Source organism: Ensifer sp. Root954 (genome assembly GCF_001429005.1).
GTDB classification, from domain to species: Bacteria; Pseudomonadota; Alphaproteobacteria; order Rhizobiales; family Rhizobiaceae; genus Ensifer; species Ensifer adhaerens.
In genome coordinates, this window is the sequence record NZ_LMJM01000001.1 from 1 (window position 1) to 57406 (window position 57406).

Sequence of the window (57406 nt, forward strand, 5' to 3'; positions counted from 1 at the left end):
TCCGACTTGTACAACCCGGCCGTCTTCAGGCCCTCGAGTTCTGAACGGAGATGGGTGAGGAAGCGATCGCTCATTCAGGCACGTCCCTCGGCTCGATCGACAGCGACGACAGGCGGGAAGCCGGTGCGGCACAGGGCATCGAGACCTTCGAGATCCAGTCGCTCGAGGCCCAGTTCCGGAAGGAGGTCGTTCTCGCCTTCGAAGTCTCGGCCGTACATGGCCGAGAAGATGCGGATACCGGCCTCGTGCAGGTCTGCCGGGCATCCGGCAAGGCGCGCGAGCTGCGCCGTCACGACCAGACCGAAGGGGACATCCTCTGTAACATAGCGGCTGTCCGCCGTCGCAGGACCCGTGCCGTTATGTCCGGCCTCATGCATTTCCTGGTTCATCTGCGAGATCGTGCTGACCGGCACATGGAACGACAGGTGGAAATGCTGAAAAATGTCGCGCACCTTCAGCTGCAGCTTCTCGGCGACAGCCAGGCGTTCGAGGTCGAGTGTCTCCAGGAGACGACCGATATTGGGGGTGACGTTCTGGGCCTGGACCCAGGTCTCGCCGCGTTCCATGCGCGACATGTTGCCGAGCGCGATCCCGAGGTGGTTTTGGGGATTGAGGTTTGAAAGCGCGATCGCCAGAAGGCTGCCGCGATCGACAAAATGTTCGCCGAAAAGCGCCGTGCAAACCGCATGGCCGCGCGCACTTTCCGATGCCGGAACGGTCGCGAGGTCGACCTGCTTGCGGATGGTGTTCACCTGCACCAGCGCAGGGCCGAGCTTCCGGCCGCTGACGATCGTCGTGCCCCAGGCAACGATCGGCAAGGTGATGCCGCGTGCTGCCAGAAGCGACGAGAGATAAAGCGCTCCGAACGAGGTGTGCGAGCTGAAGATCACCACTTGTCCAGCGGTCAGATGCGGCGCGATTGCGTCCAGCACGAAGCGGTGACCATAGGCCGGCAGCGCGATGAGGATCGCATCGGTATCGTGGACGAGATCTTCCGCACTCTCGGCAACGGCCGGAAGGAAGGTGCCTTCGATGGCACCCTCGGCCGTCAGGCTCTTTCCGTCGGCAAGTGCCACAGTCCCGGTGCCGGACGGCGACCAGAGCGTTGCCTTGTGTCCCAGTTTTTCAAGAAGTGCAGCGGTGCCGAAGGCAATAGAGCCAGCACCTGCGATACCTACACGCATGTCGTTTTCCACTTTCATTGATATCGGGTAGCGGGCGCAGCTGGGCGCCCGCCGTCGAGGGTGTTGCGGCTAAGCCGCGTTGCGGGCGGGGATGAGCGTCGTCGCTTCGGACGACCAGCCGACCCAGATGTCGTCGCGGCTCAAGCCTTCCACCTCGCTTGGATGGACGAGTGCGTTGAGCAGATGCCCCTCGCCGATCTCGACCTTGAGCGATGTGTGGTTGCCTTTGAAAACGCGCTGGCGGATGCGCCCCTTTACCCGGTTGGCGACACCCGGTTCCTGCGCCGAACATTGGATCGCTTCCGGCCGCAGGACGACGTAGATCGCGTCGCCGGCCTTGGGCGAGAGCGCGCCGGCGGACGCCTTGATCGTCATGCCGTTCCACCGCACCGCCGCTTCGCCGGCGTCAGTACCGACGACGTCGGAATGCAACAGGTTGGTTTCGCCGAGGAAGGTCGCCACGAAGGCGGAGCCGGGGCGCTTGTAGAGGGTCGCCGGATCGCCCATCTGCTCGATCCGGCCATTGTTCATGACCACGATCGTATCCGACATGGTGAGCGCCTCTTCCTGGTCGTGGGTCACGAACATGAAGGTCTTGCCGGTCTGTTCCTGGATCGCCTTGAGCTCGATCTGCATCGTCTGGCGAAGCTTGGCGTCGAGGGCGGAAAGCGGCTCGTCCAGAAGCAGAACGTCGGGATCGGGCGCCAAGGCGCGCATCAGCGCGACGCGCTGGCGCTGGCCGCCCGACAGCTCGGACGGAAGGCGGCCGGCAAAATCCTGCAGCTGCACGAGCTCCAGAAGCTCCGATACGCGCCTCTGGATCTGGCGGTTGTCGACGCCCTTCAACTCCAGGCCGAAGGCGATGTTCTTCGCGACCGACATGTGCGGGAACAGCGCGTAATCCTGGAACACGATGTTGACGTTGCGCCGGTTCGGCGGAACCATTGTCACGTCGCGGCCGGAGAGCAGGATGCGGCCCTCGGTCGGCGTTTCGAACCCGCCCAGCATGCGCAGCGTTGTCGACTTGCCGCAGCCGGAGGGGCCGAGCAGGGTGACGAACTTGCCGCGCTCGATGTTGAGATTGAGATTATCGACGGCGACAAAGCTGCCGAAGCTCTTGCGGATATTTTCGAACTGAACAACCGGTTGCATCAGCGGATCCTCGAACGACGTGTGAGATATTCTGCGTAGAGCCCGACCACGGCGGTCACGACCAGGACGAGCGTCGCCATGACGTTGATCTCCGGAGACATGCCGGACTGCACCCGGGCGAAGATCAGCATCGGCAGCGTCGGGCGATAGCCGCCGAGGAAGAAGGTGCGGACGAAGTCGTCGCTCGACAGCAGCAGGCAGAAGATCATGCCGCCGAAGATGGCCGGTCCCAGATAGGGAAGCGTGACTCGGAAGAAGGTTACGATACTGTCGGCACCGAGATCGCGCGCGGCATCGACCAGATTGCCCGGCATCGAGCGCAGCCGCGTCAGCACCATGACCACCACGAAAGGCACGGCGTGGACGACGTGGCCGAGGATGATGGCGACCGTGCCCGTCGGCAGATCGATGGTGGTGATGAAGATGCGCAGCGAAATCGCCGAGATCATGCCCGGCACCACGGCCGGCAGGCAGGCCACCGCAAAGGCCACGTATTGAGCGGCCCCGCGCAGCGACCCGATCAGCATCGCGATCCAGACACCGATCACCGTTGCAATGGCCGTCGTCGCCGCGGCGATCATGATTGTGTAGAGGCAGGCGTCCAGGAACTGCTTGTCCTTTATGACCTTGGCGTACCAGTCGATCGTCAGGTTTCCGAGCGGAAACGAAATGAAGCTCGCATCCTTGAAGCTGACCGCCACCATCAGCGACAACGGCAGAAACAGGTACAGGACAAACAGCCAGTAGAAGGACTTGAGGGCCAGCCCGGGCCAATCGTGAAACAGGGCGCGCATCAGAATGTCCTTTGCTTCGAGCCGCCGACGACCCGCATGAACAGACCGACGGTGACGAGGGATGCGGCAAGCATGATCATCGCGAAGGCGGCACCGGCCGGCCAACGGCTGCTGGCGCCGTGGAAGAAACTGCTGATCGTCTCGGAGAACATGCTGGTGGTCGGCCCGCCGAGCAGAATGGGAGCGGCAAACACGCCCATGCAGGTGAGGAAGACCAGCGAGCATCCGGACACGATGCCGTCGCGCGAAAGCGGCAGGATGATGCGGCGGAAGCGCGTGAACGGCCCTGCCCCGAGATCGGCTGAGGCATCGAGCAGCGACTTCGGGATCTTCTCGATCGCCGAATAGAGCGGCAGCAGCATGTAAAGGCAGACCATGTAGACGAGGCCGAAGCTGATCGAAAACGAGGTGTAGAGCATCTGGATCGGACGCTCGGTCAGCCCGATTTCCCTGAGCAGCACGTTAACGGCACCGCGATTGGCGAGAAGCATGATGACCGAGAAGATACGGATGATTTCACCGGCCCAGAACGGGGCCAAGAGCAGGAGCAGCGCCCGTGACCTGTTGCCGGTCGCAACCACCTTCGCCACGTAATAGGCAACCGGATAGACCACGACCAGGGTGACGGCGGTTGCGATGGAGGCATAGATGAAGCTGCGCAGCAGCGGCATCCAGTAGAGCTTTTCACTGAAGAAGAGCGCGTAGTTGTCGAACGTGAATTCGGCCTCGACGCCCGGCTGCGGCGGATAGCTGGACAGGAGGCTGATGCGCAGCATCTCGTAGATGGGGCCGATATGCATCATCAGCATCCAGACGACCGGCACGCCGGCCAAAAGCAGGATGCGTCCGTATCGCCACTCGGCAACGGCGCCCAAGGTGTAGCGATAGAGCAGTGAGTTGATCACCCTCGCGACACCGGTCGAGTATTTCATGTGCGCAGCACGGACGGGGAGACCGCCACCTGCCGTATGTGTTCCCACGGCCATTGAATTATCCCAAAGCTTGTCCGCGACCCGACGGGCGTTGGCAGAACATGCGTCACCGTTCTGACCCCGCCGCCACGGCGAGGTCAGTCAGTCAGTCATCGCAATGCGATTGCTTAGGCCGCTTTCAGTTCGGCGACGGCGCGATCGATGATCTCGTTCTTCATCGAGCGGTTGAGCGAGCTGAAGAAGGTGACGCGCTCGAGCTCGTCCTGCGGCAGGGTCGATGCCAGCCGCTCCCTCTCGTCGAGCAGCTTTTCGACACCCGATATCGTCGAGCTGAAGCCGGAGGTGCGCGTCATCGCCGCCCCGACCTCGGGGTTCGCCAGGATCGCGTCGAACAGCTTGTAGGCGTTCTCGGCGTTCGGCGCGTTGTTGACGATGTTCAGCGTGTAGCAGAAGCCGTAGGTGCCTTCCTTCGGCACGGAGAGCTTGACCGGCACGCCGTCCATGATCAGCTTGGCGGCCGGGCCCGACCAGGCCTGCGCCAGATGGATGTCCTCGTTGATGAACATCTGCTGCACTTCGCTGGCCGCATCGTAGTATTTGCGAACCATGTGCTTGTGCTTGATCAGGTGGTCGCGCGCTTGGCTGGCGGCCTTCTGGGCCTCCTCGACCTTGTCGGTGTAGGTGACGAAGTCGCCGTCATGGCCCAGATACTTCATGGTGATCGACATGAAGTCGCCCGCCATATAGGCGGTCAGGCCTTCGTACTTCTCGTCGAACATGATGCCCCAGCTGTCGGCCTCCGACACGTAGTCGGTGTTGCGCACGAGGCCTTCGTAGCCGGCAAGGATCGGCAATCCCCAAAGGTTGCCCTCGAAGCGCGCCCAGGCGGCGTCCTGATAGGCGGGGTTGAGGTTCGCCCAATTACGCAGCTTTGCCGTATCCAGCGCCTGCACCAGCTTGGAGCCGATGAACTGGCCGTAGCGGTGGCCGGCGACCGTCACGATGTCCGTGGTCGGGTTTGCGCCTTCCGCCGTCAGCAGGTTGTACTGCTTGCCCTGGTCGTCGGTCAGGCGGATGCGAACCTCGATGCCTGTGTCCTTCTGGAACTGCTCGATGAAATCCTGCGGCAGGAACTTGTCATAGGTGGTGATGTTGAGAACCGAGCTCTCAGCACGCGCCGACCGGATGAGGTAAGGCGCGGTGAGCACCGTTGCACCGCCTGCCCCCAACAGCTTGAGCGCGTTCCTGCGATTGATCTTCTGCCCGATAATCATTTGTTTCTCCTCTCGCCTCCCAGCGTGACTTGATGGCGCCAGAGCGCGCATACGCGCTTCTGATCCCGTCGCCGATCGCGCAGCCGGATCGATCCAGTTGCAGCCTGCATAAAGATTGGCGCAGCAAATTTGGTCCGTCTAATTGTTTTTGAGCCTGCATCCATTCCAAAAGGTTATAGCCCAGAATTTAAGCCGGCACGGCAAACGGCGATATTTTGCGGGGGTCTTGGTCGGCCGGATTGTCAACCTCCGCGCGCAAAGCTAGGGTATGGGCAAGTTTGCCCCGAATGAAGTTATGAAATGAAGCGCGCACCGAACCTGCGACAAATCGAGGCTCTTAAAGCCGTGATCGAATGCGGCACGGTCAGCCGTGCCGCGGAAGTGCTGCATATCTCGCAACCCGCCGTGAGCAAGCTCCTGGCGCATCTGGAAGAAGATACGGAGCTTGAACTCTTCGACCGCATCAAGGGGCGGCTCATTCCTTCGGAGCATGGCATGCGGCTCTACAAGGAGATCGATCGTGTCTTCGCCGGCATCAAGCAGATCGAGCGCGCCGTCGACCTGATCCGGCGCGAGGAACTGGGGCAGATCTCGGTCGGTGTGATGCCGGCGCTTTCCGGCCTCTTCATCAGCGACACCAACAAGCGCTTTCTTGCGGGGCATGGCGACGCCTACATCTCGGTGGTGATCCGCAGTTCGCAGTTCATCGTCGAATGGCTGCTATCCAAGCAGGTCGATATCGGCCTCATCAACCGCAATACGGACAACCCCTATATCGAGTGCGTTCCCTTGCGCGGCGGAGACCTCGTCTGCATTGCGCCGCGCGACCATCGCTTCGCTGCGAAACAGGAGATCGTGCCCGCCGATATCCACGGCGAGCCCTATATCGGCTTTGCAGCGGACAACCGCATCCGGCAAAAGATCGAAAGCACGCTCGATGTCTATGGCACGCGGTTGAACTACATCATGGATGCGACCCTTGCGCCGGCGGTATGCGAAATGGTCGCCAACGGACTGGGGATCGCCATCGTCGATCCGGTGTTCGCCTTTGGCCAGCGCGACCGGCTGACAATCAAGCCGTTTCTCCCCAGCATTGCGTCGGATCTCAGCCTCTGCTGGCTCCGCGAAACGAGAAACCGCCACCTGGTCGACGCCTATGTCGAGGCGACCCGCGCCACGGTGCAGGATATGCGGCTGGCGATGGAAGCGAACTGAGGCCCTGTCGGCGGCCCGTGGGATTTCGCGGCTTTACAAGCCCCGCCCCACAGCCGAGATTTGCGGCCCCGACAAAATGGTGAACCATGCCGACCGCTCCCCTCCTTGTTGACGCATTTTCCGAAGCGCATATCCCCGAGATGCTCGACTGGTTTTCAAGCCTGGAGGCGCTGGTGCAATGGGGCGGCCCCGGCCTCTCCTTTCCGCTGCAAGCGGCACAGCTCGAAGCGATGCTCGCCGGAACCAAGGGTGCCGAACCTGAGCGCTTGATGTTTGCAGGCGTCGCCGACGGCAAGCTCGCCGGCCATGCGCAGGTAGCGCTCGACTGGGCAAACGGCGTCGGCCGCCTCGCCCGGGTTGCCATCAATCCACGCATGCGCGGCCAGGGCCTCGCCCAGCCTTTCCTCAGCGAAGTCACCCGCCGCTTTTTCGCCGACCCCGCCTTCGAGCGGCTGGAGCTCAACGTCTACACGTTCAACGAGGCGGCGATCCGCACCTACCGAAGCCTCGGCTTTTACGAGGAAGGCGTCAGACGCTCCTCCGCCAAGGTCGGAGATGCCAGGTGGGACACAGCGATCTATGGCATGCTTAGAGGCGAATGGGCCGACCGCACCGCCGCCGCTCAGTAAGGCAAGCCGACATAGTTCTCCGCCAGCGCCGTTTCTGCCGCCACCGAATGGGTGAGGTAGTCGAGTTCGGCTTCCTGGATGCGCTGGTCGAAATCGCCGGTATCCGGAAAACGGTGCAGCATCGTCGTCATCCACCAGGAGAAGCGCACGGCCTTCCACACGCGCGCCAGCGCCCGCGCCGAATAGGCGTCGATGCCGGCATTCGAGCGATCCTGGTAGTGTTCGAGCAGCCCCTCGAAGAGATAATGCACGTCGCTGGCGGCAAGGTTCAGACCCTTCGCGCCGGTTGGCGGCACGATATGGGCGGCATCGCCGACCAGGAACAGCCGGCCGAAACGCATCGGCTCGGCAACGAAAGAGCGCAGCGGCGCGATTGATTTTTCAAAGGACGGTCCCGTTACCATTGCTTCGGCATGATGAGACGGCAGCCGCCGGCGAAGTTCGTCCCAGAAGCGCGTGTCGGACCAATCCTCGATCTTTTCGCTCACCGCGCACTGGATGTAGTAGCGGCTGCGCGTCGTCGAACGCATCGAGCAAAGCGCGAAACCGCGCGGATGGTTGGCATAGATCAGTTCGTGGTCGACCGGCGGCACGTCGGCGAGAATGCCCAGCCAGCCGAAGGGATAGACCTTCTCGAAGGTCTTGAGCGCCTTTTCCGGTACCGACTTGCGGCTGATCCCGTGAAAGCCGTCGCAGCCGGCGATGAAGTCGCAGTCGATGCGCTGCGCCGTGCCATCCTTCTCGAAGGTCACATAGGGCAGATGACCGTCGAAATCATGCGGTTGGACATTGGCCGCCTCGTAGATCGTGACAGCCCCTGAGCGCTCGCGATGCTCCATCAAGTCGCGCGTCAGCTCCGTCTGGCCATAAACCATGACGCGCTTGCCCCCGGTCAGTTGCCTGAGATCGATGCGGTGATCGCGGCCATCGAAGGCGAGCGAGAAGCCGTCATGCGGCAGGCCCTCCTGATGCATGCGCGCCCCGGCTTGAGCGCGATCCATCAGGCCGACCGTGCCTTCCTCCAGCACGCCGGCGCGCACGCGCCCGAGGATGTAGTCCTTGCTGACACGGTCGACAATGACATTGTCGATGCCCGCTTCCGTCAGCAATTGCCCGAGCAAAAGCCCTGACGGGCCCGACCCGATGATGACCACCTTGGTGCGCATGCTCTCCTCCGGAATTGCTCTTTGTCAGAATTGTCTTTTGGCAAAATCTGCGCCGGGCCGGCTTCGCTCTCAATGGACAAATCCGCCATGAAATTGCACAAATCGAACATGGCTTCAGGATGTGCTGCATGAGGAAGACGGTTCCGACCTACGAACTCTACGGCGAAAAGACCGGAGAACGGCCGGATTTCTGGCTGCATTGCGAGACTATTCCGTCAAGAAGCAGCCTCTACCACTGGGAGATCGGGCTGCACCGGCACGAGAGCTTCTTTCAGATCTTGTACATTGCCAGCGGCTCCGGCGATGCGGTCTTTGGCAACGCAGTCAACATGATCGAACCGCCGATGGTCATTACCGTTCCGCCGGCGCTCAGCCACGGTTTCCGCTTCTCGCGCGACATCGACGGCTTCGTCTTCACCATCCTTGCTTCGCACTTGAAGACAACGCCCGGCGAGCGCAGCCGCCTTGGCGCCTGGCTCGCCGTCCCGCACCTGATCCGGCTCGACGGCGGCGAAGATGCTGCCTACATCGCAGCAACCCTCACACGTCTTGCCAGGGAATGGGAAACCAGCCGCGGCAACCGCGCCGATCTTCTGGATGCCTACCTGACCGCCGCGCTGACGCTGACGGCCCGTCTCGACGAGACGAGCGACGACCGGGATGACAGCAGCCAGAGTGAAAACGAGCGGCGGGTCCAGCGCTTCCAAGCGCTTTTGCAGCAGCACCTCCGCTCGCATTGGCCGGCCGCCGCCTATGCCCGCGAACTTGGCCTGTCGCAAACCCATCTCAACCGGATCACGCGCGCCGTCGCCGGCCTCAGCGCCCACGAAATGATCTCGCGAAAGCTCGTCGGTGAAGCAAAGCGCGAACTCGTTTTCACCCGCGCCAGCGTCCAGGAAATCAGCTTCCGCCTCGGCTTCGCCGACCCCGCCTATTTCTCCCGCTTTTTCCTGCGCCAGACGGGCGTGACGCCCCGCGCCTGGCGGCTGGCAGAGCGCGAACGGCTTGGTGCGTAAAGCGCCAGCGCAGCTTTCGACGGCTGGCCATGCACGCCAGGGTGAGATTGTATACAATCCGAAAAAAGCTTTTTGCAACGACTCAAAACGGGAGCAGAATCAAGCTCGGGTCCGAGGGGGGCCCGGAGGAAATACGGAGGAAGACATGGCAGTACGCGATCCGTCGCCCTCGTTGTACAACGAGGATCTGGCACCGGCCGAGGAGCGCCGGTGGGGCGCTTTCAGCATCTTCAATGTGTGGACATCCGACGTGCATAGCCTGTGGGGATACTACCTCGCAGCAAGCCTGTTCCTGCTCTGCGGCAGCTTCATAAACTTCGTCATCGCGATCGGCATCGGCTCGCTGGTGATCTTCTTCCTGATGAGCCTCGTCGGCAATGCGGGCGTACGCACCGGCGTGCCCTTCCCCGTTCTCGCCCGCGCCTCCTTCGGTACCTTCGGCGCCAACGTTCCGGCGCTGGTGCGCGCCGTCGTCGCCTGTTTCTGGTACGGCGCGCAGACGGCTGCAGCGTCCGGCGCGATCGTGGCGCTTCTCATTCGCAACGAAAGCATGCTGGCCTTCCATCAAAACAGCCACATGCTCGGCCACTCGACGCTTGAGGTCATCTGCTACGTCGTCGTCTGGTCGCTGCAACTGCTTATCATCCAGCGCGGCATGGAGACCGTTCGCAAGTTCCAGGATTGGGCAGGCCCGGCCGTCTGGATCATGATGCTGATCCTCGCAGTCTATCTGATCGTCAAATCAGGGACGTTCTCCTTCGGTTCGGAAATCCCGCGCGACGTGCTCATCGAAAAGACCAAGGACGCAGGCGTTCCTTGGGAGCCCGGCAGCTTCCCGGCGCTGGCCGCGGTCGCCGCCACCTGGATCACCTACTTCGCAGCGCTCTATCTGAACTTCTGCGACTTCTCGCGCTATGCGACCGACGTGAAGACGCTACGCAAGGGCAATCTCTGGGGCCTGCCGATCAACCTGCTCGCCTTCTGCCTGGTCGCCGGCGTGACGACGACCGCCGCCTTTGCCGTCTATGGCGAAGTGCTGCTGCATCCGGACCAGATTTCGGCGAAATTCGACAGCTGGTTCCTGGCGCTGCTTGCAGCACTTACCTTCGCCGTCGCGACGCTCGGCATCAACGTGGTGGCGAACTTCGTGTCGCCGGCCTTCGACTTTGCCAACGTCTTTCCGCGGCAGATCAACTTCAAGCGCGGCGGCTACATTGCGGCGCTGATTGCGCTCATCCTCTATCCGTTCGCTCCTTGGGAAACGGGGGCTGCGCATTTCGTCAACTTCATCGGCTCGACGATGGGGCCGATCTTCGGGGTGATGATGGTGGATTATTATTTGATCCGCCGCGGCCAGTTGAATGTCGAAGCGCTCTATCACGAGGACGGCGAGTTCCGCTTCCAGGGCGGCTGGCACGGCAGCGCGTTTATCGCCTTTGCCATCGGCGCACTGTTCTCCTCGATCCTGCCGACCTTCACCACCATCCTGCCCGCCTGGTGGGGAATCTATGGCTGGTTCTTCGGCGTCGCCATTGGCGGGGCGATCTACTACGTCTTGAGGATCGGCGCCCGCAAGCCGGCCTTTGCGGCCTGACAACTTCACAATGCGCCCGGGCCTAAGTGCACTGGGCGCATTGCCGCTCACGTGGCGATGTGGGCGTTGAAATAGACAGCGCCCGCCTGATCGCGCGGGCGCTCGAACGCGCCGCTGACCGAAAACGTCGTTTCGACGAGCCCGCTGTCGGCGAGCGTATCGGCCGTGCCGCAAAACAGGGTCCGACCTTTTGCCAGCAGCACGATCCGGTCGGCAATCGCCATGGCCTGGTTGAGGTCATGGATGGCGACCACGACCGTTACCTGCCGCTCGCGGCGCAGGCGGCAAAGCAGTTCCAGCACTTCCACTTGATGACCGATGTCGAGAAACGAGGTCGGCTCGTCGAGCAGCAGGATCTCGGCTTCCTGCGCAAGCGCCGCCGCGATCCAGGCCCGCTGGCGCTCACCACCCGACAAGGCTCTCAAGTCCCGATGCGCGATATCGTGCAGATCGGCGCTGTCGAGCGCCCAATCGACCGCCTGGCGGTCTGCGGCGGAAAAGCCGCCGAAGGCGCCGATATGGGCAAAGCGTCCATGCCGGACCAGCTGCTCGACCGTCATGCCCTCGGGCGAGAGCGGCGCCTGCGGCAGGAAGGAAAGCCGGCGCGCGAGCTGGCGACGCTTCCATGAGCGCACTGACCGGCCATCGAGCGTCACGTCGCCGGCCTCCGGCACCGTCAATCCTGCAAGCGCATGGAGTGCGGTGCTCTTGCCCGACCCGTTGGGGCCGATCAGCGCAACGATTTCGCCGCGGCCGAGCGCAAGGGCGAAGGTCGCGAGTGCGCAATGCCCGGCATAGCGAATGGTGACGTCGGCGGCTTTGAGATGCATCACGGCCTCATCGGTAGCGGCGAAGTAGAACGAGCAGGAACGGCGCGCCTGCAAAAGCGGTGACGACACCGATCGGAATTTCCTCGGCGCCGCCGGCAAGCCGTCCGGCGAGATCGGCCGCCACGACCAGTGTCGCGCCGATGAGGGCCGTCAGCGGCAGGACCGCCGCGAAATGGCGACCGGCCAGGAGCCTTGCAAGATGCGGCACCACGAGCCCGATGAGAATCAACGGACCGACGACGCCGACGGCACTGGCGGCAAGGACGCAGGCAACGGCGAGAACCAGGGTGAAATGCAGGCGATAATTCAGCCCGAAGGAGCGTGAGACGTCCTCCTCGAAGCGCAAGATCGCCAGCGAACGGTGGAGGAACGGAAGCACAGCGAGCGCGGCGAGCGTGAACGGCAGGAGAAAGACCACATGCTCCCAGCCACGCGCATAAAGGCTGCCGGCAAGCCATTGCATGACGATCTCGAACCGGGCGCTGCCCCAACCGACGATGATGCCCATGGCAAGTGCATGCAGAAAGGCGCCGATCGCGATGCCGCACAGCGTTACGCGCAGAGCGCTCAATCCCCTGCGGACGGCAAGGCCATAAATCAGCGCCCCGGCCGCAAGCCCGCCGATGGCGCCGACCAGCGGCAGCCAGGCAACCGGCAGGGCGTAAAGCGTGTTGGCATCGGAGGCGACGCCATAGACCGCGACGAAGAGGAACAGGGTCACCGCCAGCGTCGCCCCTTGAGAAATGCCCATGATGGTCGGGTCGGCCAGCGGGTTGCGCGTGACCGTCTGCAGCAGGGCACCGGCGACCGCAAAATGCATACCGGCGAGCATGCCGGTCAGGATGCGCGGGATCCGGATGGTCTCGATGATCAGCTGCGCATTGTCCGATCCGCGTCCGATGAGGACGGCAGCGACATCAGACAGAGGCAGGTCGGCGACCCCGAGCAGGATCGCCACCAGCAGGAGGCCGGGAAATAGTGCGACCAGCAGCACGGTATGTCGCAGCGCCGGTGTTTCGGTCGTGGTCCTCGTCATAGACGCCCGCCTCCAGCACCGGGCCGCGGGCCGCGTTGGGTCAGATAGACGAACACCGGGCCGCCGATCAGCGCGGTGAAGATACTGACCGGAATTTCCCGTGGCGCGGCGACCGAGCGGGCGAGTGCGTCCGCCGTCATCAACAGGCATCCGCCAAGCGCGATGTTGAGGAGAAGCGCCCAGAGCGCCGAGCCCGGCCGCAGCAGCCGGACAAGATGCGGGGCGGCCAACCCGACAAAGGCAACAGGCCCGGCAACCGGCGTTACGCCGGCAACGAGGCAGATGGCTGCGGCAAGCAGCACGAGCTTCCACAGGACGGGATTGGCGCCCATGCCGGCGGCGGCCTCGTCGCCGAGCGACAGGAGCGCGATGATGCGGTGGCAGCAAAGAGCGATGCCGAGCCCGACGACGATCCACGGCAGCATGTAGCCGACCTGCGCCCAGGATCTCCCTTGAAAGCCGCCGGAAAGCCAGAACAGCACCGAGGGCGATTGTGGCCCGCCCCGGACGAGCAGGTAAGTGGTGACCGCATTTAAGAACAGGGCGACCGTGATCCCGCCCAGCGCCAGGTGCAGCGGCGACGCCCGCCCGCCCCTTGCCGTCCACAGCGTCAGCGCGGCCGCCGCCAATCCGCCGACCATCCCGATTGCCGGAAAGAGCGTGGAAGATACGGCAGGGAAAAGGACGAAGCTCGCGACGATGAACGCCACGGCGCCGGCGGTGACGCCGGTGAGGTCGGGTGCGGCCAGCGGATTGCGCGTGATCGATTGCAGCAGGTAGCCCGAGACGGCGAGAGCTGCGCCTGCGAAGTAGGCGGCGATGCTTCTCGGCATGCGCAGTGTCCAGACGATGATCGAATCAGTACCGCCAGCCGGCGATGATAGTGCCGCCAGCGCCTGGGAAAGCGTCATCGGCTTTGCGCCGAAGATCAGCGCCGACACGCTGACAATCAGCGCTACCGCCAGCAACATCGCAAACCACAGCGGTGCGCGCGTCTGGTCGCTCATGGCCGTTGCTCCGAGACGTTCCCTACAGCGGTCATATCGGTCGTCGCGCGATGGAAGGCCCAGAAAAGACCGGTCGCGGCGGCAGCGAACCCAAGCCCCATGCCGAGCCAGACACCGACGGCGCCGGGAGCGAGGTGGAAACCGATGAGCCAGGCGGCCGGCGCACCGATCAGCCAATAGCTTGCAAGCGTGATCCAGAAGCCGCTCGCGGCACGGCCGACGCCGCGAAGCGCGCCGATACCGATGTTCTGCGCGAAATCGGGCAGCTGGGCGAGCGCCGCGACAGACACCAGCGCGGACGCGGCCAGATAGGTTGCGCCCTCGGATCCGGCCGGCGACAGGGAAAACAGAGCCAGGATCGGCGCCGGCAGCAACAGGATAATCAGAGCGAAGACGGAGGCGACTGAAATGCCGAGCAGCAGCCCCGTTCCGCCGACCCGCCGCGCGCGTTCGCTGTCGCCGGCCGCAAAGGCTTCGCTGACCCCGACCGAGGTCGCGTGCGAAAGCCCGACCGACAGCATGAAGACGACATAGACGACCTGATTGACCGCCGCCTGCGCGGCGAGCGCGGCGGCACCCCAGGCCCCGACCATAAGCGTGACCAGCGCGGTGAAGCCGGCCTCGGATGCGTAGGATCCGGCTGTCGGAATGCCGATCGCAAGCAGCCGCCGGATGGCTGCGACGACCTCCCCCATCGACACGAGGCGCGAGAACGACAGCCGCCGGTGCGTTATCCAGGCAATGGCAGCGAATTGTGCCAGGAAGGCGAGCGTGCTTGCGGCTGCGACGCCCGAAGCGCCGAGCTTCGGCAGGCCGAACGTGCCGAACAGCAGGCCATAGTCGAGCAGGGCATTGACCAGAATGGTCGCGAGCGTGATCGTAAGCAGGAAATTCGCCTGACGCCGGCCGACGACGACGCCACGATAGGCGTAAAAGCAGAAGAGCGGGATGATGCCGGGCGCCAGAAACATCAGATACTCGCGCGCAAGCTCGACGACGCCGGCATCCTGTCCGAGCCAGCGCAGGCCGCTGCCGCCGATCATCATCAACGCTGCCGAAATCAGCCCGGCAACGGCAGCGATGCTCAGCGAACCCAGCAAATGAGACGGCGCCACCTTTTCGCCGGATGCCTCGGCAACGAGATTCGACGTGCCGACGATCAGACCGAAGCCAATCGTGCGCAGCAGATTGAACACGGCGAGCCCGAGTGCGGCAGCCGAAAGCGCCTCGCCACCGACCCAGCCGAGCATCAGCAGGTCGGTGGTCGAGATTGCGACCTGCGCCAGCTGTACCAGCGCCAGCGGCGTTGCCAGCCCGACGATGCGGCGCGCTTCAGAAACTGTAGGACGGTTACGGGGCATGAGAATTTGCCGGCCCCGCAAGTGCAAGGGCCGGTTCACCTGTTACTGGATTGAGGCGGGGATGAACTTGCGGGCTTCCGCCTTCACGTCGATGGCTGGAAAGGCATCGGGATAGAGCAGATGCGCTGCCTCGCGCAGTACCATCTGGCGGGCGATCGGCCCGTGCGCCTCAACCCAATGGTCGCCGACATAGTGCACGCGTGCGTTCTTCACCGCCGAGAGCTGCTGCCAGATCGGATTGTTTTCCTGAGGGCGGTCCGGGCCGTAGTCATAGACGAAGATGACTTCCGGATCCTGCTCCAGCAGGGTTTCGAGGCTCATTTCCATGCCCCAGTTCCCGGGAACGGACGGCGTCGGGTTCTGACCGGCGATGTTGTCGCCACCAAGCGCCACCAGGATGGCGGCAGTCATGTTTTCCGATCGAAAGACCCAGGGAATGTCCCCGCCCCACATCACCACGAAACGCGGGTGCTTGTCCTTCGGCGCCTTCGCTGCAAAGGCCTCGAGGTCGCTCTTGAAGGCGGCGTTGATCTCCTGCCCGCGTTTCGGCTGGCCAAGGATCGTCGCCAGTTGCGCAATGGTACGGTCGCTGTCGGCGTAGAGTTCAAGGTCGTAGGCGAGATAGGGCGCGACCTTCTCGTACTGGGCGGCATTGCCTTCGGTGTAGCGGCGGATCGCGACCGTGAGGTCCGGTTTTGCCTCCGCGAGCAGCTCGATGTTCGGGGTGGCGCGCTGGCCGATCTGCTTGACGCCATCGAGGTAGCCGCCGAGGAAATCGGGATGACGGCCTTCCACCATGTAGGTCGTCGCAACCGGCGTCAGCCCGAGGGCGAGCGCGACATCCGCGGCGAAATAGGAAACGGAGGCGACCTTCTGTACCTTCGCCGGAATGGTGACCGCCACACCGCGATCGTCGATCACGTTGAAGGTAACGGCGTCTTCGGCACCGGCACCGGTCGCCTGGCCGAGCACGCAGCCTGCAAGAACGACGGCGCCGATCAGCTGCGAGCGTGCGGCTGTGAAAAGGGGGCTGGGCATGCGGGCTCCTTGTACCATTGCGGTGTCTACCTTGCTGAAGGCCGAATGCCGGTAGCCACGGCCGTCACCGCACGGCTCGCCGCTTGCGGCAGACACATGCCGAAAATCGCCGGCAGCGTCTGCGCGCCGCTGCGGCCCGCCGAACCTCAGACGAAGAAAACGCGCGATCGCCATCAACAAACCTCCCGACATCAGGCTTCCTGCCTTCCAATATGGAGGATTGTTGATATTTATGGTCAAGTTATTTGCAAGCGAAAGGTTCTCACGCCGGCATGAAAAAATCGCAAGCCAAACGCTTCAAGTTTCCGCCGCTCAGTGTGCTGCCGGCCTTCTCGGCGACGGCGCGCACGGGTAGCCTGACGCTCGCAGCCGCGGAGATGCACCTGACGCCGGGCGCGGTCAGCCGCCAGATCAAGGCACTTGAAGACGCACTGGGCACGCCGCTTTTTCACCGCAGCCACAATGCGATTGCGCTGACGGCCGCCGGGCGACAGTTCCTCACCCACGTGAACGGGGCGCTCGCCACCCTTGAGACGGGCGCGCGCGCGGTCAGCCCCGAACGCTCGCGCCTGGTGATCCAGGCGCCGATCACCATTGCCCGCCGTTGGCTGATCCCCCGGATCGGCTCCTACCGGCAGGCGCATCCGAGCGAAGATCTCGTCATCCAGTCCCTGGCGCTGGGTGCTGCCGAACCGGCGGATATCACGATCACCTATCGCCGCTGCGGCGACAGCGACGATCACGCGCTGGCCTTTCTGGTGGACCGCACGCTTGCGGTGTGCTCGCCGCAGTTCTTTGCGCGATCGGAACGCGAACTCGACGCCCGCGACGTGCTCGGCCTGCCGATCCTTCTCGACACGGCCGACGCCTGGTCCTGGCGGCGCTGGTGCGATGCGGCTGCGATCCCTTTCGAGCCGAAGGGCGGCAGCATCGGCTTCGACACGGACGAGGCCGCAATCGACGCCTGCATTTCCGGCCTAGGAATTGCTCAGGTCAGCCCGGCCTTCATCGAGAAGGAGCTGCGAAGCGGCCAGCTGATCGCGCTTTGCCCGTCGATCTCGCCGATCGTCGGCGCCTATGAGATCACGAGGCGCGCGCCGTCAGGCACGCCGGACAGCTTTTCCACATGGCTTTCCCAATGGGGCCACGCGGAAATCTAGCCGGGAACGCTACTCCGCACGCGACGCCGTCATGAGCTTTTCTTCGGGAGGCCGAGGATTTCGCGTACGCCGTTCTTGGTGAAGGGCTGCGCCAGTTGTGCCAGGAAGCCTCGGGCGATCTGGCCCTTGATGCCGATGTTAGTGGAGGACGGACGGTCAGGGTTGTAGTACGTACCGAACAAAAGGTCCCAGACCACGACGTTCTCTCCGTAGTTCATGTTGCCCTCGCGAAGGTCCTTCGAGTGATGCCAGCGGTGCAGCCGCGGCGTGCTGAAGAGATAGTCGAAGGGGCCGGTGCGCATATCGACGTTGCAATGGGTAAGAATGCCCATGAAGGCCGTGACCGCGCCGAGCCACCAGAAAACGTGCAACGGAGCGCCCAGGCAATAGAGCGGGATCTGGCTCATGGCGATCTTGAACAGCGAATCGGCCACGTGAAAGCGGCCGGTATTGATGACCCAGAGCCGAACGACGCTGTGATGCAGCGCATGAAACCGCCAGAAGAACAGCTTTTCGTGGGCGATCCGATGCGACCAATAGAGGCCGAATTCGGCAACGACCACGGCGATAGCCACCTGAAACACCATCGGCCAATCCGATGGCCAGAGACCGAACTTGAGCGCTGCGAGCGGCTGCAGGATGTTGGCGGCATACATGGGAAAGACGGCGGCGATCAGGCCAGCCGCCTGCAGCAGGCCCTTCGTCGCCAGCGTGTGGCCGATATCGTTCACCGTTTCGCCATCCGATTGCAGCCAGCCCCGCTCGTAGGGAATGTAGCGTTCGAGAAGAAACAGGATGAAGACGGCCGCCGCATAGACCGCCACGAATCCGACCATAGGCTCTGCGCTCGCGAACGCGTAGTAGGCGCCGAGCAGTCCACCGAAAAACACCAGCGGCCAGGACAGATACCCAAGCACTAATCTGAAAACCTGTCCGAGCCTCGACACGGTGGCTCTGCGCTCTGCCTTCATCAACGATGCTCCATCCATTCAAGCAGTTCCCGGCATGTGCGCGGCCGACCGTCGCTGACGCGTCCGTTGCTGCATGCATCCAGGCGATGGTCCTGCTCGGACCAGCCGCCTCGTCCATGCCGGTACATGCGTCTGATCTCGGCGCAGGTTCGCGGCGTTCCATCACTTAGCCGACCATCACGACAGGGATCGTACAAAGGCTGCACGGTCCGATACGGATTGTCCGCAATCCACATTCCCTTTTCTTCGGCATGGCTCGGGCTCGCGCTGAAGAGGATCATCCACATCGGTAAAATGGCCAGGCGCATCGACAACGTCCTTTGTTGAAACGTTGCACGAGCTTTGCGGGGGGTGGGTTGCACCAGCATTGCAGGAGACGGGAAGATGCAATCAGTCGCTTGCGGATGCAACCGCTCATTGACGATGAAAAGAGAATCCATCATTCTCTTTTCATCGTCAATGGAAACTGGACAGATGCGCGCGCCCAATCCCGAATATTCGCAACAGGAAACGGACGACTTTTCCGCGCTGGACGCAACGGAACAGGCGCGTCTCGTCTCGACGGGCCAAGCCTCGCCGCTCGAACTCGTCGATGCCGCCATCCGGCGCATCAAGCGGATCGAGCCGCACGTTAACGCCCTTGCATCCACGGATTTCGACCAAGCGCGCAAGTGCGCCGGAGCTCTTCGGCCGCACGCGGACATGCCGTTCCCGGGCGTACCGACCCTGCTCAAGGATCTGCTTGCCTATCCCGGCCATCCGGCCGGCTTCGGCTCTCGCCTCTTCAAGGGACAGCCCGCCCAAGGCGGATCGGATTACACGGACGCAATCGACAAGGCCGGTCTGATCGTTCTTGGTAAGACGACCACATCGGAGTTCGGCCTGCTCGGCACCACCGAAACCCTCGCCCATGGCGCGACGCGCAACCCCTGGAATTTCGCCCTTTCGACCGGCGGCTCGTCCGGCGGCGCGGTGGCGGCCGTTGCCTCCGGCATGGTGCCGATCGCCCACGCGTCCGACGGCGGCGGCTCGATCCGTGGCCCCTCCTCCTTCTGCGGGCTATTCGGTTTCAAGCCGAGCCGGGACCGCACGGTGAATGCCGGCCTGCCGCCGGCGATGCCGACGGCGCGGCTGATCAGCGACCATTGCGTCAGCCGTTCCGTGCGCGACAGCGCCGCGTGGCAGGCGGCGACCGAGCGGCAGGACCTGGCGCGGCCAATGCCTGCGATCGACGATATGCGCCGCGGCCCGCAGAAGCGGCTGCGCATTGGCGTCTATCGCCATGATGTTTTCGGGCGCGGCGTGTCTGAAGCGGTCGAGGACGCGCTCAACGCGGCGATCACGTTGTGCACGGTTTTGGGGCACGAGGTCGTCGAATGCGCGGGGCCCGACGTCAACGCGCAGGAAACCAGCCGCGCCTTTTTCAATCTGACCGGGATCGTTCTGTCCGGCCTGTTCGACCAGGTCGCGGCCGCAATGGGCGGCGCCTTCGACGAGACCTTGTTCGAGCCCTACACGGTCGAGCTCGTCCGCCGCGCCAGGCGGCTGCCGGAGGCGGCAATCATGGAGGCGATCGGCGCGACGAAGAGGGCCGAGGCGAGCGCAAATCAGACGATCTCCGGCTATGACGTGCTGCTTTCGCCCACCGTCCCCTTCACGGCCTTTCCGCTGGGGACGCAAGGACCGACCGAGGATGCAGACCAACTCATCGCGTTTACGGAACGCCTCGCCGGCTTCACCAATGTGGCGTCCTTTGCCGGATGGCCCGCCATGTCGGTGCCGCTTTGCTGGTCGCGCGAGGGGCTGCCGGTCGGCTGCCATTTCGCTGCAGCAACGGGCGAGGACGCGCTACTCTTCTCGCTCGCCTTCCAGCTGGAAGAAGCTGCCCCCTGGCAACCAAGGCTCACCGAGCTTGCAGAAAGGCTCGCATGCCCCAGCGCCTGAAGCAGGAAGTGCGCGAGCGTCTGCTTGCGGCAGCGGCAGCGGTGTTTGCCGAGCAAGGGTTCGAAAAGGCCCGGCTGGCCGATGTGGCGGAACGGGCGGGTACGAGTTCGAGCAACATCTACAAGTACGTCGCCGACAAGGAAGCGCTGTTTTATGAGATCGTGACACCGGCGCTCGCCGGGCGATTGTTGCGCCTGCTGCGCGCCCGTGTACGAGAACTGCGATCGATCGGCAATTGGCTGCAGGCCGATGCTTCCGGATCCGAACGTGCCCGGGCGCTGCTGTCCTTCTGGATCGAACAGCGGCTCGTGGTCCTCATCCTGCTTCGCGGCGCTGACGGCACGCGCTACGCCCATGTCCGCAAGCTGATGATCCGGGAGATGGTGCGGCTGGCTTCCGGCTACCTGACCGACAAGGGCGGCGAGCAGGCCCTGACGCCTTTGATGGGTTTCATGCTCGAGCGAACCTTCACTCGAACGCTGGACACCATTGCCGATACGCTCAGCGAATACAGCGACGCCCCATCGATCCAGTCGGCCATTTCGCTCTTTTGGCGCTACCAGCTTGCGGGGCTGCAAGCGCTTCTGGGTCCGGACGCGCTGGCCGGTGATCGTCAAGCCTTCACAGTTCCGGATCAGTCGTCCGAATAGCGCTCTTCGCGCCACGGGTCGCCGCGCATGTGGTAGCCGTTCCGCTCCCAGAAGCCGGCCATGTCACCTTCGCGAAAGTCGATGCGGGTCAGCCACTTGGCACTCTTCCACAGGTAGAGATGCGGAACGACGAGCCGCATCGGTCCGCCATGGGTGCGGCCGATCGGTTGGCCCTCCCAGTCGGTCGCAAGGATCGCGTCTTCGGAGGCGAAATCCGCGAGCGGCATGTTCGTGGTGTAGCCGTCATAGCTCGTCAGCATGACATGGCTCGCCTCGGCCTTCGGCATCACCTGGTCGAGCAGATCACGCGTGGCCACGCCCTGCCAGCGGTTGTCGTAGCGCGACCACGTCGTCACGCAATGCATGTCGGAGAGACGGTCGCTCTGTGGCAAAGCCTTGAAGGCGGCCCAGTCGAGCGACAGGGGATGCTCGATATGGCCGGTGATATCGAGACGCCAGCTTTCCGTCCGGATGATCGGCTGCTGGCCGAGGTCGAGCACCGGCCAGTCCTTGACCAGGTGTTGCCCGGGCGGAAGGCGCTCGTCCTCGGGGCGCACGATCCGCCCCGTCAGGAACTTGCCATCGGCGGCCCAGCGCCGCTTCGTCGTCGTGAGCTTGGTTTCCGGCGGCTGCGTATCGTCAGTCATAGTGGTCCACTCCCAGCCCGAATTCACACCCCAGGCGAGATAGAAAGCGCGTCGGGGCGTGGCGTCAAGCGCAAGGATGCCGCCAGCGCTATCTCAGTACGCCGCGCAAGGCTGCTTGTCTCCTTGAGTACCGGCAGATAACGCCAGACCATCTCCGTCGCGGCGACGTGCGAGCGGGTGAAGCGTGGACGCATGGCCGCTGGCGCGCCGCATCCATACGCACTTCAAGCCAGCCTTGAAAAGCCAAACGGCCCCCTGCCAAGGTCACCCATGACCCGGACAGGCGGCCGCTTGGGTCGACTGCGTTCAATCAGAACTTGACGCTCAGATTTGCCTTGACGCTCTGGTCGCTGACACCTCCGCCGAATTGACCTGTGTAGGTCAAACCGAGGGTCGCCTCCGGCGCGACGGCGAAATCGAGGCCGGCTTCAAGCACCGCTGTGTTTTCGGCGATCGGGACGCCGGCGATGACAAACGTGCTCGCCGGCGAGAACCCGTTCGACGACAGCGGCAAGGTGTCGCCGAAGGCATGTCTCCAGCCGATGGTGCCACGAGCCGTCGCCAGCACGCCGCCAAGGTCGAAGCTGGACGCCGCGCGAAGACCAAGGGTCGTAAACGTCGTGTCCTGCGACGCGTCCTTGCCGAAGAGCGCCGCGGCTCCACCCCGCTCGGCAAAGCCGTCGCGATTGAGATGCACATAGGCCAGGTTGGCAAACGGCTCCAGATCGACCGAGCCGGCCGTGAACGCATAGGCGAACTCGCCGAAGACCTGGCCCGTCCCGGCGCTGTAGTCGGCATCGAGGCTGTCCGTGAAGCCCGGGAACGAAACGGTGCGGTTCGTTTCGATATCGTGCCAGCTATAGGCGGCGCCGGTTCTAAGCGACGCATCGCCCCAACGTCCGCCGGCATAGATGCCCAGATGATAGTTGTCGGAGGTTGCCGAGGAGAACCGCGCGTCGATGTCCATCGAGGAACGCGAGTAGCCGGCAAGAGCGCCTACGGTCCATTCGTCCACCTGCGTATCCGCACCGACGAAGAAGCCGCCGATGGATCGATCCGCCTTGGCGGCATTGCCGTCACCGTCGATCCGTCCCCAGGAACCGAAGCCCTGGCTCCACAGAGCAAGTTCGCCGCTGTCGATAGCGCCGGTGATCTCGCTCGATTGCTTCGCCGCCACGGTGCCGAGCACGGTGCGCAGACGATCGTTCGCGGCATCACGCAGGAACCGGCTGTCCTCGATCAGGATCGACTGGAACGAGCTGTGCACTTCGCCGGAAAGCAGATCGAAGGCCGTGCGCGCCGCCTCGGGCGTTGCGGCAAACGCCACCGCGTTGAAGATGGGGTTGGCAAAACCGAGCCCTTCGACACCGACGCTGGTGGCGGTCTGGTTGCGGGTCTGGCCGACGCTTGCAAAGCTGATATCGTTGCGGGTCAGCTTGAGCGAAAGGTCGTTGCCGTCGCCGCCGCTGTAGTCGACGGTCGGATCGAGGAACACCAGGTTGTCGACGATCGACGCAAAGGTGCCGGTGATCGTGCCGGAACTCGTCTTGTCGATGAGGATGAACGGGCCATTGACCGGGTTCCAGCTCGACGCCGTGTTGGGCGAAAGCAGGAGATCAAGAGTCGCACCGGAGATGTCGACGCTGCCCGAAACGACCAGCTTATCGGTGGCGGTGGGCGAGCCTTCGATCTGCAGAACCCCGTTGTTGGTGTAATTGCCGGCGATCGTCTGCGTGCCGATCGAGTTGCCCGGAGCGTGGACGCCGCCAGCCTGGATGGTCGTGTTGCCAAGTGTGCCGGTGCCGCCAAGACGCGCTCCGCGCCGGATCGTGGTCAGGCTGGAGTTCGCGAGCGAACCGTTGACGATCAGCTCGCCCGAGGTGATGTCGGTCGTGCCGGTAAAGGTGTTTGCGCCTGTCAGGGTCAGCTTGCCCGTACCCGCCTGGGTCAGCGTGCCGTTGCCCGAGACCGCGCCGGCATAGGTCACGTCGTTCGAGCGGTTGTAGATCAGCGCGCCGTCGTTGGTGATCGAGCCGACGAATTTGCCGGTTCCGCCGATCCAGCCGGTCGTGCCGCCGTTGCCGAGTTGCAGCGTGCTGCCGGTGCCGATCGTCACCGCACCCGATGTGCTGTTGTTGGCCGTGAGCGTCAGCGTACCCGCGCCGATCTGCGAGAACGAGCCGGGGCCGGTGATCGAGCCGGCATAGGTCGAATTGGCCGAGCTGTTGAAGACGAGGGCACCGTAGTTGGTGACATTGGATGCGAGGGAACCACCCGCGCCACCATCGCCGATCTGCAGCGTCGCCCCCTGGGAAATGCCGGCGCCGCCGGTAAAGCCGTTGGTGCCACTCAAGACCTGCGTGCCGGCACCGATCGAGATGCCACCGGTACCGTTGATCGTGCCCGAGAACGTGCCGGTCGCGTTATTGATGATCAGCGTTTTGCTACCGAGCACAACCTGCCCACTGCCGGCAAGCGACTTGACCTGTGCGGAAGCCGCCGCCGAGACGTCGAAGGTGCCATCGGCCGTCAAACCGCTCGAGGCGTTGATCCGACCCTGACCCGAAAGCGCGAGCGTGCCGCCGGCTGCGATGCTTGTCGCACCGGTATAGGTGTTCATGCCCGTCAGCGTCAGCGTACCGTTGCCGACCTTGTTGAGGCCGCTGCCGGTCGCGCCATCCTGCAGCACCGAGCCGATCGTGGTTGCGACGCCATTGCCGACATTGATCGTCGCCGCCGTGCCGCTTGCCGGGTTGAAGGTGAGCACCCCGCCATTGATGGTGTAGCCGCTGCCGTCGTTCGTCGCGGAGAACTGCAGCGTATCGAAGCTCTGCGCACCGACGACATTGACGGTGCCGCCGGTGGCGCCGGCAAAGACGCCGACAGAGCCGCCGAAGCTGCCGTTGATGTTGGCGCGCCCCGGAGCGCCGGTCCAGTTGGTGCCACCAGACGTCCAGGTGCCGGTACCGCCGTTGACGGTGCCGTTGCCCGTCGTGTCGCCGCCATCCCAGAAGTGCATCGTCTGGCCGGCGCCGAGCACCGACAAATTGACCTGCTTGGCAATGCCGGTCTGGACCTGTTGGCTGGCGATCGTGAAGCTAGGAACCGTCGACGTCGCGGTCGTCGTCGCAAAACTGCCCGACAGCGCGCCGTCATATTCGAACAGCCGGTAGTAACCGGCCGATGCCACCTGCGCGTTCAGTGCGCCGCCGAGCGTCAGGTTGCCGCCGACCTTCACCAGATCGTTGCTGCCGACGCTGCCGACGAGCCCGGGCGTATTGAGCTCGAAAACCGAATTGGAGCCGGCATTGAGCGTCAGATCGCCACCGATCGTGATCGTGCCCGGGCTGTTGCCGGCCGAGAGCGTGCCATCGACGACGACGCTGCCGCCGATCCTGCCCGATCCCCCGAGCGTACCGCCGGTGCCGACATTGACGTTGCCGCCAAGCTGGCCGTTGACATAGGTCGTGCCCGACGTCACCGACGTTGCTCCAGCGAACAGCGAACTATCCCCCGTCAGCGTCAGCTTGCCCGTTCCCGCCTGCGAAATCGTGCCGGTGCCCGAGACCTTGCCGGCATAGCTGACATTGTTCGAGCGGTTGTAGACCAGCGCGCCATTGTTGGTGATCGAGCCGACAAAGTTCCCCGTGCCGCCGATCCAGCCTGTGGTGCCGCCATTGCCGAGCTGCAGCGTGCTGCCTGTGCCGATCGTCACCGCTCCGCGCGTGCTGCTGGTCGCCGTCAGCGTCAGCGTGCCGCTGCCGATCTGCGAAAACGTCCCGTTGCCGGTGACCTCGCCGCCATAGGTCACGTCATCGGAACGGTTGAAGATCACCGAACCGCCGTTGGTAATGTTCGACACGAGCGAGCCACCCGTGCCGCCATTGCCGATCTGCAAGGTCGCGCCAGTATTCGTACCCGCGCCACCGGCAAAGGTGTTGGTACCCGTCAGGACCTGCGTGCCGGCCATAACATTGATGCCGCCGGTGCCGTTAATCGCGCCCGAGAACGTACCCGTGGCGTTGTGGATGATCAGATATTGACTTCCAAGCGTGACCTGTCCGCTGCCGGCCAGCGACTTGACCTGTGCAGAGGCGGCGGCGGATACGTCGAAGGTGCCGTTGACCGTCAATCCGCTGGAGGCATTGATGCGTCCCTGGCCCGACAACGCCAGCGTACCGCCCGCCCCGATGCTCGTCGCCCCGGTATAGGTGTTCATGCCTGTCAGCGTCAGCGTGCCGCTGCCGGATTTGATGAGCGAGCCGTCGCCCGTAATCGTATTGTTGATCCTGCCGTTGCTGTTCTGGTCGATCGTCAGGCTGGCGGTATTGTTGATCGCGATGTTGCCGGAAAGACCCGGGTTCGCCGCAGAGAACCGGAACGTGTTGGCGCCGCCATCGAAGGTCATGGCGTTGGCGGTCCCGCCATTGCCGCCGATGATCGAACCGGATGTGCCGAGGGTCACGTCCAGGTTTCGACCGAAGATCCCAGCTCCGTGCACGCCGCCGGTCCCGCCGGTTCCAACCACACCGCCCGTCACGCTGCCGCTGTTGATGATCACCGTGCCGCCGTTCAGCGCGCTGATGCCGTGACCGCCGTCGCCATTGTACTTTTCGAGAGCGTGGCCGCCGGCGCCGGCGTTGCCGCCGTTACCGCCCGTGACGTTCGTGTTCACCGTCAATGTGCCGCCACCGACGAGCGCCGCGCCGTCGCCACCGTCGCCGCCGCTGCCACCGATACCGATAGCCCCCGACGCTGCCCCGCCAGCACCGCCGTGTCCGCCCCGCCCACCGGAAACTGCCGGTCCGGTTATGCTCTCCGTTCCCCCGGCGGCAACAATCCGGCCGTATCCGCCAGCCCCGCCGCCACCGCCGTCCCCGTTCGGAGACGTGCCTCCATCGCCGCCGCGGCCAGCGACATTGCCGACGCTGCCGTGCGCACCGCCGCCGCCACCCGCACCGCCGCCAAAGTCGCTGCCGTTGCCGATGCCGCTTCCGCCGGTTCCTCCGTTCGGGCTGCCGCTGGTGCCGCCGGCACCACCAGTGCCGCCAACCCCGGCGCCGCTCTGGCTTCCCGCGCCACCGGCCGCACCCGGCCCGCCGCCGCCGCCGCCGTTTCCGCTATCGATGGCATCGCCGCCGGGCGTTCCCTGCAGGTTGCCGTCGACGCTGCCGCCGGCGCCGCCCCAACTCCCGCCGGTGCCGCCCTTGCCTGCCGCATGCGCGACCGGAACGGACGCGACCATGCCGAGAGCAAGGCCGGTGGCTGCGAACAACCACAGAGCGGTGCTGTTCATCAGCAAGCGCCGGCTACTGGTTACCGAACGACGCGTCGTCCGCCGCCGATCGTTGCGCGCTTCGCTCTCACGTCCGCTTCCCAAGCCCTGATTCTGACAATTGATCTTTTTCAAAGGCTTGCCCCCGCCATCGTTCAAAAATGTCCCAGGAAGCTCGCTTGCATAGCAACCCTACAGCGGCAACGCCTTATCGACGAAACAACCTACGGGTTCGACGAAGCGACAAACCCCGATATCAGCCTCTGTGGAAAATTCAGATGCCGAGACGACTGCGCAATTCCTGCCTGTAGGGGCGGGACACGGTCCAGGATTCGTCTGTTCTGCGCAGACGCACGACCCAGGCCTGTTTCGTCGGACCGGAATGACGGTCCAGCTCGGTCACGTGCGACAGGTTGACCACCGCAGTCCGATGGATGCGCAGGAAGTTCGCCTTGGGCAAAAGGCCGATCCAGAATGAAAGCGGACGAAGATCCAGCACCGCGGCTTCGTCCTTCAGCCAGACCTGGGTGTAGTCCTTGGCAGAGCGAAGCCCGACGATCGCAGACAGCGGCACGCCGCGGCTGCGTCCCGGCATATGCAGATGGACGAGCGCGCCTATCTCTGCCGACGTCGTCGCGCCAGCATCGTCCCGGTCGCCATACGTCCGCGTGCGCCCGTAGCGCGCGATCCCGATCAGCTTTGCACAGCGGACGAGTTGGTGGATTTCTTCGACCGGCCACCGACGCACCGCCCGCGTTGCATCGAAACCTATGCAGCCACGCAACGTGCCCTTGTGAAAGACCGGGACGCAGAGAACGCTCTTGTCATTCTGGCGAAGCATTTCCGCCTGAAGCGCCCGCGCCGGACGCGGTAGCCTTGCGACATCGTTGATCATGACCGCCTTGCCGGCCACCAGCCACTGATGGAGCCAGCCGATCATCGTCACCGGCGTCTGCTGCAGGTCCCCGACATGTGACGACACCTCGCCTCGCACCCATTCGTCAGTGTTGCGGAAGCGCAGAAGATCGTCGGTGTATTCGAACATCCACGCCCGGTCGGCGCCGGCAAGCTTGCCGGTTTCCTCCAGGATCGCGGCGATCGCCGCGTTGGCCGGAGAACCGATGAGGTGGGTGGCGGCCAGATAGGCCCAGTCTCGTGTGGGCTGCGCCACGGCGGGGCAAGGCGGCTCGTTCGTCGCGATCAGTTCGTAGGGCGGCAAGCCTATGGAATGATCGGACCGGTGCAATTGCTCATTCATGACGCTCGATATGGAAAGGCGAAAAGGGATCGCTCAGCAAAAATTCGGGTTTCCCGGCGATCCGGGTCGCAACAATGACAGCAACGCCCAGACATCGCCGAGAGCGGCGCTGGACAAAATTCGACAAATACCTGGCTCTTGCGGCGCGATGGCCCCCTCCATCGTCCTGTGCCGGCGTTTCTCACCGCCAGCACCACCCGCGTGGACCACTAAAATTTGTAGGTTAAATAAATGCAAGCGCAAACTGCATCGCTCCGTGGCTCATTTTTGGGTATTCCGGCCGTTCGGTCGCTACCCAAAATCTGTGCTTGCCGATGGAATGAGCTGCAGACCAAGCGGTCCGGTGCAGATGAACGGCCTTGGCGCCAATGGAACTGCCTGACACGAGACGACGTGCACAGACCCAAGGGTGCCCATACTCAAATCCCCCATGCTCGTTGCCAGCCGTTCCGATCACCATCAATCGGCGCCAGCAAGGACCAGGTCCTGCGGTGCTGGCGTGCTTCCAACGCGCGACAGCAAAACATCAAGCGCCGACGCAGGGAGCTGTTATCTCAGCACCAGCCGGAGCGCCCCTTGCGTTTCCTTGAGCAGCGGCAGGTAACGCTCAACCATCTCCGTTGCGGCCACGTGGGCTGCCGGCGCGCCGATGTTTAGCGCCGCAACGATCCGGCCGCGGTCGTTTTCGAGCGGCACTGCGATCGAACAGAGACCGAGTTCGAGTTCCTGATCAATCAACGCATAGCCCTGGTCGCGCACACGGCGAAACTCGGCGATCAGGTCCTCCGGATCGGTCTTCGTATAGGGCGTGTTTGCCTTGAGGTTCGATCGGGCAAGGATCTCTCGTGCCTCATGCTCCGGCAGTGCCGCGAGCCATACCCGCCCCATGGAGGCGCAATAGGCCGGCAGGCGCGACCCCGTCGTCAGGTTGATCGACATCACCCGCTTTTGCGAGGCGCGGGCGATGTAGACGATCTCGGTTCCATCCAAGACCGAGGCCGAGGCGCTCTGCCCGGCGCGGTCGGACAATTGGTCGAGATAAGGTTGGATGATCGTCGGCAGCGGCGTTGCCGAGAGATAGGCATGGCCAAGGCGCAGGATCTTCGGCGTCAGCGCGAAGAACTTGCCGTCATAGTCTGCATAGCCGAGCTCGGAGAGGGTCAGCAGCGACCGGCGCACCGTCGCCCGGTCAAGCCCGGTAATCTTTGACGCCTCGGCAATCGACAGTTTCGGCCGGGTTTCATCGAAGGCTTCGATCACTGCCAACCCGCGCGCAAAGCCGCTGACGAAGTCCGTTTCCCGCATCCTTGCCTCCCAAATCATCGCCAACGACTTTGTGCGATATACGAACAAAAGTCAAATATCGCACAAAATATTTGACCGAGCGTTTCGATCGGCGCTTATTGGCATCCGGAAGAGGAAGGCGCCGGCTGCCCGTGGGGCGACGAAGGCCACGAACAGATCACTGAGACCAAGAGAGGAAACATGGCGAAGATCGTTTCGCTCGCCGAGGCTGTCGGCGACAATGTCAGGGATGGCGACACCGTCGCCATGGAAGGCTTCACCCATCTGATCCCCTATGCCGCGGGGCATGAGGTGATCCGCCAGGGTCGCAAGGACCTCTATCTGGTGCGTATGACGCCGGACATTCTCTATGACCAGCTGATCGGCGTGGGTGCGGCGCGTGGCATGAAGTTTTCCTGGGGCGGCAATCCCGGCGTCGGCTCGCTGCATCGCTTCCGCGACGCCGTCGAAAACCAATGGCCGCGGCCGCTGGAGATCGAGGAGCATTCCCACGCGGCGATGGCCAACGCCTATGAGGCGGGTGCCGCCAACCTGCCGTTTGCGACGCTGCGTGGTTACATCGGCGCCGACCTGCCGAAGGTAAACCCCAACATCAAGTCGGTCACCTGCCCGTTTACCGGCGAAGTGCTTGCGGCCGTACCGGCGATCCGCCCTGACGTCACGATCATTCATGCGCAACGCGCAGACAGGCAGGGCAACGTGCTGATCGAAGGCATCGTCGGCGTGCAGAAGGAGGCGGTTCTTGCCGCCAAGCGCTCGATCGTCACGGTCGAGGAGATCGTCGACGAGCTCGACCCACCGTCGCCCAATTCCCTCGTGCTGCCCCGCTGGGCCGTCACATCGGTTGCTCACGTTCCGGGCGGCGCCTTCCCGTCCTATGCGCACGGTTACTACCCGCGCTCCAACGCCTTCTACATCGGCTGGGACGAGATCGCCCGCGACCGCGATAGCTTCACCGCCTGGATCAAGGAAAACGTGCTCGACGCCAGGCCGGAAGATTTCGCCAAGCATGCCGGCAACAAACCGGCAAAAGCGGCCTGAGGGAGGATAGAATGAGCGATTTTACCCCCACCGAAATGATGACCATCGCCGCTTCCCGGGCGCTTTCCAACGACGACGTCTGCTTCGTTGGCATCGGCGCGCCCTCGGCCGCCTGCAACGTCGCGCGGCTGACGCATGCACCCGATATCACGCTGATCTACGAGAGCGGCACGGTCGGCACCAAGCCGGATGTGCTGCCGCTTTCGATCGGCGACGGCGAACTCTGCGACACGGCCCTTTTCACCGTGTCGGTGCCGGAGATGTTCCGCTACTGGCTGCAGGGCGGGCGTATCACGACAGGCTTCCTCGGTGGCGCCCAGATCGACAAGTTCGCGAACCTCAACACCACGGTCGTCGGCCCCTATGACCACCCGAAGGTGCGTCTGCCCGGTGGTGGCGGCGCTCCGGAGATTGCCTCCAATTGCGGCCGCATCTTCATCACCATGGCGCTCTCCAGGCGCGGCTTCGTCGAGAAGCTGCCCTTCATTACCTCCATGGGCCACGGCGACGGCGGCGACCACCGCGAACGGTTGGGCATGAAGACCAAGGGACCGACGCGCGTCATCACCGACCTCTGCATCCTGGAGCCGCATCCGCAAACCAAGGAACTGACCGTCGTTTCGATCCATCCCGGCGTCACGCGCGAGCAGATCGTCGAGAATTGCGGCTGGGCGATCAGGTTCGCCGAGGAAGTGATCGAGACGCCGGCCCCGTCCGAACTCGAACTCAAGACCCTTCGTGACATCAACGCTCGCACCAAGAAGGCGCATCAGGGCGACAAGGAGGCTGCGTGATGGCCGAGGCTTTCATCTGCGACTACATCCGCACCCCGATCGGCCGGTTCGGCGGCTCACTCTCATCGGTGCGGGCCGACGATCTCGGCGCAATTCCGCTGAAGGCACTGATGCAGCGAAACACCGACGTCGACTGGGACGCCGTCGACGACGTGATCTTCGGCTGCGCCAACCAGGCGGGCGAGGACAACCGCAACGTCGCCCGCATGTCACTGCTCCTGGCCGGTCTGCCGGTCGGCGTCACCGGCACGACGATCAACCGGCTTTGCGGCTCCGGCATGGATGCCGTCATCGCTGCAGCCCGCGCCATCAAATCGGGCGAAGCCGAGCTGATGATCGCCGGTGGCGTCGAGAGCATGTCACGCGCGCCCTTCGTGATGCCGAAGGCCGACACCGCCTTTTCGCGCAACGCCGAAATCTACGACACGACCATCGGCTGGCGCTTCATCAATCCCCTGATGAAAAAGCAATATGGCGTCGATTCCATGCCGGAGACGGGCGAGAACGTCGCGGCTGACTTTCACGTCAGCCGCGAAGACCAGGATGCGTTTGCTGTGCGCAGCCAGGCAAAGGCAGCGGCCGCGCAGGCCAATGGCCGGCTGGCGAAAGAGATCGTTTCGGTGACGATCCCGCAGCGCAAGGGCGAGCCCGTTATCGTCGATCGCGACGAGCACCCGCGCGCGACGACGATGGAGGCGCTTGCCAAGCTCGGCACGCCCTTCAGACAAGAAGGCGGCACGGTGACCGCCGGCAACGCCTCCGGCGTCAACGATGGCGCGACCGCCCTGATCATCGCCTCGGAAGCGGCAGCGAAGAAATACGGCCTCAGGCCGATCGCCCGCATCCTCGGTGGGGCTACCGCCGGCGTACCGCCGCGCATCATGGGCTTCGGCCCGGCTCCGGCATCGAAGAAGCTGATGGCCCGCCTCGGTCTCACGCAGGCGCAATTCGACGTGATCGAACTCAACGAGGCCTTCGCCTCGCAGGGGCTCGCCACGCTTCGCGATCTCGGCATTGCCGACGACGACCCGCGCGTTAACCGCAACGGCGGCGCGATCGCACTCGGCCACCCCCTCGGCATGTCTGGCGCCCGCATCACCGGCACGGCGGCACTCGAACTGCATGAGACCGGCGGGCGCTATTCGCTGTCGACCATGTGCATCGGCGTCGGCCAGGGCATCGCCGTGGCGCTGGAACGGGTCTGACCACGGAAAAAGTACCGTATGAAACGCAAAGAGCCCGGCCTTTTTCCAAGGCCGGGCTCTTTGCTTTTGGGTGCTGCGTCGGTCGGCGGGCGATAATCTGCCTTCCGATCACTCCGACCAGATCGCGACGTCGACCGGGCCGAGCTTGCGGCCACCGACATGGAAGGTTGCGCCCGCAGACGCCGGCACGTCCACGGCCGTCTTGCCGTAGTTGAAGGCGAAAGTGAGCTTGCCGCGGCGGGTGATGCGCAGATCGCCAAGATCGGCCAGCGCCTCGACCGAAGCCCAGCCGAGCGCATCGCCAATCACCTTGTCCAAGAGCTCGCCGCGTGCACCCGTTGCCATGTAGCGTGCCTTGTCGTTGCCGACGAGCGCCGGAGCGCCATTGCGATAGTCGCCCTCGAAGGTCGCAAGCACGGTTTCGTTGGTGCGAACCGTCTCGCGCCAGACGCCGGCCGGATAGGTCTCGTTGCCGTAAAGTACACTCTCGCCGTGGAATTCCGGCAGCGACTCGACACGCGCGACGCTGACGTCGATCAGCGCGGCGAGCGGACCCGGCGGCAGGCCCTCCGGAATATGCATGTCCTCGGTCTTGCTGCCACTGCGCGGTCCGAAAAGCACCTTGGCACCCGACGCCGCAAGCTTTTGAACGAAGGCCTGTTCGGGGATCACGAGGTCGGGTGCCAGCACCAGCTGGTAGCCTTCGAGATCCGAGTGCTGGCCGATGATGTCGACATCGACGCCGAGGCGGGCGACGGTCGAATACCAGTCGAGCGCGATCTGCGAAGCCAGATAGGTGCGGCCCTGCGGCAGCGCCCTGGTCGCCCAGCGCGAATTGTAGTCGAGCAGGATCGCGACTTTCGCCTTCTCGCGGCGCTCGCCCTTCGGCAAACGCTTCATCTCATCGGCCACCTGCGCGACTTCGAGATAGCCCTGGTCAGCCTCGCTGTTCGGAAGCAGCAGGCCGGCATGGAACTGCTCCTGCGCAAACGGCACCTGGCGCCAGCGGAAATAGGAGACCATGTCGACGCCGTGAGCGTAAGCGAGCCAGGTCCAGAGCCGGACCATGCCGTCGGCCGGCGACTGATTGTGCGAGGCCCAGTTTACCGGGCCCGGCTGCTGCTCCATCACCCAGACACGACCGTTGCCGACGGCGCGGTAGAGATCGTGGTTGAAGGCCGGCTGGTCGGGATCGCCGACGCGCAGATACCGGCCCTTGTCTTCCGACGAGAGACGACCATTGAGCAGGCCACCCATCGGATAGACGTCCCACGACGCGATATCGATGTCCTCGCCGACCTTGTAATGGTCGAAGTCGGTGTTCTGCGACATGAAGTTGTGCGTCACCGGACGGCCCGGCGAGTGCTTGCGGATGATGTCGACCTGCGCCTTGTTGAAGCTCTTCACCTGGTCGGAGGAGAAGCGGATATAGTCGACGATATGGGTCGGGCTCGGCTCTTCGACGAGGTTGTTCGGAAGCTCAATTTCGTCGAAGGTCAGGTAGTTCATCGCCCAGAAGGCCGTACCCCAGGCGCGGTTCAGTTCCTCAACCGTGCCATAGCGGGCCTCAAGCCATTCGCGGAAGGCGCGCAGCGCCTCTTCGGAATAGCTGTAGATCGTGTCGTGGTCGCCATACTCGTTATCCGTCTGCCAGGCATGCACGAAAGTGTTCTTGCCATAGCGCTCGGCCATGGCTTCGGAAATCCGCGCCGCCTCGATGCGGTAACGACGGCTGGAGAAGCAGTAGTGGCGGCGGGCGCCGAACTTGCGCACCACACCCTTGACGTCGACGGGCAGGATGTCCGGGTAGCGGTCGATCAGCCACTTCGGCGGTGCGGCGGTCGGTGTTCCCAGAATGACCTTAAGACCGGCCTTGCCGAGCACCTCGATCGCGTCGTCCAGCCACTCCCAGTGGAATTCGCCGGAGCCGGGCTCGATCTTCGCCCAGGCGAATTCGCCGATGCGCACCCAGGCAAGGCCGAGCTCGACCATGCGGCGGGCATCCTCTTCCCATTTTTCGCGCGGCCACTGCTCCGGATAGTAGCAGACGCCGAGTTCCAGCATGTCCGTCTGCTGTTCTTTGGCGTTGAAGCGGTTCGATCTCGTCAGGGGCATGTGCACGGGTTCCGGTCCTTCGTCATGTCTTACGGCCGGTTGGGTCCGACCTCGGGTTTTGTCTGTGCGCCCTCGAATATAAACGTTTATATTCAAGGGCATGAATGAGCGCCCTGAGCGGGCGTGAAATTCGTCAACGGTTCGGGTTCAAGCGGTCGTCGCAACGCTCGATCAGGTTCGGCATGAGCAGCGTCTGCAGCGCTTCCGGCGGCTCACCCTCCATGCGCCTGAGGATATAGGCGCCGAGCAGGCTGCTCGGTTCACTGATCGGCAGGTAATAGGTGGTGATCGGCGGCGCGAAATACTGGCTGACGTTGAGATCGTCGGTGGCGTTGATCACCGCATCGCGGCCATGCACCAGCCCGCGCTCGTGGAAGCCCGAGAAGGCGCCGAGCGCGGAGGCTTCATTGGCGCAGATATAGGCGGTCGGCGGGTTGCCGAGCTCCGACATGGTCAGCACGTTCTCGCGGCCGAAAGCCGGCGTCAGACGGCCATGGGCGACGAGCGCCGGATCATAGGGAAGCCCCGCGACATCAAGCGCATGCCTGTAGGCTTCGAGCCGGGTGATGCCGTAGCTTAAGTCCGAGAGCGGGTTGAGCAGCGCGATGCGGCGATGACCGCGCTCGGTGAGCCGCGCCATCGACACCCGGATCATCTGCTCGTTGTCGGCATCGACATAGGCATGCGGCGCATTGTGAATGCTGGTGCCATAGGTGACGAAGGGGAAATCGGCCGCCTGCATCGTGCGGATGCGGGGATCGTCGGCGCGGGTGCCCGAGATGATGATGCCGTCGGCCTTCTTCAGCGAAACGATCTGCTTGATGACCGCCTGGCTCTCCTCGAAATTGCGGACCGCATAGAGCGAGACGCGATAGGGACTGTCTTCCAGCGCCCAGGAAATGCCGCTCAGGAGCTGGGCGTATTCGACGCCTTCCCATTCGTTCTGCTTCGGACCCGGCGCGGTCATGATGGCTGCGACCTGATAGGTCTTGCCGGTGCGTAACTGCACGCCATGCATGTTCAGTTCGTAGCCGACGCGTTCGGCCGCTTCGATCACGATCGCCCGCGTCTCCGGACGAACCTGAGGCGAATGCTTCAGGGCCTTGGAAACGGTGGCGATGGAAAGCCCCGTCTCCTGCGCAATGGTCTTGATCGTCGGTCTCTGCATGGCGGTTCTGCTCGTCACGGGTTGTCAGCGCTGAGCGAGGCTGCCAGCACAAGATAGACTGCGGATGTCCAGGCGAATGCGCGATCGCGAAGGCCCCTCCCCGAGCGCGCGTCGAAGTTTTCGGCCATACCGCTTTTGCTCGCAAGTGAACAGAACTTTTCCGCGACTTCGCGCGCGAGCTCAATCTTCCCTTGCCGGCGCAGTCCATCCCAGAGAAGCAGTGTGGTCGGCGCCCAAATCGGCCCGCGCCAGTAACCGTCGTCTTCGTAGAAGGAACTCTTCGGGCTTTCCGTCGCCGGGCCCCATTCGGTGATGAAGCCGCCAGCGACGAGCCGCGCGACAAGCTTGTCGCGCATGTCGGGCGTCAGCCGCGAACCAAGCAGCAGGGGCATGAACTGGATGAGGTTTTCGCCCGGCAGTATCCGCTCCGGATCCGCAGCGAGCCGGGCGCCAAAGGTGTTGCCGGTCCAGAGGCGCTCGAACAGCAGCACCTGCAGGTCGTCTGCCTTCTGCCGCCACACCGCCTGGCGGGCCGAGTCGTCTTCGAGAAGATCGGCGAGCGTCTCGCAGGCAAGGATCAGGAAAACGGGCAGATCCGGCGAGATCACCGGGCCGCCTTCGGCAAAGAAGGTGGCGTTGTCCCAGCCGCTGTCGTTGCCGTGGAAATAGGACGGCAGGCTCGTCCCATCCTTGCGGCCATAGGTGAGCCAGTAATCCACCTGCTTGCCGATGGCGTCGCGCAGGTAAGACTTGCGCTCTGCCGTCAGGAAGCCCGGATCGGCGGCCGCGATCAGCGATACCGCCCAGCCATGAACCGGCGGCTTGGTGAAAGCAAAGAGCACGTCGCGGTCGTTGACATAGTCCGGCAGCAGGCCGGACGCGTCCTGGTGGTCGAAGATCGCGGCGAACTGATCGAAGGCAAGATCCTGATCGAAGGCCGCAACGCCCAGCGCCGAAAAGGCGTTGTCCCAGCTCCAGATGTTGATCATGTGGTTCTTCGACATGTAGATCGCCGGCCGCGTCAACGCGCCACCGGCCGGCACGCCGTTCGCCCAGAGCAGATAGCTTGCCAGCCGATGCGCCTCGCCCTGGCCGTCAACACCTCCGGGAACGCGCGCGTGCCACGCAGAGAATTCTGCCGTCGCATCCGAAAGCGCCTCGGCGAACCGACCGGGCCGATCAGCCGGCGACACGGTACGGAAAAAATCGACATTACCCTCGAAGGCGCCGGCTCCCGAGAAGGCGAAGGACACGTCTTCGGAATGGTCGCGCTGCCAGGCGCCAGTGACCTTCAGGTCACCAGTGATCGCCCGCGGGATGAATTTGACGTTTTCGACCGCGGCCACCAGGCAATCCTCGCCGGTCGGTGTGCGGTAGACATAATCGTAACGCGAGCCTTCGAGATGGAAGCGCACGCCGGCCCGTTTGCCTGCGATGTACAGCCTTTCGCCTTCGCCAATGACGAAGCTCACCTCGCCCTCGCCAATGCGAGCATCGAGCCGTTCCGGGGATAGCACGAGCACGGGCGTCGCGGTCTTACCCGCTGCATCGAGAAACTCGACGCGGCAGAGGCGACCGAGCGATGGCCGCTCGTCGCCGCCTGCCACGTGGCGGAGATAAAGTGCCCGCTCGCCGTCGCGGCCCGGCACGCGCATCGTCGAGAGCGTCAGGAAACGGCCCCTGCGGCTGAAGGGCACGGTATCGATATCGAACAGCATGCCGTTATCCCTTCACCGACGAGCCGACCGCGCCATCCATGATATAGCGCTGGGCGACGAAGAAGAGAGCGAGCGGCGGCAGGCAGAGGATGACGGTGATCGCCGCGATCGAGGTCACGTCCACTTCGTGCAGGCCCTTGAACATGGAGAGGCCGAGCGTGAGGGTGTATTTCGACTGGTCGTTGAGGAAGATCAACGGGCCGAGATAGTCGTTCCAGGCATTCATGAAGTGGAAGGTGCCGACCAGCACCAGCGCCGGCATCATCAGCGGCAGATGGATGCGCCAATAGATGTCGAAAGCGTTGGCGCCATCCATGCGGGCCGCCTCGTCGATCTCCATCGGCACGGTCATGATGTATTGGCGAAGCAGGAAGACGAAGAAAGCATCGGCGAAATAGGCGGGCACGATCAAGGGCTTCAGCGTGTTGATCCAGCCGAGCAGGTTGAACTCCATGTAGAGCGGGATCATCTTCACGTCCCACGGGATCATCATGGTGGCAAGCAGCAGGATGAACAGCGGGTCGCGGCCGGGGAAGCGGAAGCGGGCAAAGCCATAGGCAACCAGCGACGACGAGATCAGCTGGCCGATCGTCGACAGCACCACGACGATCACCGAATTGGTGAGGTAGGTGCCGAAGGGCTGCTTGTTCCAGGCGGCGGCAAAGTTCTCCCAGTGCCATTCCGACGGCCAGAAGACTGGCGGGAACTGGTAGAGCTCGGCGGAGCTTTTGATCGCCGTCATGAAGGTCCAGTAGAACGGCGCGATGAACAGCGCCGAGAGCAGGATGAGCGCGGAATAGAGCAGCGTCTTACGCATTGTGCTCTCCATCGTTCTGGCGGACTTCGCCTTCGTAATAGACCCAGGCAGCCGACCAGCGCATGACGCCGAGGCTGAGCAGGAGCACGATGATGAACATCACCCAGGAGCCGGCGGCGGCATAGCCCATGTCGAAATACTTGAAGGCGTTGTCGTAGATGTACATGGCGAAGAAATAGGTGGAGCCGAGCGGTCCGCCCTTGGTCAGAAGCAGCGCGATCGTCAGCTGCTGGAAGGCCGAGATGATCGAGGTGATGAAGGTGAAGAGCAGCATCGGCCCGAGCATCGGCAGGGTGATGAAGACCATCTGCGCCCAGCCGGGAACGCCCGAAACGGTTGCGGCCTCGTAGAGCTCCTTCGGGATGGCTTTCAGGCCCGTCAAGAGGATCAGCATCGTGCCGCCGAGCCCCCAGAGGCTGGCGATGATGATGGCGACGATCGCGAGGTTGGGATCGCCGAGCCAGTTCGGCCCGTCGATGCCGACGAAGGAGAGCATGAAGTTCAAGAGCCCGTATTCCCGGCTGTAGATCCAGCTCCAGATCGTCACCAGCGCGACGCCGGAAATGACGCTCGGCAGGTAGAAGGCGGTGCGGAAGAAGCCGCTGGCGAAGGTGATGTTATGCAACATCAGCGCCAGCAGGAACGACATGACGATGTTGAACGGCACATAGATTGCCGCAAACTTGACCGTAATCCAGAGGCTTTCCCAGAACTGCGGATCCTCGAACAGCATGGAACGATAGTTTTCGAGCCCTACGAACGTGCGTTCACCGACGACGGGCCAGTCGTAGAAGCTCATTGTCAAAGAGAAGACGAGCGGACCGAGCGTGAAGAACAGGAACCCGAGGATCCACGGGGAAATGAACAGATAGGCCGCGATGTGGCGGGCGAAGGCCGAGCGCTTGCGCTTGGCCGCGGCCGGCACTGCGGCTGTTGCATAGGTCATGTCCATCTCCCCGGGCTCCCTTGTCTTACTTGATCAGCCGCTTCGAGCGGGCAACCGCCTCGTCGAGATGCTGCTTGGCATTGCCCTGGTCGATCATCGTCGCCTCGATGGCGCGAGCGAGATTGTCCTGGACCTTGCCCCAGTTGGCGTTCTTCAGGAACGCATGGGTTTCGGTGTTGGAGGTCGCGAGAATGTCGAAGAACGGCTTGTAGATCGGGTCCTTGGTCATGCCCTTTTCTTCCGCAACGCTGGTGCGCACCGGCAGGTCGTTGATGCGCATGGCAACCGCTTCCGGCGAGGAGAAGAACTTGACGAATTCCCAGGCGAGGTCCGGATGGGCCGCATCCTTGGCGATCGAGATCGCCGAAACGCCGAGCGCCGAGTGGGCGGTCTTGTCGCCGAACTTCGGCAGTGGTGCTACGCCATACTTGATGCCGGATGCATCGATGCCCGACTTCGACCACATGGCGCTCTGGAACATGGCGATCTTGCCGCCCTTGAACAGCGTGCTGCCCGAGGTGTCGTCGCCGAGGTTCAGCGTGATCGCTTCCTGCTTCTTGGCCATGTCGCCGAACATGTCGAGGACCTGGGCGGCGGCGTCGCTGTTCATGTAGCCGTCGATCTTTTTGCCATCGTCGGAAATGTACTTGGTGCCGTTCGACCAGAGGAACTGCTCGAAATCGTACGGGTCCGGCTTGGCGTCGACGGCAAAGCCATAGACCTTGTTTGGCTCGTCGCGGAACTTGGCAGCCTTGGCGCGCAGGTCGTCCCAGGTCCAGCCGTCCTTCGGCTCCTCGACGCCGGCCTTGGCGAACATGTCCTTGTTGTAGAACACCACCTGGGTGGTGAAGCCCGACGGCATGCCGTAGGTCTTGCCTTCGACACGAACCGTGTTCATCAGGCCCTTCGGGAAATCGTCCGGCTTGATCTCGGCCGCATCCTTGGCGATCAGATCGTCGAGCGGCTTCAGCGACGTGTAGTATTGCGGGAAGTTCCACATATACATGACGTCAGGCGGGTTGCCGGCACCGAAGGCGGCGATCAGCTTCTGATCGTAGCCATCTGCGTAGGGTTCGACCTGGACCTTCACGCCCGGATGCGCCTCCTCGAACTTCTTGGCGATTTCCTGCTGGATCGCCAGGCTTTCGTCCGTGTCCCAGGTCGCAAAGCGCAAGGTCTCTTCTGCGCGAGCCGTGGCGGTTCCGGCGATCGCCAGAACCATCAGCGAGCCGATGATCGACTTCGTGTTGAGCATGTTTCTCCTCCTCCTTCGGGTTACGCGACCCGCTTTGCCTTTTCCTGATTGATGAGCGCCTGCGTCTCGCCATCGAGACGTCGGGCAACCGCCTGGCCATCGCCGTCGAACAGATGGCAATGCTCGGCCGGCAGACGCAGATGCACGCGCTCGCGGGCGGAAACCGGATGCGTGCCGCGCACGACCGCGGTCATGTCGCCACCATTCTGAAGGCTGATATGGACGTGGCTTTCCGTGCCGAGCCGCTCGACGAGGCGCACGTCGCCGACGAGGTGACCCTCCTCGGCCGAAACCAGCTCGATCTTGTCCGGGCGAATGCCGAGCGTCACCGACTTGGGCTTGGCGACCGGTGCGGCCGAGAGCATTTCGAGCGTGAGCGGATGGGCGAGACCACCGCCGTTGAGCGTCACCGCCGTATCGACCTGCGACGTCACTTCGGTGGTCACGAAGTTCATGCGCGGCGAGCCGATGAAGCCGGCGACGAACAGGTTGGCCGGCTGATAGAAGAGTTCGAGCGGCGTACCGAACTGGCTGACCTTGCCCTTGTCGAGCACAACGACACGATCGGACAGCGTCATCGCTTCCACCTGGTCGTGGGTCACATAGATCATCGTCACGCCGAGACGTTCATGCAGCGCCGCAAGTTCGACGCGCATGGTGACGCGCAGGCCCGCGTCGAGGTTCGACAGCGGCTCGTCGAGCAGGAAGAGCTTTGGCTCGCGCACGATCGCACGGCCGATCGCCACCCGCTGGCGCTGGCCGCCGGAAAGCTGGCGCGGCTTGCGGGCGAGCAGTTCCTTGATGCGCAGGATGTCGGCAGCGCTCTCGACGCGGCGGTCGATCTCGTCACGCTTCATGCCGTTCAGCGCCAGACCGAAGGACAGGTTCTTGCGCACGTTCATGTGCGGATAAAGCGCGTAGTTCTGGAAGACCATGGCGATGTCGCGCTTGGCCGAAGCGACGTCGGTGATATCGCGATCGCCGAGATGGATCGAGCCGCCGTCGAGATCCTCGAGACCGGCGATCGAGCGCAGCAGCGTGCTCTTGCCGCAGCCGGACGGACCGAGGAAGCAGACGAACTCGCCGTCGGCGATATCGAGGTTGATACCCTTCAAGACTTCGAGCGAACCAAAGCCTTTGCGCAAATTGTCGATGCGGATCGCTGCCAACGGGCCCTCCCTGCCGGCGGAGCACTGCTGCGGCCAACGGCCGAGTTGCAGCACCAAGTTAAACGTTTATATGCACGATAAAAACGTTTAACTTTCTTGTAAAGCGGAAAATCGCATCGATCCGATTTTGCTGTTGAGAGCAGAGAGCAATGACAAAACGGCCGCCCGGAGGCGGCCGTTTTTGGTCTTTTGTCTCAGACGCTTAGACGCCGAAGCGTATCGTCCAGCGCATCGAGGAAGCGGTCGCAATCCTCGGCGCTGAAGGGCGCCGGCGGCTTCACCTTCAGCACGTTGTGGTGCGGTCCCTCGCTGCTCAAGAGAATGCGGTGCTTGCGCTTCATCTCGGCAATGACGAAATCAAGCTCGCGCGCTGCCGGCTCCAGCGTCTCGCGGTCGCGCACCAGTTCGATGCCGTTGAAGAGGCCGTGGCCTCTGACATCACCGATGATCGCGTGTTTGCCGGCGAGCGTCCGCGCCCCGTCCATCAGCCTGTCACCGACGACGCGGCAATGGTTCATTAGCCGCTCGTCGCGGATGACATCGAGCACGGCAAGGCCGATCTCGGCCGAGACCGGATTGCCGCCGAAGGTGTTGAAATACTCCATGCCGTTGGCAAAGGAGGCCGCGATCGCTTCGGTCGTGACGACGGCCGCCATCGGGTGGCCGTTGCCTATCGGCTTGCCCATGGTGACGATGTCAGGCACGACGCCCTGGAGTTCATGCGCCCACATGTGGCTGCCCACGCGGCCGAAGCCCACCTGCACCTCGTCGGCGAGGCAGAGGCCGCCGGCGGCGCGCACATGCGCATAGGCTTCGCGCAGATACCCTTCCGGAAGCGACAATTGCCCACCGGTCCCAAGAATGCCTTCGCTGAAGAACAGCGCCGGGCGGCGACCATCGGCAGCAAGCGCCGCAACCTGGTTGCGCACATCCTCGGCATATTTCCGGCCCGCATCCGCGTCACCATAGCGATAGCGCCCGCGATAGAGGTCCGGCATCTCGGCGACCTTCACATGCAACGCCTGCCCTTCCCCGCCCTTGCCGGCGAACTTGTAGGGGCTGACGTCGATCAGGCTCGACAGGTGGCCGTGATAGGCGTGGTCGACGGTGATGATGTCGCGATTGCCGGTATAGGCGCGCGCCAGCCGGATCGCGAGGTCGTTCGCCTCGCTGCCGGAATTGACGAAGAAGCAGACGTTGAGCGGATCCGGAAACTGCGCGGCGAGCCTGCGGGAATATTCGACCAGCGAATCGTGCAGGTAGCGCGAATTGGTGTTCAGCCGCTGCATCTGCGCCTGTGCGGCCTTGACGACGCGCGGGTGGCAATGGCCGACGTGGCAGACATTGTTGACCATGTCGAGCCAGCGCGTGCCGTCCTCGTCGATCAGATGCGCGCCTTCGCCACCGACGATCTTCAAGGGTGTCGCGCTATAGGCGATGCTCAGCGACCGACCAATGCGACGATGGCGTTCACGCACAAGAAAGGCCTTGTCGCGCGGGACGATCACAGAGACCGGCACCGAAAGGCCAAGCACGACGCTCGGGTCCGGGCTCACTTCGCGCCAGACCTGCCATTGATCGCGCACGCCGACGCCATGCATCTGTCCGGCGAGACCGAGATGATCGGTGACGATCTGGAAATGCAGATGCGGCGCCCAGTTGCCGTTTTCGTCAGCGGAACCGAAGGCGGCAAAAACCTCGCCCTTGGCGATCGCCTGCCCCTTGGCGAGCTTGGCAACGCTGTTGCGCGAAAGATGACCGTAGAGCGTCCAGAAGCGCAGACCGCCTTCGACCTCGTGCTCGAGAAGTACGGTCGGACCGAAACCAAAGGCAACCGCGTCGTCGTGTATGTAGGCGACCTTGCCGGCGAAGGGTGCCGAGACCGGCTCGCCCGCCGGCGCGAAGATGTCGACGCCGAGATGCACCGAGCGCCGCGCGCCTTCGATCGCGGTCTCATAGGCGTCGCCCTGGTAGATCCCGCGATCCTCGCCGTAGAGGCCGATGCCGAAGGCGGCGCCTTCGCTGCCGATCTGGGCCATGATGCGGGCTTCAGCTTCCGCCGCATCGAGGCTTGACCATCGCGCGGCCTCCGGGCCGGCGGCGGAGAAATCGAACACCGTCACCTTCGGTTTTTTGACCGAGGGCCGAACGATCGGCGCGAAGTCATGCGCGTTCTTTTCGAGCCAGCGAACCACGGCAGCGGCATGCGGGATCGGCGCAAAGCCGCAGGCATCGCGGATGCGCGCGATGGCGATTGCGCGGTTTTCGCCCTGCAGACGATTGAGCTCGCGCCAGACATCCTCCTGGCTGACGAGCAGATAGGTATTCTCAGGATTGTCCCGGATCTGCTTTGCCGCCATGCACATGCTGACGGCATAGCGGGTCTTGACCAGATCGAAGACCAGGTCGACTTCCGCCTCGCTTAACGGATTGACCTGATGGTAGGCGCCGGCAAGGGCTGCAACCGTGCCGACCGGATTGGGAGACCCGATCAGCGCATAGGCAGAGGCGACGGCGATCTCGATCACGCGCCAGGTCTCGACCATATCACCGAAGTCGAGCAAGCCGCTGACAACGCCATCCTTGTCGAGCAGCACGTTGTAGTCGTTGGCGTCGTTGTGAATGACCTGCTTCGGGCAGGAGGCAAGACGCGGAAGGACCGTCGAAGAAAAGTGCTCGAGGATCGCCTGAACCGCTTCCCGCTTGTCGGCGCCGTCGATCAGTTCCACATGGCAAGCGTGCATGTCGGCGCGGCCGATGTCCCAGGCATAGAGCCGCTTGGCGCCCGCATGGGAGAAATCTTCGAGGCCGCGGTCAAGACCGGCGAGCAGGCGCCCGAGGCTTTCGGCGCTCGCCATGTGGCGAAGCGGCGCCTTCGCCCAGATATCGCCGGGCAGCCAGGCGAGCAGCCGTGCGGTGCGCGAGCCTCGAAGTTCGATCTTGCTGGTGACGCCACCCGAGCGATCGCGAAACGTCCGTGAGATCGGCAGCCCCGAATCCTTGGCGGCGATGTGTTCGAGCACCGCAATCTGCATCTCGAGTTCGTCCGCATCGCCGGCAGCGTGCAGCTTCAACAGATACTCCTGGCCATCGGCAGCCGAGACACGATAGTTGAGATCGTGCTCGCCCTGCAGCGGCGAGAGGCTTGCCTCGATGCCGTAGGTCTCAATGAGCCAGATCCGGATCGTTGCCAGTTCCTGCTCGGTTCTCAAATCTCTGTCTGCCATTTCACTGTCCTGTCACCACGAAACCCGGCGCCCGTCATAGGCGCGGAAACTGCCGCTATCGGCCAAACCTGTGCCGTCGATGATCGCCTTCAGCCCGGCAGCACTTGTCGCCACCGAAACGACGGCTTCGCTGCCGCCCATATCCGTCTGCACCCAACCAGGATGCAGCGAGACGACGGAAATCCCGTCGCCCTTCAGATCCTGCGCCAGCTTGACCGTCGCCATGTTCAGGGCCGCCTTGGAGCAGCGATAGGCATAGTCGCCGTCATCATCGTCGAGCGTGCCTTCGGCAAGGGAGCCGGCGCGGCTGCTGATATTGGCGACGACGCGATGTTCGCCGGCGCGCAGGTTCGCAAGTAGCGCCCGCGTCACCAGCAGCGGCGCCAGCGCATTGACGCGCATAACATCGAGAAACTCGCCCGGTTCAAGCGTCGCGAGGCCGCCGGTATCGCCGCGCACGGCCGCATTGTTGATCAGCAGATCGATCGCGACGCCTTGCAGCGACTGACCGAGAGCCTCGATCGATGCGGGATCGGCAACGTCCAGCACCAACCGATCCGCCGAACCTTCGCTCGCGACCGGTCCCCGCTGGCAGGCGATCACCCGCCAGCCGTCTTCGGCGTAAAGCCGCGCGAGTTCCGAGCCGAGGCCGCGGGAGGTACCTGATATCAGCACCGTGCGAGATTTAGCGGTGCTTGATGTCATATTTCCGCTCGATCATGTTGACGAGGCTGGCCGCCGCCAACGTCAGGAAGATGTAGAAGATCGCCGCCGAGTTATAGGGCGCGAACGGCAGGAAGCTTGCCGACTGGAACTCCCGCATGCGCTGGGTGATGTCGCGGATCGACAGGATCGACAGCAGCGACGTGTCCTTGAGGATCGCGATCAGTTCGTTGCCAAGCGGCGGGATGATGATGCGGAAAGCCTGCGGCAGCACGACGAGACGCGCCGTCTGCCAACGGTTGAGGCCGATGCTGCGCGCCGCTTCGACCTGGCCGACCGGGATCGCATTGATGCCCGAGCGGAAGATTTCGGCGAGATAGGCCGAATAGGCGAGTGCCATCGCGACGATGCCGCGCATCAGGTTTGGCGGGTCGAGCACCCCTTGCGTCGCGTCCTTCAACGCCCCGCTCAAGGGCAGGCCGACATAAAGCACGATCACCAGCATCGGAATGCCGCGGATCGTATCGACGATGAACTCCGAGCCGATCGCCAGAGGATGGCGCTGGTGCAGATAGCCGCCGAAAGTGAGAAGGCCAAGGATGATCGCAAGCACGGCGACGGTGACACCGGCGGCACGGTCGCGGTCGTTGAGCGCCTCGGTCTTCCACAGGACCGGCATGTCTGCCGGAGCGGAGGCAGCCGGCAGCAAGGCCCCGGAAACGCCCTCGCCCTTGGCGATCGACGCCAGCGCCTCGGTCGGGCCGACGAAGGTGCGGACCGGCGTTTCCGTCTGCGGCGCGCCGTCATACTGACCGAAACGCACGGCGCTGATGAGCCCCGCCGGCGTATTGGTGATGATGCCGACCTTGCCGTCCAGCGTGCCGGCGAGCACGTAGGTGTCGCGCGGCTGCATGAGGAACCAGCCGGCCGCAACCGCCAGCACCAGGGTGGCGATCGCAAAATAGAGGCTGGTCCTCACCGTCGAGTGCAGTTGCAACAGCCCGACCCAGACAAGGCCCATGAGCGCCGCCAGGATATAAGCTGCGATCGCCGCGCGGATGGTGGTCGCCACACCGGCCGCAAAGGCGATATGGGCGAAGAAGAAGATGAAGACGAGACCCGCACCGTTGACGAGGCCGATGATCCAGCGCGCGATGCGGCGCGACCTTCCGTCAGGAGGAGCATCGGGACGTCTGCTCCAGAAATGAAGACCAAGACCAATCAGCGTGACCCCCAGATAGGCGGGAAACAGCCAGGCCTCGACGCCCTGCACCATGAGATCCGCAGCCTCGGTCAATTGCCGCGGCGTCACGCCCTTTGCGATCAATGTCGACTTGAACGGATCGACGCTATTGGCGACGACGGACGCGATGAAGGGATGGATACTGTGGCCGATAACGAGAACGGCGGCGGCAGCGAGATTGAGCAGCGCCGCCACATTGGCGAGGCGCGGACGCGGCGCCTTGGCGCGCGAGAATACGAGCACCGCGATGCCCGAAGTAAATGCGATCGCCAGCGCCAGAAAGCCAGGCACGAAGGCCGACGAACCGTTTTCGACACCGAGGATCGCCCGCAGCGAGCGCTGATAGTCGCCGGAGGAAATAAACAGATAGATGATGAAGGGCAGCGCGGTCAGGATGATCAGATTGCTCGGACGCACGCTTCTCAGGAACGACATTCATTCCTCCGGGGGCATAGATTAGACAGACGGAGGACCCGGAGCATGCTCCGGGCCCGATCGGCACTCTGGGCTTACTTAAGGCCCCAGTATTTGCTGATCAGCTGGTCGAGCGTGCCGTCGTCCTTGATCATCTTCAGGCCTTCGTTGAAAGCCGCAACATTCTCGTCGCCCTTGCGGAAGACGAGGCCGAGCGGATCGGATTCGAGGTCCTTGATTGCAACGACGAGCTCGCCGGCGAACTCGCGCTCGTAGGCAGCCGCATTGGCGCCGTTGATGACGACGCCGTCGACATCCTTGTTTTTCAACGCGATGATGGCGGCACTGAACGTGTCGTAAGCGGCGACGTTCTCCTTGCCGACGACGCTTTCGGCGACCTGGGCGTCCGTCGTGTTTGCCTGGGCGGAGAGCTTTCTGCCGGCGTCCTTGAAGGCGTCGAGCGTGATGCCCTGGTCGTCAGCGCGCATCAGCACAGCCTGGCTGTTGACGATGTAGGGATCGGAAAAGTCCATCGCCTTCTTGCGTTCCTCGGTGATCGAGACGCCGGAGGCGACGAGGTCGAAGCTGCCCTGGTCGAGGGCTGCGAAGATGCCATCCCAGCCGGTCGTGATGAATTCGGCCTGGCAGTTGATCTTGGCGCAGACGGCATTGACCACGTCGACATCGAAACCGACCACCTGTCCGGTTGCCGGATCGATGCTCTCCATCGGCGGCGAGGTCGTGTCGGATCCGACCTTCAGCAGTTTGCCGCCGAGATCGGCGGCGTGGGACACGCTCGAAGCAAGGGCTGCTACAGCCAGGGCAATCATCAGTTTCTTCATGGTTCTCCTCCTTGGATGATTAACTTTGGATCAGGCGGCCGCCGAGATTGTCGGGCTGGCGCGCGATCAGTGTCGGCCTGAAGACCTGCCGCAACACCCCAGGGTCCTCCCCCTCCATACGGCGCAGCAGGAATTGCCCGAGCGTGCGACCGAGCACCTCGATCGGCTGATAGAAAGTCGTGATCGGCGGCGTGAAGTAGGCGCTGACGTTGATGTCGTCATAGGCGATGACGTCAACATCGACGCCGACCTGGCGTCCGAGGCTGCCGAGCCCCGAGAGCACGCCGAGCGTGGTGGATTCGTTGATGCAGACGAAGGCGGTCGGAGCGTCGTCGAGCTGCAGGAAATCGATCACCGTCTGCCGGCCGAAATGGGTCGAGAGGTCGCCTTCGGCAATCAGATCCGCCGGGGCTTCCAGGCCGGCCTCGCGAAACGCCCGGACGAAACCGTCGATCCTGTCGAGCGCGTAGGAAAGCCGCCGCTCCGGATTGACGAGCGCGATCCGCCGGTGGCCGCCGGCGATCAGCCGCGCGGTCGCCGCATGCGCTGCCCATTCGTTGTCGATGTCGACATGGGCATAGTTGAGATCCCCGCGGCAGCGCCCCATCGAGACGAACGGGAAATCCTCAGCGACGAGCAGATCGATGCGCGGGTCATCGGCGAGAATACCGGAGAAGATCAGGCCATCGGCTAGCCCCTGATCGACGATGCGGCGCGCCGCGTCCGCGCCATCGGCCGCGTCGCGGATCACGTGCACCGACATGCGGTAGTCGGTGCCATCGAGTGCCTGGCTGATGCCACTCAGGGTCTGGGTGTATTCGACGCCGTCCCATTCATAGTCGCGTGCCGCAGTCACCGGCATCAGTACGGCGGCCTGAAAACTCTTGCCGGTGCGAAGCGCCATGCCGCGGGCGTTGGCCTGATAGCCGACCTCACGGGCTGCCTTGTAGATGATGTCTCTGGTCGCCGGCGCGACCACGGGAGATTCGCGCAAGGCCTTCGAGATCGTTGCGATGGAATAGCCCGTCATCTCGGCCAGGGTCTTGATCGTCGGCGTCGGTGTGCGCCGCGCCCTGTGCATCTCAGTCGCCATGCACCCTCCCAGGCGTCGATCTCTCCTGAGCATAGAGGTAGCAGCCAATAAAAACGTTTTCAAGAAAAATAAAAACGTTTTTATTTCGATTCACAGCAAGCGCTGCGCGAGGACGGAAGCGCGCATCGACACGCTCTGAACCATAGGGAGGTGATTGAAAGAGTGGATCGCCGCCCGCTAGTGAGCGGTGTAGGCGCCATCGACGAGGTGAACGCTTCCCGTGATGAAGCTTGCCTGTTCCGACAATAGGAAACAGATCAGGGCCGCGACTTCCTGCGGGGTGCCGCGGCGTCCCATCGGCTGCAGCGACATCATGCGCCTGCTGCTCGCCACGTCGGCATTTTCGGTCGATAGCGGCGTGTCGATCCAGCCGGGCGCAACGGCATTGATGCGAATACCGGTGCGGGCGTACTCGATCGCAGCGGCCTTCGTCAGCCCGACCACTGCGTGCTTGGCCGCCGTGTAAGCGGCGGCTGTCGGCAGAGCGACGGAACCGAGAATGGACGTCGTGTTTACGATCGCCCCTCCACCCTGCGCCGCCATGGCCGCGATCTCATACTTCATACAATAGAAAACGCCGTGAAGGTTGACGTCCATCAGCGCGTGCCAGTTGTCGATTGGATAGTCGGCAGTCGCCTTGCGCACGCCGTCGATCCCGGCATTGTTGACTGCGAGATGGAGGCCGCCACAAGTCTGAACGGCGAACGCCACCAGCTTTTCAACGGCGCCTGAATCCGCGACGTCCAACGCGACGTGATGAGCCTTGCCTCCATTCGCGCAAATGTCTTCGACGACAAGACGCACTGCGTCAGCATCAACATCGGTAGCAATGACTTCCGCGCCCTCGGCTGCGAGTTGTCGACATACGGCCGCGCCGATTCCTGAACCGGCGCCTGTCACCAGAGCGACTTTGCCAGTGAAGCCTAAATTCATACCGTCATTTCCAATTGTCACGCTCGACCAATCGAGCGTGCACGACATCGCAAATCATTTCATGCATTTGACGCGCGGCACAGATTTATCGATCGACCGTCCACAGAAAGTCGCGAAAATCGCCAGCAATTTTAACGAAGTTCCGATGCACCATTCAGATTCGTCCTCACAAATACATAATTCTTCCGCGGACTTTCCCGCGGAGCGTGCATAAATATCTCCTGTTCCGGTCGCGTACGATGACGCATGGTTTAGTTTGACTGATCGGAACTTTGTCGGCAAATATTGTAATGCTAAAAGCGAGTCGGGGTGTACCATTTTTCTCAGCAGGTAAAGATGGACAATCAGCGCATTACTCGGAGGGCCCTGGTTATCAGCAGCCTTGGCTTGCTGGCCGGGTGCAGTTCAAGCTGGCAGGGCATTTCATTCCCATCGCTGTACGGTGGTACACCGGGCGTGGATCCACGCTACCGAAAGCGGCACGTCCGGTATGACGGCAAGGAACCGGCCGGAACGATTCTCGTCGATACATCGCAACGCTATCTCTATTCGATCGAAAATGGCGGGTGGGCGATGCGTTATGGGATCGGCGTCGGAGAGGAAGGGCTTACACTCAAAGGGCGAGCCGTCGTCGGCAGAAAGGCCGAGTGGCCGTCATGGACGCCGACCGCAAGCATGATCCGGCGCAAACCGGAATTGGCGCAATACGCCGGTGGCGTTACAGGCGGCCCTCACAACCCGCTAGGGGCGTCGGCTCTATACCTTTATCGCAATGGACAGGACACCAAGTTCCGGCTCCACGGCACAAATGCACCCTGGACTATAGGCCAGGCAGTTTCAAACGGCTGCATCCGACTCACCAACGATGACGTCGTCGATCTTTACGCCCGCACGCCAATTGGAACTCCGGTATTGATCATTTGAAGCCCTACTCTATCTGAGTTTCACATTGGAGTAGGGTCAGCACGCTTTGATGGATTATTTAACCTTCGGTAACGATAAACCGACCGACGAGCGTGTTATTTCTGCACTAGGACGAATCTCGAATTGCCGGTAATACTGTGAATGTTGCCTTCGAATAACCATTCCGACAACAGAGGAAAGGAAATATTGATGAGCAGAATTCTAATCGTGACAGTTGCGTTGCTTTCCGTTGCCAGCCTCGCCGCTTGTGGAACAATCGGTAAAGGCAAAGGCAAGGCGCCACCACCGGTGGCTGAAGAGCCAGCGCCCGTTTACAAATAACTACCGACCTTAGTTCGGGGAGGACCTCACGGTCCTTCCCGCCCTGTCTGACCGTGGCCGGCTTGGCCACATTTCGCGACGCGGATCGAAAGCCACCAGTGGCGCATTCGCAGCCTGATCAGAATTTGGGAGAGATGGCGCAGAAATGACTCGTTCACGAGGTCGTATTTCGTTCGCCGTCCTAGCCGCAATCGCGGTTACGGCGTGTCAATCGCAGGACAAGGGCCCTCAGCCGCGATTCGTCTCAAGCTATGCGGGCACCACGTCACAACAGCGCGATCAGGGCTATTTCATTGAATTCCGCTCTCGTTATGCGCTCAGTTACGGTCACTCCTACGTAATTTTTGGCCGGCTCAGCAAGTCTGGAGCGATGATCAGTCCAGAAGTTGCGGGGCTTGCACCCGCGACAAGCGACACTGCTCCCTATGTTATTGGCCACCTTTTGCCGGTTCCGGCCGAAACTGGCGCCAGCGACGGTGATCTGGAGGAACAATACAGGTCCGCGAGCTGGCGCGTCATGTTGACGGAGGCGCAATATCGCGACGTCGTTGCCAAGATCCGAAAGCTCAAGTCCGAAGCCCGCTTCTGGCAGGCGTCAATCTACAACTGCAACGCTTTCGTCGCCGACATCGCGCGTTCCATGGGTTACAAGACACCTGGCATCTGGCTGAGGCCGCAGCAGTTCATCACGAGGCTACGTGAGATGAACGGCGGCTAGGCGGACGAGCGCACCACGCCACACCTGATCAGGCGCCAAAGAAACGCTTCCGGCCGGCAGCCGCCTTCTCGACCGCTGCAGTTTTATTGCCTTGTCAGGTCCGAGCGACGCATGGCAGTCTCGTGCGTGATTGCCGTTTTGCGGACCAGCAGCCGCACAGAAAAGCTTGGGTGAGCCAACGTGAACATGTCTGCCGCTTCCATCGGCGAAATCGTCTGGGTCGTGGGTATAATTGCCTGGTATGTGGTGCGTTACCCGTTCGAACGCCGTGCAAAGCGTGTGCGGGTGATGAGCAACCGACGATCGACGACCGATACGATTGGCCTTGCTGCTGCTTCGCTGGGCCTTGCCATTGTGCCCGCGCTCTATGTTGCGACAGGAATCCCGCGATTTGCCGACTATGGGGCCCATCTCTGGCTGGTCGGTCTCGGGGCGCTTGTCTTCGCCGCAGCGCTCTGGACCTTCCGTCGAACGCACAAGGAACTCGGCCGCAACTGGTCCATCTCGCTGGAAATCCGCGAAAAACACAAGCTGATCAGCACAGGCCCTTACGCCGCCGTCCGGCACCCGATGTATACGAGCTTCCTGCTTATGGGAATCGGCCAGATGCTGTTGCTGTCGAACTGGGTGGTTGGACTTGCAGGGCTTCTTGGATTCGCTGTTCTTTTCTTCCTGCGTGTGGGCAAGGAGGAGCGCCTGATGTTGGAATTCTTCGGACCCGAATATCGCGCTTATATGGACAGGACGAAGCGAATTATCCCCTATATCTATTAGAGGTGGCACTATGCGGGGCCAACCGATCAAGCTTTCCGCCGCACGACGCCTCGTCGGCGATCTGATGCGATTTTCCATCGGCGTGCCGCGGGTCACGGTGCAGCGGCAGATGGATATCAGCGCGTTGCACAAAGCCCGTGCAAGCCGATCGGACCGGCCATCGTGGATGGTGTTGTTTCTCAAGGGTTACGGGTTACTCTCGATGGAGACACCCGAGTTTCGCCGGGCTTATGTCAAGCTTCCGAGACCGCAACTCTATGAGTATCCCGGAAGCATCGCGTCCGTGGCGCACGAGCGCGAGCACGAAGGTGAACGGGTGGTCCTTCTCAGCACGATCAAGCAACCCGAGAGGCGGTCCCTTGCCGAATTGAGCGCCCTGCTCCAGGAGGCCCGGTCCCGCCCCGTGCTCGAGATCAGGGAATTCCGGCGGGCGTTGAAGATTGCACGCCTGCCTGCGCCGTTGCGGCGGCTGCTGATGTGGCTCAGCCTGAACATGGGGCGCCAGCGGGGCCACCGCTTCGGCACCTTCCAATTGTCGGTCTATTCCGGCCTGGGTGCGGAGTCGCTCAATCCGCTAACGCCTTTGACGACCATCTTCAACTATGGGCCAATCGGTGACGACGGCTCGGTCACGGTCAGGATCCACTATGACCACCGTGTCATGGACGGCGCCAATGTCGCGCGAGCCCTGGCTCGTTTCGAGGAAATATTGAACGGCGAGATCGCCGACGAGGTGGCGATCCTTTCCGAAGTCGACAAGCCGCCAATCGCTACGCCGGAGCCATCGGCATGACATCGCAGCAGTCACCACGACCCGCCATTGTCGTTGTCGGAGCGTCCCGGGGCATAGGCAGGGCAATTGCAGAGCTTGCCGCACGAGACGGCGCGCCGGTCGTTCTGGTCGCGCGATCCATCGAAAGCTTGCACGTCGTGCAAGCCGCGATCGAACAGGCGGGCGGCGAGGCATTCTCCCTGCCGGTCGATCTTGCCGCGCCCGATGCCACGCGCATTCTCGACGAATTTCTTTCGCGCGAAGGCCTCGTCTGCGACGTTCTTGTCAACAGTGCCGGCTATGGCCTGCGCGGCGCGGCGACCGCCTTGCCGATTGCCGACCAGATTGGCATGATCGATGTCAATGTGCGCGCGCTTGCGGCTCTGACTTTGCACCTGTTGCCGGGCATGGTCGCGCGCGGCCGCGGCGGCATCATCAATCTAGCCTCGGTCGCGAGTTTTACGCCCGGCCCGTACATGGCAATGTATTATGCGAGCAAAGCCTTCGTTCGTTCGTTCTCCGAGGCGCTATACCAGGAGACGCGAAGGACGGGCGTAACCGTGACCTGCGTTGCGCCGGGACCGGTATCGACCGAGTTCCTCGAAAAATCCGGCGCCAACAGGGCTGCCTTGTTCAAAGCGCTCCCGAAAGCCACTCCGGAATACGTGGCAAGAAGTGCCTGGCACGGCTTCAAGGCCCGGCGGCGGCTGGTCATTCCCGGCATTTCCGCCAGGCTGGCAATCCTGATGGCGGGCCTCCTTCCCTCCGCGGCGCTCTTGCCGCTTGTTGGTCGCCTGCAACTACGCGGCAACGACCCCTGCCCCTGCGGATCTGGCAAGCAACTGAAGCACTGCTGCCGCGCAGGCCACGCCAAAGGCGGAACGGCCCCGGCGTGATCCGGCTCCGCAGCCTGCTTCTCGTCACGTCCTTCGCCAAAGGGCGCAGGGAACGGACTTCGATCGATGGCCACGATCAGTGGGCTGCGGCGCCAGCGGAGAGGAAATTTGCCTCCCACTCACTTTCCGGAATTTCGTCACCAACCTGAAACTCAAATGCGGCGACGCTTTTGATATCCGGCGCCACGGCGCAGCCAAACTTGATATTGAACCAGCGACCCTTGCTGCGAAAGGCGGCGCCATCCGCACGGAGGTTCCGCCCAGCCAAAACGATATCCGACGTGGCGTAGGCGACGAGCAGGTCGGGGGCAAAGTCAACGCGCCAGCGATGAACCTGCTCCATCGCCTCGAGATTGCAGAGCTGGACAATCTGTTCATCGGCGGCGAGCTGTGACAGCCCTTCCAGCGCCTGTCTGCTGCGTGGATCAGCCAGTATCGCCGCCGAGAAGAACCGCTTCGCTTGCACCATCGGCTGGGCAGCTGGCGGCAGCGTGGCTGTTTCCGCGGCAGGCGCCGTCTCCGGGACGGAATGCGCGACGGGCGGCGCATCTTGCGGTCCGAGCACGGGCTGCACCACCTCAGGGCGTGGGAGCGGCAATTCCAGTATCTGAACGGCGATCCCCTCGTCCGGGCTCGGAACAGGTGGCCGCGGTGACGGGAGGAGGAAAAGCGCCAACACGACGAGCGCATGAAGGATGAGAGCAAGCGTCAGGCTTGGCCAGATCGGTGTCTCATTGCGACGATGCTTTACTGCTTGCACCGATCAGATCATCCCATGCGCGACATTAGGGCCGGAAGGGTCACGACCGCTCCTGGTGCAGGCGACACTACCAGCAACTTGAAGATAGAAAAGCCGCCGCCAACAACCTGTCAGCGACGGCTCGAAATCCTGGCCTGGGGCTACGCCCGGTATCAATCCATGTCGTCGTTGTCGGGCGAGCTCATATGGTCGCGGTTGCCGTAGATGATCTCGCGCTTGCCGACGTGGTTCGCCGACCCGACGAGGCCTTCCTTTTCCATGCGCTCGACCAGCGAGGCCGCACGGTTGTAGCCGACGCCAAGGCGGCGCTGGATGTAGGAGGTCGAGCACTTCTTGTCGCGCAGGACCACCTTGACGGCCTGGTCGTAGAGTTCGTTGCCGTCTTCCGACGCAAGCGCGCTCTTGTCGAAGACCGGGGTCTCTTCCTGCGGCTCTTCTTCCTCTTCTTCCGCCGTGACGGTGTCGAGATATTCCGGGCGTCCCTGCGTCTTCAGATGTGCGACGACGTGTTCAACCTCAAGATCCGAAACGAACGGGCCATGGACACGGGCGATACGTCCGCCGCCCTGCATGTGCAGCATGTCGCCCTGGCCGAGCAGCTGCTCGGCCCCCTGCTCGCCAAGGATCGTGCGGCTGTCGATCTTCGACGTCACCTGGAACGAGATGCGGGTCGGGAAGTTCGCCTTGATCGTGCCGGTGATGACATCGACCGAAGGACGCTGCGTCGCCATGATCAGGTGGATACCGGCAGCACGCGCCATCTGCGCCAGCCGCTGGATCGCGCCTTCGATTTCCTTGCCGGCGACCATCATCAGGTCGGCCATCTCGTCGACGATGACGACGATGTAAGGCATCGGCGCCAGGTCCATTTCCTGCTGTTCGAACAGCGGCTCGCCGGTGCCCTTTTCGAAGCCGGTCTGCACCGTGCACATCACCGGTTCGCCCTTTTCACGGGCGGCGGCGGCGCGCTGGTTGTAGCCGTCGATATTGCGCACACCGAGCCGCGACATCTTGCGGTAGCGGTCTTCCATCTCGCGAACGGCCCACTTCAGCGCCATGACCGCCTTCTTGGGGTCGGTAACGACGGGGGTGAGCAGATGCGGGATGCCGTCATAGACGGAGAGTTCGAGCATCTTCGGATCGACCATGATCAGGCGGCACTGATCCGGGCTCAACCGATAGAGCAGCGACAGGATCATGGTGTTGATCGCGACCGACTTGCCCGAGCCGGTGGTGCCGGCGACGAGCAGATGCGGCATCTTCGCAAGCTCTGCAATGACAGGCTCGCCGCCGATTGTCTTGCCCAGGCAAAGCGCCAGCTTGTAGCCGGTCTTGCGGAAATCGACAGATTCGATCAGCTCGCGGAAATAGACGGTCTCGCGGGTGGCATTCGGCAGTTCGATACCGATGACGTTGCGGCCGGGCACGACCGCGACGCGGGCCGAAAGCGCCGACATGGAGCGGGCGATATCGTCGGCAAGGTTGATGACGCGCGACGATTTCACACCGGGCGCCGGCTCGAATTCGTAGAGCGTGACGACCGGGCCGGGGCGAACATGGATGATTTCACCCTTGACGCCGAAATCTTCGAGCACGCTTTCAAGCAGGCCGGCATTCTGTTCCAGCTGCTCCTGCGTCATGAAGAAGCCCTGACCGACGGGCGCTTCCTGCAGCAGTTCCTCGGATGGGAACTCGTAGCCGTCGGCGCTCGGCGCGCGGTCGGTCGAGCCGATCGCCGGCATGTTGCTGGGCGCGCGGGTGACCTGCGCCGGCATGGTGATGGCCGCCTTCGTGGCAACCGGCGCCGGCTGTTCGATTTCGACCGGTTCGGCTTCAATGATTTCAGCGGCGGCTACAGTCACCGGTTCTTCAGCCACGGCAACGGGTGCCGGCGCAGCGTCGGCAACGGCCTCAGCGGCGGCGGTGGGCGGTTGCTGCGCTGGCACATCCTCCGGCTTTGCGCCGCGGACATCGACAACGCGGAACAGCGAGGTGATCGCCGTCGGCGGCATACGGCGGATTTCAACCGGACGCACGGGCGCTGGCGGTGTCACCGCAACGGCAGCAAAGGCAGCGGGAGTGACGACAGGCGTCATCGGTGTCGGGGCGGGCGTCTCGACAAAGGGCTTCGGATGGGTGGCTTCCGTACCGGCAACCTCA

At 63.2% G+C, this 57406-nt stretch carries 48 protein-coding genes (1 of these 48 cut by a window edge); 16 read left to right on the forward strand and 32 right to left on the reverse strand.

All coding sequences use genetic code 11. From position 1 onward, the window contains the following. Window positions 1-74 precede the first annotated feature (74 nt). The 5 genes from ASE71_RS00005 to ASE71_RS00025 all read right to left on the reverse strand — a co-directional run bounded on the left by ASE71_RS00005 (window position 75) and on the right by ASE71_RS00025 (window position 5336). Window positions 75-1184, reverse strand: coding sequence for an NAD/NADP-dependent octopine/nopaline dehydrogenase family protein (locus ASE71_RS00005; protein ID WP_200949987.1), 1110 nt, complete (start codon window positions 1182-1184; stop codon window positions 75-77). A 69-nt stretch (window positions 1185-1253) separates the two neighbouring features. Beyond that, the gene (locus ASE71_RS00010) at window positions 1254-2336 is read right to left on the reverse strand and encodes an ABC transporter ATP-binding protein (RefSeq protein WP_034805888.1); all 1083 of its coding nucleotides are present in this window, start codon (window positions 2334-2336) and stop codon (window positions 1254-1256) included. Next, window positions 2336-3130 (reverse strand): ABC transporter permease, encoded by a 795-nt coding sequence (locus tag ASE71_RS00015; RefSeq protein WP_034805885.1) that lies wholly within the window; start codon window positions 3128-3130, stop codon window positions 2336-2338. The genes ASE71_RS00010 and ASE71_RS00015 overlap by 1 nt, the downstream gene beginning before the upstream one ends. After that, window positions 3130-4116, reverse strand: coding sequence for an ABC transporter permease (locus ASE71_RS00020; protein ID WP_051659715.1), 987 nt, complete (start codon window positions 4114-4116; stop codon window positions 3130-3132). Before ASE71_RS00020 ends, ASE71_RS00015 begins: the two co-directional genes overlap by 1 nt. Window positions 4117-4229: 113 nt before the next feature. Further along, a complete protein-coding gene (locus ASE71_RS00025; protein ID WP_060522058.1) occupies window positions 4230-5336 on the reverse strand; it encodes an extracellular solute-binding protein in 1107 nt (368 codons plus the stop codon). A gap of 300 nt (window positions 5337-5636) precedes the next feature. Between ASE71_RS00025 and ASE71_RS00030 the strand changes: the two genes are divergently transcribed. Then, the gene (locus tag ASE71_RS00030; protein ID WP_034805874.1) at window positions 5637-6551 is read left to right on the forward strand and encodes a LysR substrate-binding domain-containing protein; all 915 of its coding nucleotides are present in this window, start codon (window positions 5637-5639) and stop codon (window positions 6549-6551) included. A gap of 86 nt (window positions 6552-6637) precedes the next feature. Further along, window positions 6638-7180 carry a GNAT family N-acetyltransferase gene (locus ASE71_RS00035; RefSeq protein ID WP_060522057.1) on the forward strand — a complete coding sequence of 181 codons (543 nt, stop codon included), beginning with the start codon at window positions 6638-6640 and terminating at the stop codon, window positions 7178-7180. Here the strand turns inward: ASE71_RS00035 and pobA are convergent. Next, the gene (pobA, locus tag ASE71_RS00040; protein WP_060522056.1) at window positions 7174-8346 is read right to left on the reverse strand and encodes a 4-hydroxybenzoate 3-monooxygenase; all 1173 of its coding nucleotides are present in this window, start codon (window positions 8344-8346) and stop codon (window positions 7174-7176) included. The two genes, ASE71_RS00035 and pobA, sit on opposite strands and share 7 nt — an antisense overlap. Before the next feature lie 128 nt (window positions 8347-8474). On the opposite strand from pobA, the gene ASE71_RS00045 reads away from it, so the two are divergent. Together ASE71_RS00045 and ASE71_RS00050 are read left to right on the forward strand one after the other, a co-directional pair. After that, complete coding sequence (locus ASE71_RS00045) at window positions 8475-9362, forward strand: helix-turn-helix domain-containing protein (RefSeq protein ID WP_060522055.1); 888 nt, start codon at window positions 8475-8477, stop codon at window positions 9360-9362. A 145-nt stretch (window positions 9363-9507) separates the two neighbouring features. Beyond that, window positions 9508-10956 carry an NCS1 family nucleobase:cation symporter-1 gene (locus ASE71_RS00050; protein WP_060522054.1) on the forward strand — a complete coding sequence of 483 codons (1449 nt, stop codon included), beginning with the start codon at window positions 9508-9510 and terminating at the stop codon, window positions 10954-10956. Window positions 10957-11003: 47 nt separating this feature from the next. Here the strand turns inward: ASE71_RS00050 and ASE71_RS00055 are convergent, their stop codons facing one another. From ASE71_RS00055 to ASE71_RS00075, 5 genes are read right to left on the reverse strand one after another with little or no spacing between them, the layout of a single operon-like run. Beyond that, a complete protein-coding gene (locus tag ASE71_RS00055) occupies window positions 11004-11786 on the reverse strand; it encodes an ABC transporter ATP-binding protein (RefSeq protein ID WP_060522082.1) in 783 nt (260 codons plus the stop codon). A gap of 7 nt (window positions 11787-11793) precedes the next feature. After that, window positions 11794-12822: a FecCD family ABC transporter permease gene (locus ASE71_RS00060; protein ID WP_060522053.1), complete on the reverse strand. Its 1029-nt coding sequence runs from the start codon at window positions 12820-12822 to the stop codon at window positions 11794-11796. Continuing rightward, complete coding sequence (locus tag ASE71_RS00065; protein WP_060522052.1) at window positions 12819-13829, reverse strand: FecCD family ABC transporter permease; 1011 nt, start codon at window positions 13827-13829, stop codon at window positions 12819-12821. The genes ASE71_RS00060 and ASE71_RS00065 overlap by 4 nt, the downstream gene beginning before the upstream one ends. Further along, window positions 13826-15190: an MATE family efflux transporter gene (locus tag ASE71_RS00070; protein ID WP_063891326.1), complete on the reverse strand. Its 1365-nt coding sequence runs from the start codon at window positions 15188-15190 to the stop codon at window positions 13826-13828. The genes ASE71_RS00065 and ASE71_RS00070 overlap by 4 nt, the downstream gene beginning before the upstream one ends. Window positions 15191-15232: 42 nt before the next feature. Further along, window positions 15233-16228 carry an ABC transporter substrate-binding protein gene (locus ASE71_RS00075; RefSeq protein ID WP_082566593.1) on the reverse strand — a complete coding sequence of 332 codons (996 nt, stop codon included), beginning with the start codon at window positions 16226-16228 and terminating at the stop codon, window positions 15233-15235. A gap of 272 nt (window positions 16229-16500) precedes the next feature. Here ASE71_RS00075 and ASE71_RS00080 point away from each other — a divergent pair, with 272 nt between their 5' ends. Continuing rightward, window positions 16501-17388 carry a LysR substrate-binding domain-containing protein gene (locus ASE71_RS00080; protein WP_060522051.1) on the forward strand — a complete coding sequence of 296 codons (888 nt, stop codon included), beginning with the start codon at window positions 16501-16503 and terminating at the stop codon, window positions 17386-17388. 29 nt (window positions 17389-17417) lie between these two features. On the opposite strand, the gene ASE71_RS00085 is transcribed toward ASE71_RS00080, so the two are convergent. Further along, on the reverse strand, window positions 17418-18359 hold the full coding sequence (locus ASE71_RS00085; RefSeq protein ID WP_060522050.1) for a sterol desaturase family protein: 942 nt from the start codon (window positions 18357-18359) through the stop codon (window positions 17418-17420). After that, window positions 18359-18802, reverse strand: coding sequence for a hypothetical protein (locus ASE71_RS00090; RefSeq protein WP_060539382.1), 444 nt, complete (start codon window positions 18800-18802; stop codon window positions 18359-18361). The genes ASE71_RS00085 and ASE71_RS00090 overlap by 1 nt, the downstream gene beginning before the upstream one ends. Window positions 18803-18833: 31 nt before the next feature. Here ASE71_RS00090 and ASE71_RS00095 point away from each other — a divergent pair, with 31 nt between their 5' ends. Further along, on the forward strand, window positions 18834-20303 hold the full coding sequence (locus tag ASE71_RS00095; protein ID WP_060522080.1) for an amidase: 1470 nt from the start codon (window positions 18834-18836) through the stop codon (window positions 20301-20303). Continuing rightward, window positions 20288-20953 carry a TetR/AcrR family transcriptional regulator gene (locus tag ASE71_RS00100; protein ID WP_060522048.1) on the forward strand — a complete coding sequence of 222 codons (666 nt, stop codon included), beginning with the start codon at window positions 20288-20290 and terminating at the stop codon, window positions 20951-20953. The genes ASE71_RS00095 and ASE71_RS00100 overlap by 16 nt, the downstream gene beginning before the upstream one ends. Here ASE71_RS00100 and ASE71_RS00105 read toward each other — a convergent pair. The 4 genes from ASE71_RS00105 to ASE71_RS00120 form a co-directional block, all read right to left on the reverse strand. Then, a complete protein-coding gene (locus tag ASE71_RS00105) occupies window positions 20938-21600 on the reverse strand; it encodes a sulfite oxidase-like oxidoreductase (protein ID WP_060522047.1) in 663 nt (220 codons plus the stop codon). The two genes, ASE71_RS00100 and ASE71_RS00105, sit on opposite strands and share 16 nt — an antisense overlap. Window positions 21601-21910: 310 nt before the next feature. Further along, window positions 21911-26896, reverse strand: coding sequence for an autotransporter domain-containing protein (locus ASE71_RS00110; RefSeq protein ID WP_060539381.1), 4986 nt, complete (start codon window positions 26894-26896; stop codon window positions 21911-21913). Between the two features lie 253 nt (window positions 26897-27149). Then, complete coding sequence (locus ASE71_RS00115; protein WP_082566588.1) at window positions 27150-28133, reverse strand: LytTR family transcriptional regulator DNA-binding domain-containing protein; 984 nt, start codon at window positions 28131-28133, stop codon at window positions 27150-27152. A 549-nt stretch (window positions 28134-28682) separates the two neighbouring features. Continuing rightward, the gene (locus ASE71_RS00120) at window positions 28683-29438 is read right to left on the reverse strand and encodes an IclR family transcriptional regulator (RefSeq protein WP_060522044.1); all 756 of its coding nucleotides are present in this window, start codon (window positions 29436-29438) and stop codon (window positions 28683-28685) included. A gap of 180 nt (window positions 29439-29618) precedes the next feature. On the opposite strand from ASE71_RS00120, the gene ASE71_RS00125 reads away from it, so the two are divergent. Genes ASE71_RS00125 through pcaF form a run of 3 tightly spaced genes read left to right on the forward strand, consistent with a single transcriptional unit; the run spans window position 29619 to window position 32478 of the window. Continuing rightward, on the forward strand, window positions 29619-30479 hold the full coding sequence (locus ASE71_RS00125; protein WP_060522043.1) for a CoA transferase subunit A: 861 nt from the start codon (window positions 29619-29621) through the stop codon (window positions 30477-30479). 11 nt (window positions 30480-30490) lie between these two features. After that, window positions 30491-31273 (forward strand): CoA-transferase subunit beta, encoded by a 783-nt coding sequence (locus ASE71_RS00130; protein ID WP_060522042.1) that lies wholly within the window; start codon window positions 30491-30493, stop codon window positions 31271-31273. After that, window positions 31273-32478 carry a 3-oxoadipyl-CoA thiolase gene (gene pcaF / locus ASE71_RS00135; RefSeq protein WP_060522041.1) on the forward strand — a complete coding sequence of 402 codons (1206 nt, stop codon included), beginning with the start codon at window positions 31273-31275 and terminating at the stop codon, window positions 32476-32478. The genes ASE71_RS00130 and pcaF overlap by 1 nt, the downstream gene beginning before the upstream one ends. A gap of 108 nt (window positions 32479-32586) precedes the next feature. Here the strand turns inward: pcaF and ASE71_RS00140 are convergent, their stop codons facing one another. The 13 genes from ASE71_RS00140 to ASE71_RS00200 all read right to left on the reverse strand — a co-directional run bounded on the left by ASE71_RS00140 (window position 32587) and on the right by ASE71_RS00200 (window position 50081). Continuing rightward, a complete protein-coding gene (locus ASE71_RS00140) occupies window positions 32587-34599 on the reverse strand; it encodes a beta-galactosidase (protein WP_060522040.1) in 2013 nt (670 codons plus the stop codon). 127 nt (window positions 34600-34726) lie between these two features. Beyond that, window positions 34727-35761, reverse strand: coding sequence for a LacI family DNA-binding transcriptional regulator (locus tag ASE71_RS00145; RefSeq protein ID WP_060522039.1), 1035 nt, complete (start codon window positions 35759-35761; stop codon window positions 34727-34729). Between the two features lie 14 nt (window positions 35762-35775). Beyond that, window positions 35776-37479, reverse strand: a complete 1704-nt coding sequence (locus ASE71_RS00150; protein WP_060522038.1) for an amylo-alpha-1,6-glucosidase — start codon at window positions 37477-37479, stop codon at window positions 35776-35778. A 4-nt stretch (window positions 37480-37483) separates the two neighbouring features. Further along, entirely contained in the window at window positions 37484-38296 is an 813-nt protein-coding gene (locus ASE71_RS00155) for a carbohydrate ABC transporter permease (protein ID WP_034805833.1), read from the reverse strand. Beyond that, complete coding sequence (locus tag ASE71_RS00160; RefSeq protein ID WP_234798784.1) at window positions 38289-39242, reverse strand: carbohydrate ABC transporter permease; 954 nt, start codon at window positions 39240-39242, stop codon at window positions 38289-38291. Before ASE71_RS00160 ends, ASE71_RS00155 begins: the two co-directional genes overlap by 8 nt. A 25-nt stretch (window positions 39243-39267) precedes the next feature. Next, the gene (locus ASE71_RS00165) at window positions 39268-40497 is read right to left on the reverse strand and encodes an ABC transporter substrate-binding protein (protein WP_060522037.1); all 1230 of its coding nucleotides are present in this window, start codon (window positions 40495-40497) and stop codon (window positions 39268-39270) included. 20 nt (window positions 40498-40517) lie between these two features. Continuing rightward, window positions 40518-41666 (reverse strand): ABC transporter ATP-binding protein, encoded by a 1149-nt coding sequence (locus ASE71_RS00170; protein ID WP_060522036.1) that lies wholly within the window; start codon window positions 41664-41666, stop codon window positions 40518-40520. A gap of 194 nt (window positions 41667-41860) precedes the next feature. Beyond that, window positions 41861-44893 (reverse strand): aminotransferase class III-fold pyridoxal phosphate-dependent enzyme, encoded by a 3033-nt coding sequence (locus ASE71_RS00175; RefSeq protein WP_060522035.1) that lies wholly within the window; start codon window positions 44891-44893, stop codon window positions 41861-41863. 12 nt (window positions 44894-44905) lie between these two features. Then, window positions 44906-45568 carry an SDR family oxidoreductase gene (locus tag ASE71_RS00180; RefSeq protein WP_060522034.1) on the reverse strand — a complete coding sequence of 221 codons (663 nt, stop codon included), beginning with the start codon at window positions 45566-45568 and terminating at the stop codon, window positions 44906-44908. A gap of 10 nt (window positions 45569-45578) precedes the next feature. After that, window positions 45579-47234, reverse strand: a complete 1656-nt coding sequence (locus ASE71_RS00185) for an amino acid ABC transporter permease (RefSeq protein ID WP_060522033.1) — start codon at window positions 47232-47234, stop codon at window positions 45579-45581. Window positions 47235-47308: 74 nt separating this feature from the next. Then, the gene (locus tag ASE71_RS00190) at window positions 47309-48055 is read right to left on the reverse strand and encodes a transporter substrate-binding domain-containing protein (RefSeq protein ID WP_060522032.1); all 747 of its coding nucleotides are present in this window, start codon (window positions 48053-48055) and stop codon (window positions 47309-47311) included. Between the two features lie 19 nt (window positions 48056-48074). Beyond that, a complete protein-coding gene (locus ASE71_RS00195) occupies window positions 48075-49148 on the reverse strand; it encodes a LacI family DNA-binding transcriptional regulator (RefSeq protein WP_060522031.1) in 1074 nt (357 codons plus the stop codon). A 177-nt stretch (window positions 49149-49325) separates the two neighbouring features. After that, on the reverse strand, window positions 49326-50081 hold the full coding sequence (locus tag ASE71_RS00200; RefSeq protein WP_060522030.1) for an SDR family NAD(P)-dependent oxidoreductase: 756 nt from the start codon (window positions 50079-50081) through the stop codon (window positions 49326-49328). 336 nt (window positions 50082-50417) lie between these two features. On the opposite strand from ASE71_RS00200, the gene ASE71_RS00205 reads away from it, so the two are divergent. From ASE71_RS00205 to ASE71_RS00225, 6 genes are all read left to right on the forward strand, one after another. Next, a complete protein-coding gene (locus ASE71_RS00205) occupies window positions 50418-51005 on the forward strand; it encodes a L,D-transpeptidase (protein WP_060522029.1) in 588 nt (195 codons plus the stop codon). Between the two features lie 189 nt (window positions 51006-51194). Beyond that, complete coding sequence (locus ASE71_RS34750) at window positions 51195-51326, forward strand: ABC transporter (RefSeq protein WP_077963089.1); 132 nt, start codon at window positions 51195-51197, stop codon at window positions 51324-51326. Window positions 51327-51471: 145 nt separating this feature from the next. Beyond that, window positions 51472-52044, forward strand: coding sequence for a hypothetical protein (locus tag ASE71_RS00210; RefSeq protein ID WP_060522028.1), 573 nt, complete (start codon window positions 51472-51474; stop codon window positions 52042-52044). A gap of 186 nt (window positions 52045-52230) precedes the next feature. Then, entirely contained in the window at window positions 52231-52818 is a 588-nt protein-coding gene (locus tag ASE71_RS00215; protein ID WP_060522027.1) for a protein-S-isoprenylcysteine O-methyltransferase, read from the forward strand. Window positions 52819-52828: 10 nt separating this feature from the next. After that, the gene (locus ASE71_RS00220) at window positions 52829-53611 is read left to right on the forward strand and encodes a hypothetical protein (protein WP_060522026.1); all 783 of its coding nucleotides are present in this window, start codon (window positions 52829-52831) and stop codon (window positions 53609-53611) included. Further along, entirely contained in the window at window positions 53608-54486 is an 879-nt protein-coding gene (locus ASE71_RS00225; protein WP_060522025.1) for an SDR family NAD(P)-dependent oxidoreductase, read from the forward strand. Before ASE71_RS00220 ends, ASE71_RS00225 begins: the two co-directional genes overlap by 4 nt. A gap of 76 nt (window positions 54487-54562) precedes the next feature. On the opposite strand, the gene ASE71_RS36650 is transcribed toward ASE71_RS00225, so the two are convergent. Both ASE71_RS36650 and ASE71_RS00235 read right to left on the reverse strand, forming a co-directional pair. Next, window positions 54563-55246, reverse strand: coding sequence for a DUF930 domain-containing protein (locus ASE71_RS36650; RefSeq protein WP_244496972.1), 684 nt, complete (start codon window positions 55244-55246; stop codon window positions 54563-54565). 152 nt (window positions 55247-55398) lie between these two features. Continuing rightward, on the reverse strand, window positions 55399-57406 hold the 3' portion of the coding sequence (locus tag ASE71_RS00235; protein WP_060522024.1) for a DNA translocase FtsK. Its footprint extends 863 nt past the window's final position; 2008 of the gene's 2871 nt are visible here — the last part of the coding sequence; the start codon falls outside the window, past its right edge — the gene reads right to left on this strand; its stop codon occupies window positions 55399-55401.

What these genes read in the sequence shown, in the direction of transcription:
- ASE71_RS00005 (WP_200949987.1), bottom strand. Translation starts at nt 1,184, where the DNA reads ATGCGTGTAGGTATCGCAGGTGCTGGCTCTATTGCCTTCGGCACCGCT.
- ASE71_RS00010 (WP_034805888.1), bottom strand. Translation starts at nt 2,336, where the DNA reads ATGCAACCGGTTGTTCAGTTCGAAAATATCCGCAAGAGCTTCGGCAGC.
- ASE71_RS00015 (WP_034805885.1), bottom strand. Translation starts at nt 3,130, where the DNA reads ATGCGCGCCCTGTTTCACGATTGGCCCGGGCTGGCCCTCAAGTCCTTC.
- ASE71_RS00020 (WP_051659715.1), bottom strand. Translation starts at nt 4,116, where the DNA reads ATGGCCGTGGGAACACATACGGCAGGTGGCGGTCTCCCCGTCCGTGCT.
- ASE71_RS00025 (WP_060522058.1), bottom strand. Translation starts at nt 5,336, where the DNA reads ATGATTATCGGGCAGAAGATCAATCGCAGGAACGCGCTCAAGCTGTTG.
- ASE71_RS00030 (WP_034805874.1), top strand. Translation starts at nt 5,637, where the DNA reads ATGAAGCGCGCACCGAACCTGCGACAAATCGAGGCTCTTAAAGCCGTG.
- ASE71_RS00035 (WP_060522057.1), top strand. Translation starts at nt 6,638, where the DNA reads ATGCCGACCGCTCCCCTCCTTGTTGACGCATTTTCCGAAGCGCATATC.
- pobA (WP_060522056.1), bottom strand. Translation starts at nt 8,346, where the DNA reads ATGCGCACCAAGGTGGTCATCATCGGGTCGGGCCCGTCAGGGCTTTTG.
- ASE71_RS00045 (WP_060522055.1), top strand. Translation starts at nt 8,475, where the DNA reads ATGAGGAAGACGGTTCCGACCTACGAACTCTACGGCGAAAAGACCGGA.
- ASE71_RS00050 (WP_060522054.1), top strand. Translation starts at nt 9,508, where the DNA reads ATGGCAGTACGCGATCCGTCGCCCTCGTTGTACAACGAGGATCTGGCA.
- ASE71_RS00055 (WP_060522082.1), bottom strand. Translation starts at nt 11,786, where the DNA reads ATGCATCTCAAAGCCGCCGACGTCACCATTCGCTATGCCGGGCATTGC.
- ASE71_RS00060 (WP_060522053.1), bottom strand. Translation starts at nt 12,822, where the DNA reads ATGACGAGGACCACGACCGAAACACCGGCGCTGCGACATACCGTGCTG.
- ASE71_RS00065 (WP_060522052.1), bottom strand. Translation starts at nt 13,829, where the DNA reads ATGAGCGACCAGACGCGCGCACCGCTGTGGTTTGCGATGTTGCTGGCG.
- ASE71_RS00070 (WP_063891326.1), bottom strand. Translation starts at nt 15,190, where the DNA reads ATGCCCCGTAACCGTCCTACAGTTTCTGAAGCGCGCCGCATCGTCGGG.
- ASE71_RS00075 (WP_082566593.1), bottom strand. Translation starts at nt 16,228, where the DNA reads ATGCCCAGCCCCCTTTTCACAGCCGCACGCTCGCAGCTGATCGGCGCC.
- ASE71_RS00080 (WP_060522051.1), top strand. Translation starts at nt 16,501, where the DNA reads ATGAAAAAATCGCAAGCCAAACGCTTCAAGTTTCCGCCGCTCAGTGTG.
- ASE71_RS00085 (WP_060522050.1), bottom strand. Translation starts at nt 18,359, where the DNA reads ATGAAGGCAGAGCGCAGAGCCACCGTGTCGAGGCTCGGACAGGTTTTC.
- ASE71_RS00090 (WP_060539382.1), bottom strand. Translation starts at nt 18,802, where the DNA reads ATGATGGATTCTCTTTTCATCGTCAATGAGCGGTTGCATCCGCAAGCG.
- ASE71_RS00095 (WP_060522080.1), top strand. Translation starts at nt 18,834, where the DNA reads ATGCGCGCGCCCAATCCCGAATATTCGCAACAGGAAACGGACGACTTT.
- ASE71_RS00100 (WP_060522048.1), top strand. Translation starts at nt 20,288, where the DNA reads ATGCCCCAGCGCCTGAAGCAGGAAGTGCGCGAGCGTCTGCTTGCGGCA.
- ASE71_RS00105 (WP_060522047.1), bottom strand. Translation starts at nt 21,600, where the DNA reads ATGACTGACGATACGCAGCCGCCGGAAACCAAGCTCACGACGACGAAG.
- ASE71_RS00110 (WP_060539381.1), bottom strand. Translation starts at nt 26,896, where the DNA reads ATGAACAGCACCGCTCTGTGGTTGTTCGCAGCCACCGGCCTTGCTCTC.
- ASE71_RS00115 (WP_082566588.1), bottom strand. Translation starts at nt 28,133, where the DNA reads ATGAATGAGCAATTGCACCGGTCCGATCATTCCATAGGCTTGCCGCCC.
- ASE71_RS00120 (WP_060522044.1), bottom strand. Translation starts at nt 29,438, where the DNA reads ATGCGGGAAACGGACTTCGTCAGCGGCTTTGCGCGCGGGTTGGCAGTG.
- ASE71_RS00125 (WP_060522043.1), top strand. Translation starts at nt 29,619, where the DNA reads ATGGCGAAGATCGTTTCGCTCGCCGAGGCTGTCGGCGACAATGTCAGG.
- ASE71_RS00130 (WP_060522042.1), top strand. Translation starts at nt 30,491, where the DNA reads ATGAGCGATTTTACCCCCACCGAAATGATGACCATCGCCGCTTCCCGG.
- pcaF (WP_060522041.1), top strand. Translation starts at nt 31,273, where the DNA reads ATGGCCGAGGCTTTCATCTGCGACTACATCCGCACCCCGATCGGCCGG.
- ASE71_RS00145 (WP_060522039.1), bottom strand. Translation starts at nt 35,761, where the DNA reads ATGCAGAGACCGACGATCAAGACCATTGCGCAGGAGACGGGGCTTTCC.
- ASE71_RS00150 (WP_060522038.1), bottom strand. Translation starts at nt 37,479, where the DNA reads ATGCTGTTCGATATCGATACCGTGCCCTTCAGCCGCAGGGGCCGTTTC.
- ASE71_RS00155 (WP_034805833.1), bottom strand. Translation starts at nt 38,296, where the DNA reads ATGCGTAAGACGCTGCTCTATTCCGCGCTCATCCTGCTCTCGGCGCTG.
- ASE71_RS00160 (WP_234798784.1), bottom strand. Translation starts at nt 39,242, where the DNA reads ATGACCTATGCAACAGCCGCAGTGCCGGCCGCGGCCAAGCGCAAGCGC.
- ASE71_RS00165 (WP_060522037.1), bottom strand. Translation starts at nt 40,497, where the DNA reads ATGCTCAACACGAAGTCGATCATCGGCTCGCTGATGGTTCTGGCGATC.
- ASE71_RS00175 (WP_060522035.1), bottom strand. Translation starts at nt 44,893, where the DNA reads ATGGCAGACAGAGATTTGAGAACCGAGCAGGAACTGGCAACGATCCGG.
- ASE71_RS00185 (WP_060522033.1), bottom strand. Translation starts at nt 47,234, where the DNA reads ATGTCGTTCCTGAGAAGCGTGCGTCCGAGCAATCTGATCATCCTGACC.
- ASE71_RS00190 (WP_060522032.1), bottom strand. Translation starts at nt 48,055, where the DNA reads ATGAAGAAACTGATGATTGCCCTGGCTGTAGCAGCCCTTGCTTCGAGC.
- ASE71_RS00195 (WP_060522031.1), bottom strand. Translation starts at nt 49,148, where the DNA reads ATGGCGACTGAGATGCACAGGGCGCGGCGCACACCGACGCCGACGATC.
- ASE71_RS00200 (WP_060522030.1), bottom strand. Translation starts at nt 50,081, where the DNA reads ATGAATTTAGGCTTCACTGGCAAAGTCGCTCTGGTGACAGGCGCCGGT.
- ASE71_RS00205 (WP_060522029.1), top strand. Translation starts at nt 50,418, where the DNA reads ATGGACAATCAGCGCATTACTCGGAGGGCCCTGGTTATCAGCAGCCTT.
- ASE71_RS34750 (WP_077963089.1), top strand. Translation starts at nt 51,195, where the DNA reads ATGAGCAGAATTCTAATCGTGACAGTTGCGTTGCTTTCCGTTGCCAGC.
- ASE71_RS00210 (WP_060522028.1), top strand. Translation starts at nt 51,472, where the DNA reads ATGACTCGTTCACGAGGTCGTATTTCGTTCGCCGTCCTAGCCGCAATC.
- ASE71_RS00215 (WP_060522027.1), top strand. Translation starts at nt 52,231, where the DNA reads ATGTCTGCCGCTTCCATCGGCGAAATCGTCTGGGTCGTGGGTATAATT.
- ASE71_RS00220 (WP_060522026.1), top strand. Translation starts at nt 52,829, where the DNA reads ATGCGGGGCCAACCGATCAAGCTTTCCGCCGCACGACGCCTCGTCGGC.
- ASE71_RS00225 (WP_060522025.1), top strand. Translation starts at nt 53,608, where the DNA reads ATGACATCGCAGCAGTCACCACGACCCGCCATTGTCGTTGTCGGAGCG.